At 59.0% G+C, this 57,671-nt stretch carries 48 protein-coding genes (1 of these 48 only partly in view); 13 read left to right on the top strand and 35 right to left on the bottom strand.

The window, feature by feature from the left end:
* Nucleotides 1-620 carry the 3' portion of a cation diffusion facilitator family transporter gene (locus tag LPW13_RS15870; RefSeq protein ID WP_230436908.1) on the top strand. Its footprint begins 274 nt before the window's first position, so the window shows 620 of its 894 coding nt (coding positions 275-894); the start codon falls outside the window, past its left edge; the stop codon is at nt 618-620.
* Nucleotides 621-647: 27 nt separating this feature from the next.
* On the opposite strand, the gene LPW13_RS15865 is transcribed toward LPW13_RS15870, so the two are convergent.
* Nucleotides 648-1,445, bottom strand: a complete 798-nt coding sequence (locus LPW13_RS15865; protein ID WP_230436906.1) for a formate/nitrite transporter family protein — start codon at nt 1,443-1,445, stop codon at nt 648-650.
* A gap of 282 nt (nt 1,446-1,727) precedes the next feature.
* Here LPW13_RS15865 and LPW13_RS15860 point away from each other — a divergent pair, with 282 nt between their 5' ends.
* The gene (locus LPW13_RS15860; RefSeq protein ID WP_230436904.1) at nt 1,728-5,057 is read left to right on the top strand and encodes an amidohydrolase family protein; all 3,330 of its coding nucleotides are present in this window, start codon (nt 1,728-1,730) and stop codon (nt 5,055-5,057) included.
* Nucleotides 5,058-5,236: 179 nt separating this feature from the next.
* On the opposite strand, the gene LPW13_RS15855 is transcribed toward LPW13_RS15860, so the two are convergent.
* The 11 genes from LPW13_RS15855 to LPW13_RS15805 form a co-directional block, all read right to left on the bottom strand.
* Entirely contained in the window at nt 5,237-6,718 is a 1,482-nt protein-coding gene (locus LPW13_RS15855) for a tetratricopeptide repeat protein (RefSeq protein WP_230436902.1), read from the bottom strand.
* A gap of 12 nt (nt 6,719-6,730) precedes the next feature.
* Nucleotides 6,731-7,729 carry a patatin-like phospholipase family protein gene (locus LPW13_RS15850; protein ID WP_230436900.1) on the bottom strand — a complete coding sequence of 333 codons (999 nt, stop codon included), beginning with the start codon at nt 7,727-7,729 and terminating at the stop codon, nt 6,731-6,733.
* A 109-nt stretch (nt 7,730-7,838) separates the two neighbouring features.
* Entirely contained in the window at nt 7,839-8,258 is a 420-nt protein-coding gene (locus LPW13_RS15845; protein ID WP_230436899.1) for a F0F1 ATP synthase subunit epsilon, read from the bottom strand.
* Between the two features lie 67 nt (nt 8,259-8,325).
* Nucleotides 8,326-9,735, bottom strand: coding sequence for a F0F1 ATP synthase subunit beta (atpD, locus tag LPW13_RS15840; protein WP_230436897.1), 1,410 nt, complete (start codon nt 9,733-9,735; stop codon nt 8,326-8,328).
* Nucleotides 9,736-9,785: 50 nt separating this feature from the next.
* Nucleotides 9,786-10,646, bottom strand: a complete 861-nt coding sequence (gene atpG / locus LPW13_RS15835) for a F0F1 ATP synthase subunit gamma (protein WP_230436895.1) — start codon at nt 10,644-10,646, stop codon at nt 9,786-9,788.
* A gap of 71 nt (nt 10,647-10,717) precedes the next feature.
* A complete protein-coding gene (atpA, locus tag LPW13_RS15830) occupies nt 10,718-12,262 on the bottom strand; it encodes a F0F1 ATP synthase subunit alpha (protein ID WP_230436893.1) in 1,545 nt (514 codons plus the stop codon).
* Between the two features lie 51 nt (nt 12,263-12,313).
* Nucleotides 12,314-12,850: a F0F1 ATP synthase subunit delta gene (locus tag LPW13_RS15825; RefSeq protein ID WP_230436891.1), complete on the bottom strand. Its 537-nt coding sequence runs from the start codon at nt 12,848-12,850 to the stop codon at nt 12,314-12,316.
* Nucleotides 12,851-12,861: 11 nt separating this feature from the next.
* A complete protein-coding gene (locus tag LPW13_RS15820; protein ID WP_230436889.1) occupies nt 12,862-13,332 on the bottom strand; it encodes a F0F1 ATP synthase subunit B in 471 nt (156 codons plus the stop codon).
* Between the two features lie 55 nt (nt 13,333-13,387).
* Complete coding sequence (gene atpE / locus LPW13_RS15815; RefSeq protein ID WP_230436888.1) at nt 13,388-13,633, bottom strand: F0F1 ATP synthase subunit C; 246 nt, start codon at nt 13,631-13,633, stop codon at nt 13,388-13,390.
* Between the two features lie 104 nt (nt 13,634-13,737).
* Nucleotides 13,738-14,679 carry a F0F1 ATP synthase subunit A gene (atpB, locus tag LPW13_RS15810; RefSeq protein WP_230436886.1) on the bottom strand — a complete coding sequence of 314 codons (942 nt, stop codon included), beginning with the start codon at nt 14,677-14,679 and terminating at the stop codon, nt 13,738-13,740.
* 109 nt (nt 14,680-14,788) lie between these two features.
* Nucleotides 14,789-15,181: an ATP synthase subunit I gene (locus LPW13_RS15805; protein WP_230436885.1), complete on the bottom strand. Its 393-nt coding sequence runs from the start codon at nt 15,179-15,181 to the stop codon at nt 14,789-14,791.
* Between the two features lie 70 nt (nt 15,182-15,251).
* On the opposite strand from LPW13_RS15805, the gene LPW13_RS15800 reads away from it, so the two are divergent.
* Nucleotides 15,252-15,422, top strand: a complete 171-nt coding sequence (locus LPW13_RS15800; protein WP_230436883.1) for a hypothetical protein — start codon at nt 15,252-15,254, stop codon at nt 15,420-15,422.
* A 12-nt stretch (nt 15,423-15,434) separates the two neighbouring features.
* On the opposite strand, the gene LPW13_RS15795 is transcribed toward LPW13_RS15800, so the two are convergent.
* From LPW13_RS15795 to mnmG, 4 genes are all read right to left on the bottom strand, one after another.
* Nucleotides 15,435-16,343, bottom strand: coding sequence for a ParB/RepB/Spo0J family partition protein (locus tag LPW13_RS15795; RefSeq protein WP_230436881.1), 909 nt, complete (start codon nt 16,341-16,343; stop codon nt 15,435-15,437).
* Nucleotides 16,344-16,360: 17 nt separating this feature from the next.
* On the bottom strand, nt 16,361-17,179 hold the full coding sequence (locus tag LPW13_RS15790) for a ParA family protein (protein ID WP_230436879.1): 819 nt from the start codon (nt 17,177-17,179) through the stop codon (nt 16,361-16,363).
* Between the two features lie 216 nt (nt 17,180-17,395).
* Nucleotides 17,396-18,037, bottom strand: a complete 642-nt coding sequence (rsmG, locus tag LPW13_RS15785; RefSeq protein ID WP_230439213.1) for a 16S rRNA (guanine(527)-N(7))-methyltransferase RsmG — start codon at nt 18,035-18,037, stop codon at nt 17,396-17,398.
* Between the two features lie 359 nt (nt 18,038-18,396).
* Complete coding sequence (mnmG, locus tag LPW13_RS15780; RefSeq protein WP_230436877.1) at nt 18,397-20,286, bottom strand: tRNA uridine-5-carboxymethylaminomethyl(34) synthesis enzyme MnmG; 1,890 nt, start codon at nt 20,284-20,286, stop codon at nt 18,397-18,399.
* A gap of 820 nt (nt 20,287-21,106) precedes the next feature.
* On the opposite strand from mnmG, the gene LPW13_RS15775 reads away from it, so the two are divergent.
* Entirely contained in the window at nt 21,107-22,291 is a 1,185-nt protein-coding gene (locus LPW13_RS15775) for an MFS transporter (protein ID WP_230436875.1), read from the top strand.
* Between the two features lie 239 nt (nt 22,292-22,530).
* On the opposite strand, the gene LPW13_RS15770 is transcribed toward LPW13_RS15775, so the two are convergent.
* Nucleotides 22,531-23,235 carry an SDR family oxidoreductase gene (locus LPW13_RS15770; protein WP_230436873.1) on the bottom strand — a complete coding sequence of 235 codons (705 nt, stop codon included), beginning with the start codon at nt 23,233-23,235 and terminating at the stop codon, nt 22,531-22,533.
* 106 nt (nt 23,236-23,341) lie between these two features.
* Here LPW13_RS15770 and LPW13_RS15765 point away from each other — a divergent pair, with 106 nt between their 5' ends.
* Nucleotides 23,342-24,223 carry a LysR substrate-binding domain-containing protein gene (locus LPW13_RS15765; protein ID WP_230436872.1) on the top strand — a complete coding sequence of 294 codons (882 nt, stop codon included), beginning with the start codon at nt 23,342-23,344 and terminating at the stop codon, nt 24,221-24,223.
* 16 nt (nt 24,224-24,239) lie between these two features.
* Here LPW13_RS15765 and mnmE read toward each other — a convergent pair whose 3' ends face one another.
* The 5 genes from mnmE to rpmH all read right to left on the bottom strand — a co-directional run bounded on the left by mnmE (nt 24,240) and on the right by rpmH (nt 28,437).
* A complete protein-coding gene (gene mnmE, locus LPW13_RS15760) occupies nt 24,240-25,613 on the bottom strand; it encodes a tRNA uridine-5-carboxymethylaminomethyl(34) synthesis GTPase MnmE (RefSeq protein ID WP_230436870.1) in 1,374 nt (457 codons plus the stop codon).
* 220 nt (nt 25,614-25,833) lie between these two features.
* The gene (gene yidC, locus LPW13_RS15755; RefSeq protein WP_230436868.1) at nt 25,834-27,516 is read right to left on the bottom strand and encodes a membrane protein insertase YidC; all 1,683 of its coding nucleotides are present in this window, start codon (nt 27,514-27,516) and stop codon (nt 25,834-25,836) included.
* A 31-nt stretch (nt 27,517-27,547) separates the two neighbouring features.
* On the bottom strand, nt 27,548-27,793 hold the full coding sequence (yidD, locus tag LPW13_RS15750) for a membrane protein insertion efficiency factor YidD (RefSeq protein ID WP_230436867.1): 246 nt from the start codon (nt 27,791-27,793) through the stop codon (nt 27,548-27,550).
* Nucleotides 27,790-28,272, bottom strand: a complete 483-nt coding sequence (gene rnpA, locus LPW13_RS15745) for a ribonuclease P protein component (RefSeq protein WP_268932657.1) — start codon at nt 28,270-28,272, stop codon at nt 27,790-27,792. Before rnpA ends, yidD begins: the two co-directional genes overlap by 4 nt.
* A 30-nt stretch (nt 28,273-28,302) precedes the next feature.
* Nucleotides 28,303-28,437 carry a 50S ribosomal protein L34 gene (rpmH, locus tag LPW13_RS15740; protein WP_066959759.1) on the bottom strand — a complete coding sequence of 45 codons (135 nt, stop codon included), beginning with the start codon at nt 28,435-28,437 and terminating at the stop codon, nt 28,303-28,305.
* 530 nt (nt 28,438-28,967) lie between these two features.
* Here rpmH and dnaA point away from each other — a divergent pair.
* From dnaA to gyrB, 4 genes are all read left to right on the top strand, one after another.
* Nucleotides 28,968-30,575 carry a chromosomal replication initiator protein DnaA gene (gene dnaA / locus LPW13_RS15735; protein ID WP_230436865.1) on the top strand — a complete coding sequence of 536 codons (1,608 nt, stop codon included), beginning with the start codon at nt 28,968-28,970 and terminating at the stop codon, nt 30,573-30,575.
* A gap of 145 nt (nt 30,576-30,720) precedes the next feature.
* On the top strand, nt 30,721-31,830 hold the full coding sequence (dnaN, locus tag LPW13_RS15730) for a DNA polymerase III subunit beta (RefSeq protein WP_230436863.1): 1,110 nt from the start codon (nt 30,721-30,723) through the stop codon (nt 31,828-31,830).
* Between the two features lie 152 nt (nt 31,831-31,982).
* A complete protein-coding gene (gene recF / locus LPW13_RS15725) occupies nt 31,983-33,071 on the top strand; it encodes a DNA replication/repair protein RecF (RefSeq protein ID WP_230436861.1) in 1,089 nt (362 codons plus the stop codon).
* Between the two features lie 175 nt (nt 33,072-33,246).
* Entirely contained in the window at nt 33,247-35,667 is a 2,421-nt protein-coding gene (gene gyrB, locus LPW13_RS15720; RefSeq protein WP_230436860.1) for a DNA topoisomerase (ATP-hydrolyzing) subunit B, read from the top strand.
* 118 nt (nt 35,668-35,785) lie between these two features.
* On the opposite strand, the gene LPW13_RS15715 is transcribed toward gyrB, so the two are convergent.
* Nucleotides 35,786-36,280: a GNAT family N-acetyltransferase gene (locus tag LPW13_RS15715; protein ID WP_230436858.1), complete on the bottom strand. Its 495-nt coding sequence runs from the start codon at nt 36,278-36,280 to the stop codon at nt 35,786-35,788.
* Between the two features lie 259 nt (nt 36,281-36,539).
* Here LPW13_RS15715 and LPW13_RS15710 point away from each other — a divergent pair, with 259 nt between their 5' ends.
* Entirely contained in the window at nt 36,540-38,711 is a 2,172-nt protein-coding gene (locus tag LPW13_RS15710; RefSeq protein WP_230436856.1) for a TonB-dependent receptor family protein, read from the top strand.
* 167 nt (nt 38,712-38,878) lie between these two features.
* Nucleotides 38,879-39,511 carry a DUF2239 family protein gene (locus LPW13_RS15705; RefSeq protein ID WP_230436855.1) on the top strand — a complete coding sequence of 211 codons (633 nt, stop codon included), beginning with the start codon at nt 38,879-38,881 and terminating at the stop codon, nt 39,509-39,511.
* Nucleotides 39,512-39,533: 22 nt separating this feature from the next.
* On the opposite strand, the gene LPW13_RS15700 is transcribed toward LPW13_RS15705, so the two are convergent.
* The 7 genes from LPW13_RS15700 to glyQ form a co-directional block, all read right to left on the bottom strand.
* Nucleotides 39,534-40,724: a class I SAM-dependent rRNA methyltransferase gene (locus tag LPW13_RS15700; RefSeq protein WP_230436853.1), complete on the bottom strand. Its 1,191-nt coding sequence runs from the start codon at nt 40,722-40,724 to the stop codon at nt 39,534-39,536.
* Nucleotides 40,725-40,903: 179 nt separating this feature from the next.
* Complete coding sequence (locus LPW13_RS15695) at nt 40,904-41,878, bottom strand: hypothetical protein (protein WP_230436851.1); 975 nt, start codon at nt 41,876-41,878, stop codon at nt 40,904-40,906.
* Nucleotides 41,878-42,216, bottom strand: a complete 339-nt coding sequence (locus tag LPW13_RS15690; protein WP_230436850.1) for a PadR family transcriptional regulator — start codon at nt 42,214-42,216, stop codon at nt 41,878-41,880. Before LPW13_RS15690 ends, LPW13_RS15695 begins: the two co-directional genes overlap by 1 nt.
* A 150-nt stretch (nt 42,217-42,366) precedes the next feature.
* The gene (locus tag LPW13_RS15685) at nt 42,367-45,378 is read right to left on the bottom strand and encodes a S8 family serine peptidase (protein WP_230436848.1); all 3,012 of its coding nucleotides are present in this window, start codon (nt 45,376-45,378) and stop codon (nt 42,367-42,369) included.
* Nucleotides 45,379-45,812: 434 nt separating this feature from the next.
* Nucleotides 45,813-46,367, bottom strand: coding sequence for a D-glycero-beta-D-manno-heptose 1,7-bisphosphate 7-phosphatase (gene gmhB / locus LPW13_RS15680; RefSeq protein WP_230436846.1), 555 nt, complete (start codon nt 46,365-46,367; stop codon nt 45,813-45,815).
* Nucleotides 46,368-46,386: 19 nt separating this feature from the next.
* A complete protein-coding gene (gene glyS / locus LPW13_RS15675; RefSeq protein WP_230436844.1) occupies nt 46,387-48,468 on the bottom strand; it encodes a glycine--tRNA ligase subunit beta in 2,082 nt (693 codons plus the stop codon).
* On the bottom strand, nt 48,468-49,472 hold the full coding sequence (gene glyQ / locus LPW13_RS15670; RefSeq protein WP_230436842.1) for a glycine--tRNA ligase subunit alpha: 1,005 nt from the start codon (nt 49,470-49,472) through the stop codon (nt 48,468-48,470). Before glyQ ends, glyS begins: the two co-directional genes overlap by 1 nt.
* A gap of 242 nt (nt 49,473-49,714) precedes the next feature.
* Here glyQ and LPW13_RS15665 point away from each other — a divergent pair, with 242 nt between their 5' ends.
* Together LPW13_RS15665 and LPW13_RS15660 are read left to right on the top strand one after the other, a co-directional pair.
* On the top strand, nt 49,715-50,602 hold the full coding sequence (locus LPW13_RS15665; protein ID WP_230436840.1) for a lysophospholipid acyltransferase family protein: 888 nt from the start codon (nt 49,715-49,717) through the stop codon (nt 50,600-50,602).
* 103 nt (nt 50,603-50,705) lie between these two features.
* A complete protein-coding gene (locus LPW13_RS15660) occupies nt 50,706-51,314 on the top strand; it encodes a CDP-alcohol phosphatidyltransferase family protein (RefSeq protein WP_230436839.1) in 609 nt (202 codons plus the stop codon).
* A 5-nt stretch (nt 51,315-51,319) separates the two neighbouring features.
* Here the strand turns inward: LPW13_RS15660 and LPW13_RS15655 are convergent, their stop codons facing one another.
* From LPW13_RS15655 to def, 5 genes are all read right to left on the bottom strand, one after another.
* Nucleotides 51,320-52,771: a TrkH family potassium uptake protein gene (locus tag LPW13_RS15655; RefSeq protein ID WP_230436837.1), complete on the bottom strand. Its 1,452-nt coding sequence runs from the start codon at nt 52,769-52,771 to the stop codon at nt 51,320-51,322.
* A gap of 15 nt (nt 52,772-52,786) precedes the next feature.
* The gene (gene trkA / locus LPW13_RS15650) at nt 52,787-54,172 is read right to left on the bottom strand and encodes a Trk system potassium transporter TrkA (protein WP_230436835.1); all 1,386 of its coding nucleotides are present in this window, start codon (nt 54,170-54,172) and stop codon (nt 52,787-52,789) included.
* Nucleotides 54,173-54,442: 270 nt separating this feature from the next.
* Nucleotides 54,443-55,780, bottom strand: coding sequence for a 16S rRNA (cytosine(967)-C(5))-methyltransferase RsmB (gene rsmB / locus LPW13_RS15645; protein ID WP_230436833.1), 1,338 nt, complete (start codon nt 55,778-55,780; stop codon nt 54,443-54,445).
* On the bottom strand, nt 55,773-56,741 hold the full coding sequence (gene fmt / locus LPW13_RS15640) for a methionyl-tRNA formyltransferase (protein WP_230436831.1): 969 nt from the start codon (nt 56,739-56,741) through the stop codon (nt 55,773-55,775). Before fmt ends, rsmB begins: the two co-directional genes overlap by 8 nt.
* A gap of 210 nt (nt 56,742-56,951) precedes the next feature.
* Complete coding sequence (gene def / locus LPW13_RS15635; protein WP_230436830.1) at nt 56,952-57,458, bottom strand: peptide deformylase; 507 nt, start codon at nt 57,456-57,458, stop codon at nt 56,952-56,954.
* Nucleotides 57,459-57,671: the final 213 nt, after the last annotated feature.

Here is a 57,671-nt window from a genome sequence, read left to right as displayed (position 1 = left end):
CATCGGCAATTGCCGCGCTATATCAGGGCGGGCGCACCCTGGACGCGGGGAAGGCGACGATTTACGCCACCATCGCCAGCAGTGGCTGCCTGGCCGTGTTTCTGGTACTGCGCCGCATTGCCAGGCGTACCGGTTCGACACTGATCGAGGTGGACTCGTTTGCGTGGATGATGGACGGCGTACTTAGTGGCGTGGTGCTGGTTGCTTTTGCGCTGGTGTGGCAGTTTGGTGAGGCACTCGGAGATCAGTTGCCGTACGTGGATTCCTGGATGGTCATCATCATGGTGCTGGTGATGTTGCCGGTTCCGGTGCGCATCCTGATTCGCAACCTGATGGAAGTGCTGCTGGCGGCGCCGCCGATTGACGTGCAGCGAAAGATCCGACGCGCATTTCGCGATGCCATGCACGATATTCCGGGGCAGGACTGGTCCCTTAGCATTACCAAAACCGGTCGCTCGGTCTACCTCCATGCGCGTATCTTATTGGGGGAAGCGCACCGCACCGCGGGTATCGAGCAGGCAGACATTTGGCGCGAACAACTCACCGAGCGTATGGCGGCATTCGTTGCCGAACAGGAGTTCGACGTGGTGTTTACCACCGACGCCTCGTACATTGGTTGAAACCGTCGCTGCCGACGGGAACGGCCTTCAACTCTCGTCGTTGACCACATAACTGTACTTGAGCAGCCCGACAAAGATGGAACCACCGATGGTATTACCGAGGGTGGCGATGGCGAGGAATTTCAGTGCGTCGGCGAAGGTCACTGCCGCGTCTGGACTGAACAGCGCGCAAAAAATGCCCACCGCACCGGCGACACAGTGCGCGAGCCCCCCGAGACCGATAACGAAGGTAATCAGGGCCACCACCGCCATACGACTGATGGTTTCCGCGGAAGAGGCCACCATCCACCCCAGCAGCCCCATCAGCCACCCGGCAAAGATGGCCCCCACAAACTGGCCGGCGCCGTTGTCTCCCAGCAACTTCTCCCCGTAGTAGGTAAAAATCCCACCATCGAGTCTTTCGGTCATACCGACGAATTGCACAAACAGGAAACTGAACAGAATCGCGCCGAGGATATTGCCAGCGTAAATCACCCCCCACACCCGCATCAATCCCAGCACATTCTGGCGCCCGCTGAGCACCGGCAGGATGGCGAGGGTGGTGTGCTCGGTAAACAGGTCGGTGCGGCCGATGATTACCAGAATAAAACCGATGGGATAACTGAGGGCGATCATCAGCGCCACCAGCTCACTGTTGCCGTTATGGAAGTGGCTGTAAAACGCCGCCATCAGGAACAGGCTGAAGCCGATCTCCAATCCCGCGGCGAGAGAAGATAGAAACAGCGAGCGGTTGTTGCGACGGTACTCGTGCAGGCTGTCCTGCATCTGCTCCTGCAGGATCTCACTGTCGCTCTTGGGGCGATCGTTTTCGTCTGACTGGCTCATGTAATAACCGGCTCCACCTGTGGCACCGGAACGGCGCCCCTGCAATCAGTCTAGTCAGATGATCAGTAGGGGAATTCCATGGTTGGATGTATCGATACAGTGAGATATCCCGCCGTCTGCCTTTACCCCGGAGTTTTCGCCATTCGGCGCAGATCCATTGTGTTTTGCCTGGTTTCGGTTAATTTGGTCGGGATCCGGGCATTTTTATGCCACCCAAAAAGTCGGCCGCGCCACAAGCGTCGCCGATAAAATAACGATAACCCTCACACCCGGGAGCCATTCATGATCGACAAGACCCAGGTCAGCAAACTGGCGCGCCTGATCGGTAGCGCCGGCTTTGCGCTGACCCTGCCGTTTGCCGCACAGGCGGAAGAGACCAACAAAGACGCCGAACAATGGGACGTCAACAAACCGCCCTACGAATTCAAATCCATTCCGCTGGATACCCGCGAAACCACCTGGAGTAACCTGGATATCAGCCCCGATGGTGAGACCATCGTTTTCGACATGCTGGGGGATATCTACGCGGTTTCCATCAACGGCGGCGAAGCGCGCGCGATCACCGGTGAAATCGCCTGGAACACCCAGCCCCGCTTCAGCCCCGATGGCCAATCCATCGTTTTCGTGAGCGACCGCGACGGTGCCGACAATATCTGGGTGATGGATCGCGATGGCAGCAATCTGCGCCAGCTGACCACAGAGAAGGAAAACCTGGTACACGCGCCCAGTTGGAGCCCCGACGGTCAGTACCTGGTGGCGCGCAAGGGTTTCATGTCCGGCCGCAGTATCCCCGCCGGTGAAATCTGGATGTACCACCACGGCGGAGGCGAAGGGCGTCAGATCAAGGCGCGGATTGGCGGCGAGATCGCACAGAAGAACATCTCCGACGCGGTGTTCTCCCCGGATGGCCGCTACATCTATTACGCCATCGACACCACTGCCGGCACCGTTTGGGAGTACAACAAGAACTCCACCCAGCAGATCTTCGCCATCAACCGCTACGACCTGCAAGACGGTAAGGAAGAAACCTTTGTATCCGGCCCCGGCGGCGCCATTGCGCCAATGCCGTCACCGGATGGCAAGCAACTGGCGTTTATCCGCCGTCAGGACTTCACCACATCACTGTTCGTGAAGGACCTGGAAACCGGCCTGGAGAAACCGATCTACGCCGGACTCGAACGCGACCTGCAGGAAACCTTCGGCTCCCATGGCAACTATGTGCAGTACGACTGGATGCCGGACGGCGAATCCCTGGTGGTGTGGAGCAAGGGCAAGTTCCTGCGCATTGCCGCCGACGGCAGCAGCCTGGATAGTGGTGCCGGTGAAATCGTCGCCCATATCAAAACCGAGAAGCAGGTGGCCGACGCGGTGCGTTTCCCGGTGGATGTGGCGCCGGAAGAGTTCGACGTGAAGATGATCCGCTGGGCGCAGAAATCTCCGGACGGGGATCAGATCGCGTTCCAGGCACTGGGTAAAATCTATGTACAGGACGTGGACAGCGGCGAACGTCGCCGTCTGACCCGCCAGAACGATCACTTCGAGTTCTACCCCAGCTGGTCCCGGGACGGTCGCCAGATCACCTATGTGACCTGGGACGATGAGGAACTGGGCCATGTGCGCGTGGTTTCCGCCCGCAACGGCCGCGGTGACAACATCACTAGTGAACCGGGCCTGTACGTGGAGCCGAGCTTCTCCCCGGATGGGGAGACTGTGGCCTATCGTCGCTTTACCGGCGGCTATCTGTTAAGCCCGGAATATTCCCTCGAGCCCGGCATCTATCTCGCGGACGCCGATGGCGACTGGCAGCGCCGTATCGCCAAAACTGGCTATGAGCCACACTTTGGCGTCGACAACGATCGCATCTACTTCTCCGAATACGTACACGCTGACGGCGGCAAGCGTGTATTCAAAAGTGTGGACCGCAACGGCAAGGACGAGCGCGAGCATTTACACGGTGCCGAGATCACCTCGTTCCGCCTGTCGCCGGACAGCCGCTGGATAGCCTTCACCCAGGACTTCAAGGCCTATGCGGCGCCGTTTATGCCCACCGGCAAGTCCGAGTCCATCGGCCCCGATGCCAGCGCGGTCAAAGTGACCCAGGTCTCCAAGCGCGCCGGCGAGAACCTGCACTGGTCCGCGGACAGCCAGACCCTGGGCTGGGCCCACGGTCCCAAACTGTACCAGCGCGCATTAAATGAAGCCTTCTCGTTTGTGGACGGCGCACCAGAGGAGCTGCCGGAGCCGGTGAGCGAGGGTATCGACCTCAGCTTCCCGCAAGCCTTTGCCAGCAGCGACAAGTTGGTGGCGCTGACCGGCGGCACCGTGGTGACCATGCGCGATGCGGAAGAGCAGCAGGAAATCATCGAAAACGGCGTGGTGCTGTTCCGTGGCAACCGTATTGTGGCGGTCGGCGCCAGTGACAGTGTGGAAATCCCCACCGGTACCCAGCGTATCGACGTTACCGGCAAGACGGTGCTGCCGGGCCTGATCGATGCCCACGCCCATGGCGCCCAGGGTCGCGAGGAAATCATTCCGCAGCAGAACTGGAACCTGTTCTCCAGCCTGGCGTTCGGTGTGACCACCATTCACGATCCGTCCAATGACAGCAGCGAGATCTTCTCCGCCGCGGAGATGCAGAAAGCGGGCATCATCGACGGGCCGCGCATCTTCTCCACCGGCACCATCCTCTACGGCGCCAAGGGCCCCGGCTACAAGGCCAAGATCAACAGCCTCGAAGACGCCGAGTTCCACGTCAGCCGCCTGAAGGAAATGGGGGCGATTTCCGTGAAGAGCTACAACCAGCCCAGGCGCGAACAACGCCAACAGGTACTGGAGGCCGGTCGCAAACACGGGATCATGGTGGTGCCGGAAGGTGGCGGTAAGTTCCAGCACAATATGAACATGATTGTGGACGGGCATACCGGTGTCGAGCACTCACTGCCTATCGCCAACATCTATTCCGATGTACAGCAAATGTGGGGACAGACCAGTGTCGGTTATACGCCGACTTTCGTGGTGGCCTACGGCGGTCTCTCCGGCGAATATTACTGGTACGACCGCACCGAGGTGTGGAAGAACGAGCGCCTGACCCGTTTCACCCCGGACTTTATCGTCAACCCGCGCTCCATCCGTCGCCCCACGGCGCCGGACCATCACTACAACCATGTGGATATTTCGGCCCACGCCAAGCAGTTGCGCGACAGGGGTGTCACCGTGCATATCGGCGCCCACGGCCAGCGTGAGGGCCTGGGTGCGCACTGGGAACTGTGGATGATGGAGCAGGGCGGTTTTACCCCGTGGGAAACCTTCCGCGCGGGTACCATCGACGGTGCACGCTATCTAGGATTGGACAAGGATCTGGGTAGCCTGGAACCCGGTAAGCTGGCGGATATCATCGTAGTGGATGGCAATCCGCTGGAAGATCTACGCCAATCGGAAAACGTGAAATACACCGTGATCAACGGCAAGGTATTCGACGCGGCCACCATGAACGAAGTGGATGGCGAGGAGCGCCTGGCGTTTTTCCACGAGCGCCTGCCGGTAAGTGCCATGCCAACACCGACTGCGGAAGCGATTCAGGAGAAGCAGCAGCGGCACCACTGGGTGCACTGATCTCCGGTTTTCTTTCGATCACCCGGTGGCGGTGTCGCTACCGGGTGTGGTCTTGCGAGACACGAGCTAGGCGCCCCCCCGTTAACCCATCTCTGGGGGCTCGGCTGCGGCCGTCCTGGCCGCAGACGGTCTCGCAAGACCACACCCAGCATCGCCACCTTCGCCCATCACCTAGCCCCCTAATTAGTTCGGCGCAGAATATCTTCGGCTTTGCTGCGCAAATCCTGTGAATGCGACCAGGCCACCACACGCTCCAGGTATTCCCGGGCCAGGGCATTTTTCCCCAGGTGTGCCAGATAGAAACCGATCGACGCATTCAAGTTCAGGTGATTGGGTTCCTGCTGATAGGCGCTCAGCATAATCTGTAGCGCGGCTTCGCTTTTGCCTTTCAGTTGATAGGCGGTCCACAGGGTGCGATATCCCGGCAGGTAATGCGGGCCCGTCTGCACTGCAATTTTTGCGTATCTGACCGCCGCCTGATAATCGTCGTCGTTCCACTTGCGCGTCGCAGAAAGTGACTGCAGTTTCAGCAGATGAAACTGCGCGGTATTGGCGGCGGTGAGATGGCTGATCTGACCGTATTCACCGATCTCCTCCATCACTTTTTCGCCCACGGTAAAATTTTTTTCTCGCGCTTTGACCACGGCCATCGCGCTCAGGTTTTCCTGCCAGCCGAGTCCGTGCTTTTCACTCTGCTGCAGATATTCCATGGCCAGATTCAGGTTGCCCGCATCCACCGCTTCATCCGCGAGCAAAAAAAGGCGCTCGTTTTTGGTGAGGCCGCGACGGGGAATGGAGTAGTCGTAGCGGGGCACCGTCAAGCGATGGCGGGCGATGTCGTCCTGCATATACCGCTGGATTTCCCGCTGGATTTCGCCAATCGGTTTGCCGAAATGCTCGGGAAAAATTTTCAGCGGGTTTTCTCCCGCAGCCACCGCCTGTAAATAATTATTCGTGGCTCCGCGGTAATCTTCGTGACCAGCGTTATGTCCCAGCTGCAGGTAGTGAGTCATCAGCCAGGCGCTGGCATAGTAGTTGTTCCAGTAGCGGCCGCTGTCGCCGCTGGCGTGGTTCGCAGGATCGGGAACCAGTAACTGTTCAATGGTAAGCGGGTCTTCTGTGGCCCAGGCACTCAGTCGCCACTGGGGAACCCCGCCAATCAATACACTCTTTTCCTGCAGTTCCGCGCTGGCCAGTAGCTCGGCAAACCCTTCCGCATACCAGCGGGGGTAGGTCATGCCACTGCGCTCGCGCATCAGGTGATGGACATATTCGTGGAAGATCAACCCGGACCCGGAAATGCCGTGATCGCCATCGCGGGAGAATATGATCGGCCCCTGCCAGGTTTCGCGGTAGAATCCGGCGATCTTGCGATCTCCAGAGAAGCGCGCGAACTCCGCTGTATCCCGAAAATGGAATACCCGCAGGTTACGGTTTTCCGGTAGTTCTTCCTGCCCGGTAAAGGCCAGCGCCGCGCGCCGGAAGCGCTCCAGATCGCGCATCAGTTGATGCACTTTGTGCTCGGAGACATCGGAGTAAACCGTAAAGTGCTCCGAGTTGTATTCGTGCCAGCCGGTGGCGGCCGAAGCCGAACCACCAGACAGGGATAGCAGTATCGGTATCACGCTGGCGGCAAGAGCTTTACGGATAGCGCTTTTCACAATATTACCCACTCAGCCCGTCACCATATCTTCAATCCAGGTCCGCACACGCCACGCCTCGCGCTCGCCAAGCTCGACCGCCTCTGTGGCACGGGCGTATTCCATTCCGCTGATCTCTCCCACTTTGGGCATGATCAGCACATCCGGAGGCGATCCGGCCATTTTGGTACGCTTGTGGCGGCGCTCGAGAATATCCATCGCCTGGTGCATGGTGTCGAACATCCCCGGCGGCGAGACGCGCGGACGGTTGCGCAGTTCGCGGAACTGGGTGAGCTGTTCTTTTCCCTGCTCCAGCAAGCGGGTCAGGCCATTGCCGCTGATTCCTTTTTCCTCCCGTGTGACCCGAGCCATTTCCGAGCTTTCACTTTCCAGCTCGCTCAGCTCATCCGGCCCGGTTTTCTCGCTGACCACACTTTTCACTTCCCCCTGCTCGCGCTGTAACAGGGGAGCCCCGTCTTCCGTAACATCTACCGCAATCACCCGCGTCGCTCCCATGGCCCGGCAGACATCGACAGGCACCGGATTGACCACCGCACCATCCACCAGCCAGCGTCCGGAAAGCGCCTTCGGCGACAGCAGTCCGGGAATGGAACAGGAGGCGCTCACCGCGTCTTGCAGACTGCCCTGCTGCAACCAGATTTCCTGGCCACTGTGCAGGTCCGTGGCCACGGCGGTGAAGGGGATGGGGAGGTCTTCGATATTCTCAAACTCGAATCCCTCAAAAAAAGCGCGGAATGGTTTGATGCCACCGATAACGCCGCCACTCAGGGACCAGTTGATATCGAGCAATGAAAAAACCCGCCAGTTATCCAGCAACCCCACCCATTCTTCCAGTTTGTCGAGACAACCGGCGGAGTAGGCCGCGCCGACGAAAGCGCCCATGGAGGTGCCGGCGATCACCTGGGGGCGGATACCCATTTCATCCAGCACTTTCAGGACACCGATATGTGCGAACCCCTTGGCAGCACCGCTGCCCAGGGCGAGACCGATCACCGGTTCGGGTGCGTTCACTGAGTATTACTCCATCAGGTTTTACGGGTAAGCACCCGCTAAGGAAAACACACAGACACAAAAAAAGCAGCCGAAGCTGCTTTTTTCGTCGTCTGCTGGCGCGGCAGAATTACTTGCCGGCAGCTCTGCGGATTGCCTGCATGGTGCGCAGGCGCGCTTCGGCTTCGGCCAGCTGTGCGGAGATGCGGGCGTAGTCGATATCCGCCGGAGCACTGCGCAGGGCGTGTTCCGCCTCTTCGCGGGCCTTTTTGGCGGCATCTTCGTCGATTTCGCGCTCGGCGAGATCGGCGAGGATGGTAACCATGTTCGGCTGGATTTCGGCGTAGCCACCACTCAGGAACAGCACCTCTTCATCACCATTGTCTTTGATGATGCGAACCGGGCCGGGCTTGAGGTGGGTGAGCAACTGTGCGTGACCGTAGGAAATACCGATTTCCCCTTCCACGCCGCTGACAATCACCATCTTCACCAGACCCGAGAAGAGGGATTCCTCTGCGCTAACAATGTCGCAATGTACTGTCATAGCCATAAGGCTACCTCATTCTCTGGAGTTTGCCTTGTGGCACCCGATGACTCAGGCGCCACACACACACGCCTTACTTCTTGTTGGCTTTCTCGACGGCTTCGTCGATGGTGCCGACCATGTAGAAGGCCTGCTCTGGCAGGTGGTCGTAGTCACCGTTCAGGATGCCCTGGAAACCACGGATGGTTTCTTTCAGGGAAACGTATTTGCCCGGTGCACCGGTAAATACTTCGGCTACGTGGAACGGCTGAGACAGGAAGCGCTCGATCTTACGCGCGCGGGCTACGGTCTGCTTGTCTTCTTCAGACAGCTCGTCCATACCCAGGATGGCGATGATGTCCTTCAGCTCTTTATAACGCTGCAGAACAGTCTGTACGCCACGCGCGGTGTCGTAGTGCTCCTGACCGATGACCAGCGGATCCAGCTGGCGGGAGGTGGAGTCCAGCGGGTCGACCGCAGGGTAAATACCTTTGGACGCGATATCGCGGCTCAGGGTTACCGTGGAGTCCAAGTGCGCGAAGGTAGTAGCGGGGGACGGGTCAGTAAGGTCGTCCGCCGGTACGTATACCGCCTGGATGGAGGTGATGGAGCCGGTCTTGGTGGAGGTAATCCGCTCCTGCAGCACGCCCATCTCTTCCGCCAGGGTCGGCTGGTAACCTACCGCAGACGGCATACGGCCGAGCAGTGCGGATACTTCGGTACCGGCCAGGGTGTAACGGTAGATGTTATCGACGAACAGCAGTACGTCACGGCCCTCATCACGGAATTTCTCCGCCATGGTCAGACCGGTCAGGGCAACACGCAGACGGTTACCGGGCGGCTCATTCATCTGGCCGTAAACCATCGCTACCTTGGATTTGCCGAAGTCTTCAACGTTTACAACGTTGGCTTCCTGCATCTCGTGGTAGAAGTCATTACCTTCACGAGTACGCTCACCCACACCCGCGAACACGGACAGACCGCTGTGCTCGGTGGCGATGTTGTTGATGAGCTCCATCATGTTTACGGTTTTACCAACACCGGCACCACCGAACAGACCAACCTTACCACCCTTGGCGAACGGACATACCAGGTCGATTACCTTGATGCCGGTCTCCAGCAGCTCGGTGGAGCTGGACTGCTCTTCGTAGCTGGGGGGCTCGCGGTGAATGGAGGCGCGCTCAACCTGAGCGCCCTCACCACCGATGGGGCCACATTCGTCGATGGGGTTACCCAGTACGTCCATGATGCGGCCGAGGGTTTCGGTACCGACCGGTACGGAAACCGGCGCGCCGGTGTTTTTCACCGCGAGACCGCGGCTCACACCTTCGGAAGAACCCATGGCGATGGCACGTACGATACCGTCGCCCAGCTGCTGCTGCACTTCCAGGGTGAGGTTCTTTTCCTCAACCTGCAGTGCGTCGTATACATTCGGTACGGCGTCGCGCGGGAATTCCACGTCGATGACCGCGCCGATAACTTGCACAATTTGCCCGTTACTCATTTCCCGATCCTCAAAGTTCAAATCTTTCTGCGGATTTCTGACTATCGAAGTCAGACCGCCGCGGCGCCGCCAACAATCTCAGACAGCTCTTGCGTAATGGCTGCCTGGCGCGCCTTGTTGTAAACCAGCTGCAGTGCGTCGATCAGCTCACCGGCGTTGTCGGTGGCACTCTTCATCGCAATCATACGTGCAGCCTGTTCACAGGCCTTGTTTTCAACTACCGCCTGATACACCTGGGATTCGATGTAGCGAGACAGCAGGCCGTCGAGAAGCTCGACCGGCTCGGGCTCGTACAGGTAGTCCCACTCGTGTTGCAGTTGCTCGTCTTCATCTCTTTTCAACGGAAGCAACTGCTGAACCTGCGGCTTCTGCGTCATGGTGTTCACGAACTCATTGGACACCAGATACAGACGGTCGATTTCGCCGTCGGCGAAACGATCGAGCATTACCTTGACGGAGCCGATTAGCTGCTTGGCCTGGGGTTTGTCACCCAGGTCGCGTACTGCTGCCACGACATTACCGCCGAAATTGTTGAAAAAGCTGGCCGCCTTGTTGCCGATCGCGCAGATATCCACGCCAACGCCCTGTTCATCCCAGGACTGCATGTCGCGAATGGCCGCCTTGAACACGTTGATGTTCAGACCACCGCAAAGACCGCGGTCGGTGGATACCAGGATGTAACCCACGCGCTTGACTTCGCGCTCCTGCAGGTAAATATGCTGGTATTCCGCGTTCGCATTGGCGACATGGCCGATCACGGCGCGGATGCGGCTTGCGTAAGGGCGCCCCAGTGCCATGCGATCTTGAGCTTTGCGCATTTTACTCGCCGCAACCATTTCCATGGCCGAGGTGATTTTCTGCGTGCTCTTGATGCTGGCAATTTTTGTGCGTACTTCTTTTCCGCCTGCCATAGTCAGTTACCTTTTTGCCGGAAGTTAACCTGTAGGAGCTTGCCCGCTGGCCCGCTCCTACACATGGGTACTTACCAGCTACCGGTAGCGACGAATTTCTCGATCGCGGCCTTGAAGGCGCTGTCGATTTCGTCGTTGTAGTTACCGGTGCTGTTTACCTGCTCCATCAGCTCTGCATGTTCGCTGTTCATGTAAGCGAGCAGGGCGGATTCGAAGTCCAGCACTTTATTGACTTCAACGTCGTTCAGGTAACCCTTGTCAGCGGCGTAAACGGAAACAGCCATCTCGGCGATAGACAGCGGAGAGTACTGCTTCTGCTTCATCAGCTCGGTTACGCGCTCACCGTGGTCCAGCTGGGCCTTGGTGGCTTCGTCCAGGTCGGAGGCAAACTGGGAGAAAGCCGCCAGTTCGCGGTACTGTGCCAGCGCGGTACGGATACCACCGGACAGTTTCTTGATGACCTTGGTCTGTGCGGAACCACCAACACGGGATACGGAAATACCGGGGTTGATCGCCGGACGCACACCGGAGTTGAACAGGTCGGTTTCCAGGAAGATCTGACCATCGGTAATGGAAATTACGTTGGTCGGTACGAATGCGGAAACGTCACCCGCCTGGGTTTCAATGATCGGCAGCGCGGTCAGGGAACCGGTTTTGCCTTTCACTTCACCGTTGGTGAACTGTTCTACGTATTCGGCGTTTACACGCGCGGCGCGCTCAAGCAGGCGGGAGTGCAAGTAGAAAACGTCACCGGGGTAGGCTTCACGGCCCGGAGGACGCTTCAGCAGCAGGGAGATCTGACGGTAGGCCCAGGCCTGCTTGGTCAGGTCATCGTAAATGATCAGGGCGTCTTCGCCGCGATCACGGAAGTATTCGCCCATGGTGCAGCCGACGTACGGCGCCAGGTACTGCATCGCGGCCGGGTCGGCGGCGCCGGCGTTAACCACGATGGTGTGATCCATAGCACCGTGCTCTTCCAACTTGCGCACAACGTTGGCGATGGAAGACTGCTTCTGGCCGATGGCAACGTAGATACATTTAATACCAGAATTTTTCTGGTTGATGATCGCGTCGATTGCCACCGCCGTTTTACCGATCTGACGGTCGCCAATGATCAGCTCACGCTGGCCACGACCGATCGGGATCATGGTATCGACCGCTTTCAGACCGGTCTGTACCGGCTGATCAACGGACTGACGGGCGATTACGCCGGGAGCAACCTTTTCTACGGCGTCGGTCAGCTTGGCATTCAGCGGACCTTTACCGTCGATGGGGTTACCCAGGGCGTCTACTACACGGCCCAGCAGTTCCGGGCCCACCGGGGTTTCCAGAATGCGGCCGGTGCAACGACACTTCTGGCCTTCCGCCAGCGTCTTGTAGTCACCCAGTACGATCGCACCAACAGAATCGCGCTCCAGGTTCAGCGCCATACCGTAGACGCTACCTTCAAACTCGATCATTTCACCGTACATCACGTCGGCCAGGCCGTGGATGCGGATGATACCGTCGGATACGGAAACAATGGTGCCCTCGTTCTGGGCCTCGGTGCTCACATCGAGATTGTCGATGCGGCTCTTGATAATTTCACTGATCTCAGAGGGATTCAGTTGCTGCATGCTCTGTTCCTCGATTTCCCGGCGCGCTCTGTGGCGGGCCGGGAAGATTATTTAGGAGTTCATCGCCTCGGCGAGTTTGGCCAGTCGACCGCGCACGGTACCGTCGATTACCGTGTCGCCGGCGCGAATGATCGCGCCGCCCAGCAGACTTTCATCCACCGCGCTGTGCAGGTGCACTTCGCGGGAAAACTTCTTGCTGAGAGTCAGGGTGAGGCGCTGGGACTGTTCGTCGCTGAGAGGGCGGGCAGAGGTAACTTCCACTTCCAGAGTGGCTTCCGCCTGGGCCTTAAGGTCTTCAAACAGTTCGGAAATTTCCGGCAGCAGCGACAGGCGGTGATTTTCCGCCAGCAGCTTGATGAAGTTCTGTTTGGACAAATCAAAACCTTCACCACAAACAGACAGGAATTTTTCCGCGCGCGCTTCACTGGTCAACTGCGGGTTATCCAACAGTTCGCCGACTTTTTCGTTCTGGCTGACGGCCGCTGCGGTTGCCAAAGCAGTACTCCAACCGGAAAGGTCGGAGGATTGCTGTGCGTAGGCAAAGGCCGCTTTTGCGTAGGGCCGGGCCAGGGTGCTGAGTTCCGCCATGGGTTCCTCGCTTACAGCTCGGCTGCCAGTTTCTCGATCAGGTCATCGTGCGCCTTGGCATCGATATTGACCGAGAGGATTTTCTCGGCGCCGGCAACAGACAGGGTGGCAACACGCGCGCGAAGCTGTTCTTTCGCACGGTTTACTTCCTGTTCGATTTCCGCCTGGGCGGCAGCTTTCAGGCGATCGCCTTCGCTGCGCGCGGCCTCTTTGGCTTCTTCAACGATCTGATTGGCGCGTTTGTTGGCACCATCGATGATTTCAGCAGCCTGGGCTTTGGCTTCTTTCAGTTGCTCGGCAGCTTTGCGCTGAGCCAGTTCCAGATCTTTCCCCGCGCGCTCGGCTTCTTGCAGACCGGTGGCAATTTTCTGCTCACGTTCCTGCATAACACCCAGCAAGGCCGGCCAGACAAATTTCCAGCAGAACCAAACAAAGGCGAGAAAGGTGATCGACTGGCCGATCAGAGTCAGGTTGATATTCACACCGACACCTCTTGCTCTTTCAAAAATGGGTTAAAGGGCAATTGGAACGATGTAATCAAACCAAACCAGGTGCGACAGCGAAAATCAGGTACATAGCGATACCAACACCGATCATCGGTACGGCGTCGAGCAGACCTGCCATCAGGAACATTTTGCCCTGCAGAGCGGGAGCCTGTTCCGGCTGACGCGCGGAACCTTCCAGCAGCTTGCCACCCAGGGTGCCGAAACCGATAGCAGTACCCAGTGCGCCCAGACCGATCAGCAGTGCAGCAGCTACGTATACCAGACCTAATGCTTCCATTGTTTTCTCCAAAGTAAAGTTAAGAGTTGTTGAAGTTAAAAGTGAGTGAAAAAAGTCAGTAAACCGACAAAACCTTGCTTTCCCCAGCAGGGGAGGGCACGACCTTACTGGTCGTGCGCGTGTTCATCTTCCCGGTCGTGTGCCATGGCCATGTACACGGTGGTCAACACCATGAATACAAAGGCCTGTAGGGTAATAACCAGGATATGGAAAATGGCCCAGCCCATCTGCAGGAACGCGGCGCCGATAAACCCGAGAGCGCCGACACCGAATACGATGGCGATCAGGATGAAAATCATCTCGCCAGCGTAGAGGTTGCCGAACAGACGCAGTCCGAGAGAGACCGGCTTGGCAATCAGGGAAACCGCCTCCAGCAGGAAGTTGAACGGAATAAGAAAGATATCGATGTACCACTTGCCGGAATGGAACGGGTGCAGGGTCAGCTCTTTGATAAAGCCGAGCACGCCTTTTTCCTTGATGCTGAAGAAGATCATCAGCGCGAATACCGCAAGCGCCATACCGAGAGTGGCATTCAGGTCGGTGGTGGGAACCACTTTAAAGAACACGTTATGCGGATCGGCTCCGGTGATCGCCGAGGCGCCCTGGGCGAAAGCCATTGGCAGCCAGTCCACCGGGATCAAGTCCATCAGGTTCATCAGGAACACCCACACAAAGATGGTAAGCGCCATCGGGGCGACCATGGTGTTGCGGTGGGGGAAAGTATCCTTAACTACCTTGTCGATAAAGTCGACAACCAGCTCCACAAAACTCTGAAAGCCGGTGGGCACGCCAGTGGTCGCCTTTTTCGCGCCACGGGCGAACAGGAAACAGAACAGCAGGCCCAGACCGATGGACCAGCCAAGGGTATCCAGGTGCAACGCCCAGAAGCCCATATCTGCGGCTTCCTGAGAGCTGCTTGCTACAGTCCAGGTAGGTTCAGAGAGCACGGTGCCATCCGCGCGGGTGTATCCCGCCGGGAGCTTACCGTATGCCAGATTTTGCAGGTGGTGTTGTATGTAACCCGTTGCGGTTTGTTCGGCAGCCATAGTTCCTCAACACGTTCTAAGATAAAAAACTTTTTCGGGAACCCCATCCCTGCGCATTCTGTCTATGTTTCGCGCAGTCACTCTTCAGGGGTTCTTACAACGGTCGCCGCTACTTCTTTGCAGTCAGGCGCACCACTAGAATCCATTGCAAAATCACGCACAGCCCGTAACTGACAAACAATACCGCCCCATTGAGCGGCCTGATGGTGGCAAAAATGGCCGCAAATCCCATCAGCGTCAGAACGAACTTGCCGGTTTCGGCACGGTAAAAACTGGCTACCGTGCGCTGGCTTGCGTGCGCACCGCGCACGTCGCGGCGTCCGGGCCCCAGGAGCTCGAAGGCACGCAGGCCGAAATATAAATTGGGCAGCACACACAACAGGCCGCCACTGAGGGCCGAGACTGCAATTTCTCGACCCTGCGTCAGTTCGAGCGCCGCCGCAGCCAACAAAACAACTGTCAGCTGAATCAACGAAATCTTTACTACCGGGGGGTTGCGCATAGGCGGGCTAAACCGGCCAGATTTTAATCTCCGCCCAATTTTTGGGCGTGCGAATTATGTCGGAACCAGCTTGTCGATTCAACCTGAAAATCCCGTCAGTTCACCTGATTTTCGCGCTTTTTTTATACCAGTAACAGGCATTGTGAGCACTCACATACAGGTAGAGCAGGCGCCGTTCTGGTGCGTTATTTTGGTGCAATATGACGAAACCGTTGCAGCAGTAACGATTGCGGGCGGTTGACCTGCGCTCGCCTCAGTCCTCGCTATAGCCGAGGTGGGCAAGAATGCCATCCAGCTCATCCAGGCTGGTGTATTTGAGTACCAGCTTGCCGGCACCTTTTTCTCCGTGATCGATGGTCACCGGCACACCCACTTTTTCCGCCAGCCGCTCGCTGAGGCGACGGATGTTGGGGTCAACGGGGGCTTTTTTCGGTGCGGGTTTACCCGCCTGATCGTGCAGGCGACGCACCAGTGCTTCGGTCTGGCGGACGGTGAGACCGCGCTCGACCACCTGCCTGGCCGCATTGCGTTGCGTCTCGCCGGTTAGCCCGAGCAGCGCCTTGGCGTGCCCGGTTTCGATATCGCCACGCTCCAGGAAGGTCCGAACCTCGTCGGTCAAACTGAGGAGGCGCAGAAGATTGGTCACCGCGGTGCGGGACTTGCCCACCGCCTCTGCCACCTGCTGCTGGGTGAGTTCGAACTCATCCTGCAGGCGCTTGAGGGCAATGGCTTCTTCCACCGGGTTCAGATCTTCACGCTGGATGTTCTCGATCAGCGCCATGGCGATGGCGGCCTCGTCGGTCACCTCGCGCACCAGCGCCGGCACTTTGTCCAGTTCCGCCAGCTGCGCCGCGCGCCAGCGGCGCTCGCCGGCGATGATCTCGAACTTGTGCTCACCAATCGGGCGCACAACGATGGGTTGCATGATGCCCTGGGCGCGAATGGAGTCCGCCAGCTCTTGCAGGGACTCCTGCGGAAAATCGCGGCGCGGCTGATAGCGGCCGCGCTGCAGGAATTCAATCGGCAGATCGCGCAGCTCGCCGTCAACGCGCTCGGTGACATCACCGTTGCGCTCACCGGCGGCAACCGCCATGGCTTCATTGGCGTGATTGCTGATCAGGTGGGAGAGTCCTTTGCCCAGGCCTTTGCGTTTGGCGGCCATAACTTGTTACCTCTGTGTTAAACCGCTTCCGCTACCGGCCGTTGGCCGCTGTTCTGATTGGCTTCGTTCGGCTTCGCCGCATGGCGGCGGGTGATCTCGCCGGCGAGGGCGAGATAGGCGATGGCACCTTTGGAGTTGCGATCGTATTCCAGCGCCGGCTGCCCAAAACTGGGGGCCTCCGCCAGGCGCACGTTGCGCGGGATACAGGTGCGATAGAGACGATCACCGAAATACTCGGAAAGCTGATCGGAGACATCGCTGGTCAGACTGTTGCGTGGATCGTACATGGTGCGCAGCACGCCTTCGATCTGCAACGCCGGATTGGCCGCCTGCTGGATCTGACCAATGGTTTCGAGCAGCGCGGAAATGCCCTCCAGCGCATAGTATTCGCATTGCATCGGCACCAGCACGCCGCCGGCGGCACACAAGGCGTTCACGGTAAGCATATTCAGGGACGGTGGACAGTCGATAAGGATGTAGTCGTATTCGTCGTTCACATCCACCAGCGCCTGGCGCAGTCGGGATTCGCGGCCGTCCATCTCCAGCAGTTCCACCTCGGCGGCGGACAGGTCGCCATTGGCAGGCAGCAGGTCGAAACCACTGTTGGTGGGCACGATGGCTTTCTTGATCGGCAGCAGGCTGGCGAGCACGTCGTAGCTGGACAGTTGCAACTCACTTTTGTCGACGCCGCTACCCATGGTGGCATTGCCCTGGGGGTCCAGGTCGACCATCAGCACCCGGCGCTTGTTGGCGACGAGAGATGCCGAGAGGTTTACACAGGTGGTGGTTTTGCCCACGCCACCTTTCTGGTTGGCTACCGCGAAAATCTTGCTCAAGGTTCTGGTCCTGTTGTTCCCGACGGGCGCTGTCCGTGGGCCCGTCGGGCTTGCCGCTAGGCCGGATGCACCGGAAGACGCGGCTGCTTATGCGCTGCCGCGTACTTCGGCCCGGCGCGCAGGTGTCAAATTCGAATCTGTCTATTTTGCCAGTCTTTGCCGTTCGGGTCCGAGCACCGCTCGACTCGATGGAGCACTTCTGGCGGTCGCTGGTCGCTATTCGCGACAGAGAACGATCAGGTGGCGTTCCGCCTCACAGCCCGGTACGGAGAGGGGCTGCAGCTGATCGACCTTAAAGCCTTTTGGCAATGCACTCAACTCATCTTCCGGAAGCTTGCCTTTCATCGCGTAAAAGCGCCCCCCGGGGGCCAGCAGATGGTCGCTGCCGTTGACCATATCCGACAGGGAGGCGAAGGCCCGCGAGACCACGCCGGCGTACAGCTCCTCGGGCTGGTAGGCCTCGACCCGCTGGTTGACGACGTTGATATTGGCCAGTTTCAGCTGACTGGCGACCTGGAATTGGAAGCGGGATTTTTTGCCATTGCTGTCGAGCAGGCTGATGGGGCGCTCGGGGTGGATGATGGCGAGCGGAATCCCGGGCACACCGCCGCCGGAGCCGACATCGATCAGGGGAGACTGGTCGTCGGGGCTCTGCCCACACAGGTTGACCACGCTCAGGCTGTCGATGATGTGGCGCTCGAGCATCTCTGCCGGTTCGCGTACGGCGGAGAGGTTGTAGGCCGCGTTCCAGCGGGCAAACAGGTCGAGATAGGCCAGCAGCTTGTCCTGCTGCTCTTCGCTCAGGTTCAGTTCGAGTTGTTCGGCAGCCTGTAGCAGGCGGGGGCGGAATTGTTCCATCGGGTTCTGTGGTTCCGGGCCCTTGATCATGGGCTTCGTTTTTCGTTTCGTGGCGGCCCAGCTGCCGATATCCGCTTGCTAGACCTTCTGCGAGGTCCCTCTCGCAGAAGGTCTAGCAAGCGGATATCGGCAGCTGCGCCTGCGCATTAACTTTCTGTAGTAGTCCATCGGGCGGTACAAAATTTCGATGCGAAGGTTCTGATACCGGGTACTCCCTTCCGAGACCTTCTAAAACAGGGATGTTTTAGAAGAGCCCCCAGGGATGGGTTCACGGGGGGGCGCCTAGCTCGTATCTCGGAAGGGAGTACCCGGTAGCAGAACCGCCACCAGACTTTCCGACCGGAACCCCGGAACCAGAATCAGACCGCTTTTTTACGCCCCAACAACCCACGCTTCTTCAGCTGAATCAGCAACAGCGATACCGCCGCCGGAGTAACCCCGGGCACACGGCCGGCACGCGCCAGCGTATCCGGCCGCGCATCAGTCAATTTCTGGATCACCTCGTTAGACAGCCCCGATACCGCGGAGTAGTCGAAATCCACCGGCAGCGGGGTGTCTTCGTAGGCCTGCAGACGCTCGATATCGTCGCGCTGGCGATCGATGTAACCGGCATATTTGGCCGAGATCTCCACCTGCTCGGCGACTTTTTCATCCGTCACCGCCTCTCCCTTGAGACCGGCGACATCGCTGTAAGTCAGCTCCGGGCGCTTCAGCAGATCCTGCAGGCTGTACTCGCGCGCCAGCGGTTGCGGGAGTTTCTGCTCCACGGATTTCGCCGCATCGGTACCCGGCTGAACCCAGGTGTCTTTGAGACGTTGCTGCTCCAGGGCGATGGCCTCGCGCTTGTCGCAGAACGCCTGCCAGCGGCGATCGTCCACCAGGCCCAGCTCGCGGCCTTTCTCGGTCAGGCGCAAGTCGGCATTGTCTTCCCGCAGCAGCAGGCGGTATTCCGCGCGGCTGGTAAACATGCGGTAGGGCTCTTTGGTGCCGCTGGTGATCAGGTCGTCCACCAGCACGCCCAGATAAGCCTCATCGCGGCGCGGGGCCCAGGCCTCTCTGTCCTGCGCCTGCAGCGCGGCATTGGCGCCCGCCAGCAGGCCCTGGGCGGCGGCTTCTTCGTAACCGGTGGTGCCATTGATCTGGCCGGCGAAGAACAGACCACCGATAAATTTGGTTTCCAGTGATGGCAGCAGATCCCGCGGGTCAAAGAAATCGTATTCGATGGCGTAGCCGGGACGGGTGATATGCGCGTTTTCGAACCCCTTGATCGAGCGCACCAGGTCCATCTGCACGTCGAACGGCAGGCTGGTGGAAATCCCGTTGGGGTAGAGCTCGTTGGTGGTCAGGCCTTCCGGTTCAATGAAGATCTGATGGCTGTTCTTGTCCGCAAAGCGGTGCACCTTGTCTTCGATGGACGGGCAGTAGCGTGGGCCGATGCCCTCGATCACGCCGGAATACATGGGCGAGCGGTCCAGGCCGCCGCGGATGATGTCGTGAGTCTGCTCGTTGGTGTGGGTGATCCAGCAGCACACCTGGCGCGGATGCTGTTCCCGGGATCCGAGATAGGACATCACCGGCAGCGGCTCGTCACCCCATTGCTCTTCCAGCCCGGAGAAATCCACCGAGCGCGCATCGATGCGCGGCGGGGTGCCGGTTTTGAGTCGCTCCACACGGAACGGCAGCGCGCGCAGGCGCTCGGCGAGGGCGATGGATGGCGGATCGCCGGCGCGACCACCGGAGTGGCTGTCGAGGCCGATATGGATACGGCCGCCGAGGAAGGTACCGGCGGTAATCACCACCGCCTTGCCACGGAAGCGCAGGCCGGCGTTGGTCACGACGCCGGTTACGCGGTCGTTTTCCACCAACAGGTCGTCGGCGGCCTGCTGGAAAATGTCCAGATTGGGCTGGTTTTCCAGAATGTGGCGGATCGCCGCCTTGTACAGCGCGCGATCCGCCTGGGCGCGAGTGGCGCGCACGGCAGGGCCTTTGCGGGCGTTCAATACCCGGAACTGGATACCGCCGAGATCCGTCGCTTCCGCCATGGCACCGCCGAGCGCATCGACTTCCTTCACCAGATGACTTTTGCCGATACCGCCAATCGCCGGGTTGCAGGACATCTGGCCCAGGGTCTCGATGTTGTGGGTCAGCAGCAGGGTACGGGATCCCATGCGTGCGGCAGCGAGGCTGGCCTCGGTGCCGGCATGTCCGCCGCCGATGACGATCACATCATACTGAGTGGGGTATTCCATAGTTTGGGCTCGGATGCCATCTGACGGAACAGACGGTCAAATTGGTGACTGATGGATAACTCTGCACGGGGTATCCAGGCAAAGGGTTCCTGGAAAGCGTTTCCTGGGTACCTCCCGAAATTCAGCCGCACATTATAGGCATCTTATGCTGTGCAAAAAAGCGGCACAGTGAAATTTCCTTTTTCTGTTCTCAAACACCTAATTAATTAACTTATACATATCTATGTATATGGTTAGTTTGTATTTGTTGTAATTATAAGAGGGCGAATTTTTCGGTATAACTGAAAAAAATTCAATAAATTCAAAGCCTTATGTTGATGATAACCACACCCTGAACCCCTGTGTGGAAGCAGGGGTAACCACGGTACGCTGCTGTGGACGGATGGGATAACTTTTGCGGTTCTGGCTTGTCGCTGTGTTTATCCCCATTTCACCCCGCTGCTATCCGCCCCTTTTTCCCGTGTTTCACCCACAGGGGCAAATTTCTTCCCTCCCCCTGTTGTCGCTTGTGCATGGATCTGTGAATTACCGGGGTAACTATCTGTGTTTGACCTGTGGTTGGCTTATCGTTGTGGATAATCCTGTGGGCTTGTGTGGGCAACTCCTGTGGCTTGAATGCGTAAAGCCTGTGTCTGATTCTCTGGCGTTGTACGGCGCACTGACCTTGGCACCGCACTTTTCTTTTGTGGGCGGGGTTCGATCTCCTCGCTGACAGGCTCTACAATGCGGCTCTTTTCCTGTCAGTCCTCTCTTTTCTGTCAATTGCCGGCACAGCAGAGGGGTTTCCAGAGAAGTGCCCCCACGGATTACCGAGAGTTGAATGATGTCCGAGCACAACCGTCAGTCGCCACACTTCCAGGGCTGGGTGCTGTTGGCCGGTCTGATCCTGATGGCGGCCTGTCTGCGCGCGCCGGTGACCGGGGTGGGGCCTTTGATTGGTATGCTGCAGCAAGAGCTGCGGATGGATGCGGCGACGGCTGGCTTGCTGACAACACTGCCACTACTGATGTTCAGCCTCGGGTCACTGTTTGCCGCGACGCTTGCGCGCAGGTGGGGGTTGGGCGTAACCATTTTTGGGGCGCTACTGGCCGTTGTCGCTGGCGTTATGTTGCGCTCTGCGGGCTCGGTAATGGCGCTGTTTGCGGGCACAGCGGTGATCGGTGCCGGTATCGCGCTGGGGAATGTGTTGTTGCCCAGTGTGGTGAAGACTGACTTTCCCGACCGGGTGCCCATGGCCACCAGTCTCAGCGGTATCGCCATGGGGGTAGCCGGTGCTATTGCCTCGGTCTGTGTGGTACCGCTGGCGCTGTGGTTTGGATGGCAGGTGGGGTTGGCGGCGATTGCGCTGGTGCCCCTCGCAGCGCTGGCGGTGTGGGCGCTGCGGGCACCTCCCGAAGTGAGCCCATCCTCGGTAGAGCACACCTCCGGGGCCGCCCTGTGGCGCTCTCCGCTCGCCTGGCAGATCACCTTCTTTATGGGCTTCAACTCTCTGATGTTTTACTCCATGGCCAGTTGGCTGCCAGAGATCCTGGCGGAGAATGGGTTTTCCGCGGTGATGGCGGGGACATTACACGGTGAGATGCAGCTGGCATCGGCGCTGCCGGGCTTGTTTCTGGCGCCGGTGATTGCCCGCTTCAGCGATCAGAAACTGATGGCGGTAGCCATGGCGCTGTTGATGAGTGCCGCATTATTAGGGCTGTTGTCTTATCCCGGCTGGGCGGCACTGTGGGTGGCGGCGTTTGGTTTTGGGTCCAGCGGCTGCTTCCTGCTGGCGATGATGTTTATGGCGTTTCGTACCCATAGCCCGATACAGGCCGCGAGCCTGTCTGGGATGGCACAGTTTCTCGGCTACCTGCTCGCGGCCACCGGCCCCACCCTGGCCGGGGGGCTGCACGAGCAGTGGAGCAGTTGGCAGGCGCCGTTGTTGGCGGGGGTGGGGATAACCCTGTTGATGGCACTGTGTGGTGCCATGGCCGGACGCGACCGCAAGATCGCGGTCTCGTAAATACTGGCTGGCGGTTAACTGACCAGCTCACTCTCTACGCCGCCTTCCCCACAGGCCGCAGGAATCGGCGCATCAACCTGAAAGTGGAGATGCGGCGTAAGATCCACCGCTTCGCGCTTGGTGTGCAGTTTTGTTGAGCCGTATGCCTGTGTTGAACCAGTTTTTTTGGATGGTGAAGTCGTAGCTGAAGAAGGCCCCGTCGGTGCCTTCCCTGGCGAGGGTGCTCAGTGCGATACCATTCAGATGGAGCGGGTCACACCGCCATCGACGCGGATATTCTGGCCGGTGATGTAGCCCGCACCTTCCGACAGTAAAAAGGCCACGGTGTCTGCGATTTCCTCGACAGTTCCATAGCGACCCATCGGCACGCTGTCGCGGCGCTCGTGGACCTCGGGAAGACTGTCGATCCAGCCGGGCAGCACATTGTTCATACGGACATTTTTCGCCGCATAGGCACCTGCAAAGAGTTTGGTGAAGCTGGCAAGGCCCGCCCGGAATACCACCGAGGTCGGGAATACGCTGGACGGCTCGAAAGCCCAGGTAGTCGAAATGTTGACAATGGCACCTCCACCCTGCGCTTCCATGATCGGCGCCACCAGACGGATCGGGCGCACGGCGCTCAGGAAGTAGACCTCCATGCCTTGGTGCCAGTCCTCGTCAGTGAGGTCGAGAATCGGTGCGCGCGGGCCATGACCAGCGGAATTGACCAGTGCGTCGATCCGCCCCCATGTCGCCATCGTCAAATCCACGACCTGCTTCACGTCATCGAGTGACTGGTTCGAGCCGGTGACACCGACACCGCCCAATTCCTTGGCCAGCGCCTCGCCCTTGCCCGACGACGAGAGAATGGCGATACGGTAGCCACCTTGAGCCAGCCTGCGCGCGGCAGCGGCTCCCATACCAGATCCACCGCCCATGATGAGTGCAACTTTTTCTTCAGCCATGTCAGCCTCCTTTGGTTGGGTTCTGGAGGCATTATTTCAATTGACAGTCGAAGTTTCGCGTGATTAATAAACCTGTAAGACTGTAGAAAAACTATAGGCTGTTCCCATGGTGCCATCCCGCCGCAAGCTCCCCCCTCTCAATGCCCTGCGTGCCTTCGAGGTCTCGGGCCGCCGACTGAGTTTCCGGGCCGCTGCCGAAGAGTTGGGCGTCACCCAAGGCGCCGTCGCGCAGCAGGTGCGCGCGTTGGAAGAGCACCTGGGCCTGGCCCTGTTCCAGCGCTTGCCGCGCGGCCTCGCCCTGACGCCATCGGGTGCGGCTTACCTGATGGACGTGACCCGCGCCTTCGATACGCTCGGGGACGCCACCGGACGACTCCTGGAGCAACCGGACACTGTCACGATCAGTGTTACGCCGACCTTCGCCGCGAAACTGTTGATCCCTCGTCTAGCCGAGCTGAACGCCGCGCTACCCGGCGTGGAGTTGCGCACGGTCGCCACCGAGGCTATCTCCGATTTTGAGCGCGACCAGGTGGACATCGCGGTGCGGCTAACCCGCCCCCCGTTCCCATCCGGGCTGGAGGCCAAGCTGCTGTTCCACCAGGAGCTGGTCGCGGTCGCGAGCCCCCATCTGGTTAAAGATTTACCGCTCCCTCTCTCAGCCGCACAGCTTAAGGCGCGTCCGCTCTTGCATGACGCGCTCGATCATTGGCCGATGTTTCTGCGTGCCGACGGCAAGCTGCCCGGTGCGGTATTCAACCAGACGACACTGGCGCTGGATGCAGCTCTGGCTGGCCAGGGCATCGCCTTGGCATGTCGAGCGTTTGTGGCGGCGGATCTTGAGGCGGGGCGTCTAGTGCAGGTCACGGATGAAACTATGATCAAAGAGCCCAGCTTTTTCCTCGTCCGCAAGCGGTCATCTTTACCTCTTGCCCCGCGGGATGCGGTATGGGACTGGTGCGTGGCCTGGCTCTCGCTCCGTGTCGATTAGCACTTCGAATAGAGGTTTACTTCCCGATACAGAAACTGCCGAAAATCTTGCCCAGTAATTCATCCGCGGTCATGGCGCCGGTGATCTCTCCCAGCGCCAGCTGCGCCTGACGCAGATCTTCCGCCAGCAATTCGCCGGCGCCACTGCTGGTGAGTTGTGCCTGACCGTTGACGATCAGCGCGCGAGCACGGGTCAGGGCGTCCAGGTGGCGGCGGCGGGCACTGAAGTTGCCCTCGTTGCCGGCGCTGTAGCCCATGCACTGTTTCAGGTGATCCCGCAGGGCGTCGATACCGGCGCCGGTTTTGGCGCTGATGGCCACAATCGGTATCCCGTCGCTGTGGGCCAGCAGCCCGGCGCTGTATTCGCTAAGGTCAATCTTGTTCACTACCAGGGTGAGTTTTTCCGGATCCGGTAGCTGGCGGGTGAATTCCGGCCAGGCCCGATCCGGGTCCAGGGTATCCAGCTCACGCGCATCCGCCACCAGCAGTATGCGGTCGGCCGCACGGATCTCTTCCCAGGCGCGCTGAATTCCGATCTGCTCTACCCGATCCGGAGAGTCCCGCAGACCCGCGGTGTCGGCAATGTGCAGCGGCATGCCATCGATATGAATATGTTCCCGCAACACATCGCGAGTAGTGCCGGCGATGTCGGTCACAATCGCGGTGTCTTTCCCCGCCAGCGCATTCAGCAGACTCGACTTGCCCGCATTGGGTCGGCCGGCAATGGCGACCTGCATCCCCTCACGCATGATCGCTCCCTGGCGTGCCTGGGCCTCTACCCCGTCCAGTTGTGCCAGCAGCGCTTCGATATCTGCCGCCACCTTGCCGTCGGCGAGAAAATCGATTTCTTCTTCTGGAAAATCGATCGACGCTTCGACATAGATGCGTAGATGGGTTAGTTTTTCCGCTAAGTCTTCGATTTTTTCGGAAAAAGCACCCTGCAGTGAACGCAGTGCGTTCTGCGCCGCCTGCGCGCTGCCGGCGTCAATCAGGTCCGCAATGGCCTCCGCCTGGGCCAGATCCAGCTTGTCGTTGAGAAACGCGCGCTCGGAAAACTCCCCCGGACGGGCCTGGCGGGCGCCTAGTTGGAGGAGGGCGTCGAGCAGGATATCCAGAATCACCGGCCCGCCGTGGCCCTGAAGTTCCACCACGTCCTCACCGGTAAAGGAGTTCGGTCCCGGGAAGAACAGCGCCAGCCCCTGATCGAGCAGGCGGTCGTCGTGGGTAAAGTCGCAGTAGTGGGCAAAGCGCGGTTTGAAGGTTCTGCCGCACAGTTGCTCGCCAATCGCCCGGGCGTTCGGGCCGGACAGGCGAATCACACCGATACCGCCACGGCCCGGCGGGGTGGCGACGGCGGCAATGGTGTCTTTGCTGAGGCTTTGCTGGGACATGGTATGAGTTTATCCAAAAGTCAGATAAAGGAAGGGCCGCGTAGTGCGGCCCTTTCAGTGTCGGAGTTATACAGTAAATGCTAAGGCGGAGCGGCGGGTGGAAGGTTTTGAAAGCGTCAGCGACAGGGACGTCGCTGACGCAGCGTACAGAGATGTATTCACAGCGGTTTCAAAACCTTCCACCCGGTGCTCCGCCGCCACCGGGCGGGTCTATTACCTGCTACTTGGTCGCCGCTTCCACCTGCTTGTTGATAAACCAGGTCTGTGCAATCGAGATCAGGTTGTTCGCAATCCAGTACAGTACCAGGCCGGCCGGGAACCACAGGAAGAAGAAGGTCATCATCACCGGCATCAGCTGCATGATCTTCGCCTGGGTCGGATCCGTGGGCTGCGGCTGCAGCTTCTGCATCAACCACATGGACAGACCCATGAACACCGGCAGGATGAAGTAGGGGTCCTTCACCGACAGATCGTGGATCCACAGAATCCACGGCGCGTGACGCAGCTCTACGGTTTCCATCAGCATCCAGTACAGACCGATAAACACCGGCATCTGTAACAGCAGCGGCAGGCAGCCACCCACAGGATTGATTTTCTCCTTGCGGTACAGCTTCATGGTTTCTTCCGCCAGCTTCTGGCGGTTGTCCTTGTACTGCTCCTGCAGCTTCTTCATCTGCGGGGCAAACTTGCGCATGCGCGCCATGGACTTCAGGCCCGCCGCGGACAGCGGGAACAGCAGCGCCTTGATGAACACCGTCAGCAGGATGATCGACCAGCCCCAGTTGCTCACAATATTTTCATGGATCCAGTTCAGTACCCGGAACATCGGCTTCGCCAGCCACCACAGCCAGCCGTAGTCCACGGTCAGGTCCAGATAGGGGGATATCTCTTCCAGGCGGAACACATCTTTGGGGCCGGCATAGAAGGAAGCTTCCACCACACCCTGCTGCCCGGGTTCAACCCGTAGCTGCGGGCTGCTGAAGCCCATGCTGAACAGGCCGTTGCCTACCGGTTTCAGGTGGAAGTCATTGCGCTCGGTCTGGTTGGGTACCCAGGCACTCAGGAAGTAGTGCTGTACCATCGCCATCCAGCCGCCCTCAATAGAGATATTGGTGGGGCTTTCGGCGATATCTTCAAAGTCCTGTTTGAAGTAGTTTTCTTCGCTGGTGTGCAGTGCGGCACCGAGGAAAGGCGAAACACCGATCCCCACATCCACCGGTGGTTCGCGATCGTCGCGCAGGATATCCCCGCAGATACCGGCCAGCAGGGGCTTGCTGCGTTCGTTGTCGATCAGGTAGGAAACCTTGACCAGGTAATCACTGCGATTGAAGGTGAAGCGTTTGGTGAAGCCGATACCGTTCTGCTGTTGCTTCAGGTCGACGGTCAGGGTGTCCTGGCCTTCCTTCAATGCGTATTCAGTGGCATCGCTGGAAAACTGCGGGCGCCCGGCCGTACACGCACCCTTGCCGCCCATCAGGCCGCTGCGGGCAATGTAGGTGTGGCTGCGGGTCTGGTTGAGCAGGATCAGCGGGCGATCCGGGGTATTCAGCTCTTCGTAGTACTTGCGCAGCGCCACCTTGACGATGTCGCCCCCTTTGGGATCGATCAGCAGGGTCAGTACATCGGTATTGACGGTGATCAGCTGGGTCTGAGGGGCTGCGCCCACTTCCGGCAGGCCGCTTTCGGATTGGCCGCTGGCTGCGTCGGGCACGCCATCAGCGTTGTTGCCTGCCTGGCCGGAGGGCAGGGTTTCCGCCTCGACACCCTTGCCACCTTCGTGGTGAACCACGGTGGTCTGATCGATTTCCGGGGCGTGACGCTCCTGGAATTCATTCCACTGGAAAATCAGGGCCAGAAGCACGGCGGCGATTCCGCCGACCAGTGTGTAGCGTTGCCAATCCATTATGTTGAAAGCCTTGTCGCAGGGGCGAGCATTATTGAGTCGCCCGGGTGTCAGATTTTTCGGGGGCAGGAGGAACCGGGTCCGGACCGCCTGGATGCCAAGGGTGGCATTTTATAAGGCGCAGCGCGCTTAAATAACCCCCTTTGCAGAATCCGTGTGTTTTTAATGCTTCTTCCGCATAACGGGAACAGGTGGGGTGAAAGCGACACTGGTTGCCGATCCAGGGGCTGAGTAACAGGCGGTAAACATGGATCAGTTTGATCGCCAGCCAGGTCATTGCGGGCTCCGCTTCTGTTGCGGTTCCGTTTGTGCCGTGGGTTTACCTCGTCCCTTCCTGTTTTGCTGCCGGCCCCGGCTTTTGCCCTTGGGCGGCGGTTGTGACTCCGGATTGCGGGCCCGCTGGTCCAGCTTGCGCCACAGCTTGTTGAAGATCTTCGTCAGGGTGGCCTTGTCCAGCTCTCCTGCGCCGCCGCGGGCCAGAACTACCGCGTCGAGCGGGAATAGCTGGTGTTGCTGCAGGCGAAAAGTCTCACGGGCAATGCGCTTGATGCGGTTGCGATCGCTGGCGTTACGGACGTGTTTTTTGGCAATGACGAGGCCGAGCCGAGGGTGCTCGAGATCGTTGGGGCGGGCGAGGATCAGGAATTGAGGCTGAGCCGCACGGACGGGAGCGGACTCAAAAACGGCGCGATATTGCGCCGCATTGAGCAGCCGCAGCGGCTTGGCGAAACCGAAGTCGCTGCGCGGGGACTGCATAGTGTTAAGACTGCGCGCTAAGCGGCAGAATTAAGCACACAGAACCTTGCGGCCTTTGGCGCGACGGCGGGCAAGAATCTTGCGGCCGTTTTTGGTGGCCATACGGGCACGGAAACCGTGGTTGCGCTTACGCTTCAAGTTACTGGGCTGAAATGTACGTTTCATGTTGTTACTACCTGGAGTTGAGTCCTGGGATTTTGTGAATCTGGACCGCTTGCGCCATGGACTATGCGCTGCGAAGGCGGCGGATTGTATAGAAAGCCAACAGCCAAATCAATTGACCTGCAGTGTTTTATGCAAGTTTCCTGCATTTATTTTTCGCGGGTGCGTCCCGCTATCCACAATCCACTCGGGCGCTGTGCAATGGCATCCGGGGTTGCTCTGGCGGGGTGGCTTTTGCTGTCAATTTTGCAAGATGTTGTTGTGGCGTCGGTTTTTCATCCCATGCACCGGTTGATCCCAAGATATGCACAGGGGGTTGTGGATAACTATTGGTGGCCAGCTTGCCCCTGCTGACTACTTAGTGTGCAAGCTCTTGAAACTACACGGTTTTTCTGTGCTCTGCTTTTCATAAAAAATACATTATTTGTGGATAACCCGACTGCCCGGGAGTATACTGTGCCGCTCTTTGTGAGGCCGCGCCGGTGGATAACAGTTCGGTTGCGTTCTGCCTCGGTCCAATTTTGGGGGGTTCCTTGTCTGATTCCGTTTGGAAGCAGTGCGCTGCCTGTTTGCAGGATGAGCTGTCACCGCAGCAGTTCAACACCTGGATTCGGCCGCTACGGGTCAGTGATGACTGTGGTGCAGTTGAGTTGCGTCTGGTGGCGCCGAACCGTTTCATCCAGAACTGGGTGGGCGATAAGTTTCTCGATAGAATTCGCGACCTGGTACAGCATTTCAACGGCGGGCAATCGCTTGCGGTCGAGGTGGTGTCCATAGATCGTCGTGCCACCCGTTTTCGCCGCAATCTCGGTGGTACCGCGCAGTCCTCTGCGTCCGGTGCGGCACACGCGCCCGCGCCACCTTCGCTGTCCTCTTCTCGTGCGCCTGCTCAGGCTTCTTCTCCTGTGCCTTCCCGGGCGTCTTCTCAGCCTGGCGCTCAGGTTGCCGCGCGCCCGAGCGTGGATCCGCAGCTCAACAATGTGGTGGCAGAGGAGTCCGGGGTCGACAACCTGACCGCTGCGGAGCGCCTGCCGGCGGATCTACACAGTGGCGGGGAGCCTGCTGTCGCAGCGCCGGTGCCGCCGCCGCGCAAGGTGGAGGTGGAAGGTGCGATCAAGCATGGCAGTGCACTCAACCGCGGTTTTACCTTTGCTTCCTTTGTTGAAGGTAAATCCAACCAGCTCGGCCTGGCTGCGGCGCAACAGATCGCGGATAACCCGGGTGGCGCCTACAACCCACTGTTTATCTATGGCGGTGTCGGTCTGGGGAAAACCCACTTGATGCATGCGGTGGGCAATGCGCTGGTGGAGCGCAACCCCAATGCCAAAGTGGTTTACCTGCATTCAGAGCGCTTTGTGGCCGATATGGTGAAGGCGCTGCAGTTGAACGCCATCAGTGACTTCAAGCGCTATTATCGTTCCGTCGACGCGCTGCTGATTGATGATATCCAGTTCTTTGCCGGCAAGGAGCGCTCCCAGGAGGAGTTCTTCCACACCTTCAATTCACTGCTGGAAGGTGGCCAGCAGATTATCCTGACCTGCGACCGCTATCCGAAAGAGATCGACGGTCTCGAAGAGCGCCTGAAGAGCCGCTTCGGCTGGGGCCTCACGGTGGCTGTAGAGCCCCCCGAGCTTGAGACGCGGGTCGCGATCCTGATGAAGAAGGCCGAGCAGGTGGGGGTAGACCTTCCGCACGATACGGCATTCTTTATTGCCCAGCGTATCCGTTCCAATGTGCGTGAGCTCGAAGGCGCCCTGCGCCGGGTGATCGCGAATGCCCAGTTCACCGGCCGCCCTATTGACGATATTCTGGTGCGTGAAGCGTTGAAAGACCTGCTTGCGCTGCAGGATCGACTGGTGAGTGTGGACAATATCCAGCGCGTGGTGGCGGAGTACTACAAGATAAAGGTCGCAGATCTGCTGTCCAAGCGGCGCAGTCGTTCGGTGGCCCGCCCTCGGCAGGTAGCGATGTCACTGGCGAAGGAATTGACCAACCACAGTCTGCCGGAGATCGGCGATGCGTTTGGTGGCCGCGACCACACTACGGTGCTGCATGCCTGTCGCAAGATCCGACAGCTGCAGGAAAGCGACGGCGATATCCGCGAGGATGTACGTCTGCTGACCCGAACATTGACCACCTGATACATGACAAGAGTCCGCAGGTGTACTGATCGCAACAGTGTCAGTTGCGCCGCGGCGAGAACCTTTGAACTGAGATTTTCCGGTAGTGCGAGTTGCCCACGTCCACCGGCAAAGAGAATAAACAGACTGGAGCAAGGCAAAACTTATGAAATTTAGCGTGAGTCGGGATGCCCTGTTGAAGCCGCTGCAGCTGGTGGCTGGTGTGGTAGAGAAACGTCAGACGCTGCCGGTACTGGCGAACGTGTTGATGCAGTTGCAGGGGCAGGAGTTGTCACTGACCGGCACTGATCTCGAAGTGGAGATCGTCGCTCGCCTGTCCCTGGAAGATCCGGCGGAGATGGAAGGTGAGGTGACGGTACCGGCGCGTAAGTTACTGGATATCTGTCGCTCGTTGCCTGACGGCGCCGAGCTCAAGTTTGAACGCGATGCGGAGCGCCTGATTCTGCGTAGTGGCCGCAGTCGTTTTCAGCTGTCTACGCTGCCCGCGAGCGATTTTCCGAACCAGGAAGAGACCTCCGCCCAGAGCCGATTCTCCATTTCCCAGCGCGAGATCCGTCGCCTGATCGAAGCTACCAGTTTTGCCATGGCCCAGCAGGACGTGCGCTATTACCTGAATGGCCTGCTGCTGGAGTGTCGCCCGCAACAGTTGCGGGCTGTGGCCACCGACGGCCACCGTCTGGCGCTGTGTGACCGCGATGCGCCGGGTCTGAATGTCGAAGCACCGGTACAGGCGATCGTGCCTCGTAAGGGCGTTCTGGAGCTGGCGCGACTGTTGGAAGATACCGATGTACCTGCAGAAGTGGTGTTGGGCAATAACCATATTCGTGTGAACAGCGGTCCGTTCACATTCACCTCCAAGTTGGTGGATGGCAAGTTCCCGGATTACGAGCGGGTGCTGCCGCGCTCTACTGGGAATGAGATCTTTGCCGATCGCCTGGCCCTGCGTCAGGCATTCCAGCGCGCAGCCATTCTTTCCAATGAGAAATACCGCGGCGTGCGGTTGCAGGTTTCCGAGGGGCTGCTGCAGATCGTGGCCAACAACCCGGAGCAGGAAGAGGCGGAAGAGCAGGTGATGGTGGACTATCATGGTGACGCTCTGGAAATCGGCTTTAACGTCGGTTACCTGCTGGATGTGACCGGCGCGATTCAGAGCGAGCAGATCCGTATCGGTCTGGCAGATGCAAACAGCAGCGCGCTGCTACATCAGCCAGAGGAAGGGGATTCCCTGTACGTGATCATGCCAATGCGCCTGTAAGGCAACATTTGTCGCAGGGAGCGCCTCACTTACGTGCATAGCAACCATATCTCTGTTCGACCACTGAAAGCCGCTGATTTACCCGAATCGGCGGCTTTTTCATATTTTCTTTTTGTCCCCTCTGTGTTCTCTGGTCCGGTCTGGCGTAGTTCATGTCGCTGAGTCGCCTCTACCTTTCATCCTTCCGCAACGTCTCCACCGCTGACCTGGAGCTGGTACCCGGTGTTAATCTTTTTTGTGGCGCCAACGGTAGTGGTAAGACCTCGTTGCTGGAGGCGGTACATATGCTGGCCTCGGGGCGCTCTTTCCGCTCGCGGGAGAGTCGCTCTGTGATCCAGTATGGGTGCGATCGGCTGACGGTGTTTGGTCGTCTGGCGGACGGGGTAACGCTCGGCGTGGAGCGGGGGAGGGATGGCAAGGGGCGTATTCGTATCAATCAATCTCCCGCAGCGTCCAGTTCCCAGCTGGCCGCCAGCCTGCCTCTGCAGGTGATCAACAGTGAAAGTTTTGCTGCGTTGGATGGTGGCCCCGGGGTTCGCAGGCAGTTGCTGGATTGGACGGTGTTCCACGTGGAACATCGTTTCGCGCAGCACTGGAAAAGCTTTCAAGGTGCGTTGAGTCAGCGCAATGCGCTGCTTCGCCGTGGTAAAATCGAACCAGAAATGCTGCGTCCTTGGGAGCAGCAGATCATCCAGAGCGGTGAATTGGTCGATGAGCTTCGTCGATCGGTGTTCGAGAGGCTGCGTGTCCTTTTCCTGGATAGAGTCGGAGATCTACCGGAGGAACACTTCGGAGGACTGGATGTACGGCTCAGGTCCGGTTGGAAAAAAGGGTTGTCATTGGCGCAGGCACTGGAAGCCGGCCGGGAAGGGGATATCGCTCAGGGTTTTACCCGTGTTGGCCCCCATCGCGCTGATTTGCGTTTTGGTGTGCAGGGGCAGCCGGCACATCTTGTGCTTTCTCGCGGTCAGCAGAAGATGCTGGTGTGTGCATTACGTACCGCGATGGCGCATTGTCTGGGGGAGGGGCACAAACCGGTGTTTCTGATTGACGATTTGCCTTCTGAGCTGGATACAGATAATCAGAAGCTGTTCGCTCGTTGGATCAGTCAGTGCGCAGACCAGGTGCTTGTCAGCGGGATTGAGCAAGAAATGACAGCGCAAGCCTGGCGAGCGCTCCCATCCCCTTGGAGCGACCCCAAAGTGTTCCACGTGGAACATGGAACCGTGTCCGCGCTATAGCGTGCGACCCGATAAGAATTTTACCGAGGAGACAATCGTGAAAACGGTCTCTTCGCCGCCCTGGTGGGTTGTGCGCGTTGCGCAGCGAACTGATACAAACTATGCGTGCGGCCCCACCAAGTGACGCAAACCGACTATTGAATGCCGGCAAACACCGGAGTAATGGAGCAACAGCATGTCGCAAGAAAATAATTACGATTCCAGTAGCATCAAGGTTCTCAAGGGCCTGGATGCGGTGCGCAAGCGCCCGGGAATGTACATTGGTGACACGGACGATGGAACCGGCCTGCACCATATGGTGTTTGAAGTGGTGGACAACTCCATCGATGAGGCGCTGGCAGGACATTGCGACGAAATCAGAGTCATCATCCACCCTGACGAGTCCATCAGTGTCTCGGACAACGGCCGCGGCATTCCCACGGAGATTCACTCGGAGGAGGGCGTTTCCGCGGCGGAAGTTATTATGACGGTCCTCCACGCCGGTGGTAAGTTCGATGACAACACCTACAAGGTGTCCGGTGGCCTGCACGGGGTGGGGGTTTCCGTAGTAAACGCGTTGTCGGAAGAGCTGAAACTCACCATCCGCCGTGGGGGTAAGATCCATGAACAGGTCTATCGGCACGGCGTGCCCGAGGCCCCACTGGCTGTCGTCGGTGACAGTGAAACCTCCGGAACCACGGTACATTTCAAACCGTCCCCGGAGACTTTTACCAATATCCAGTTCCATTACGACCAACTGGCCAAGCGTCTGCGAGAGCTGTCGTTCCTGAACTCCGGTGTGCGCATCGTGCTGAAGGATGAGCGCTCGGGCAAAGAGGAAGTCTACGAATATGAGGGTGGCCTGCGTGCCTTCGTGGAGTTCCTGAACCAGAACAAGACACCGATCAACAAAGTGCTGCACTTCAAGAACCAGCGTGAAGATGGCATCGCGGTAGAGGTGGCACTGCAATGGAACGATTCCTTCCAGGAAAATATTTTCTGTTACACCAACAATATTCCCCAGCGTGACGGCGGTACCCACCTGGCGGGCTTCCGCGCAGCCCTGACCCGTGGTCTCAATAGCTATATCGAAAAAGAAGGGGTAGGGAAAAAGGATAAGGTCAGCACTACGGGCGATGACGCCCGCGAAGGCCTGACAGCGATCATTTCGGTCAAAGTACCGGACCCAAAGTTCTCCTCCCAGACCAAAGACAAGCTGGTCTCCTCCGAGGTAAAACCGGCGGTCGAGCAGGAGATGGGACACTCGTTCACCGACTACCTACTGGAAAACCCGCAGGAAGCCAAGGCGGTAGTGGGCAAGATGATTGATGCTGCCAGAGCTCGGGAGGCGGCTCGTAAGGCGCGGGAGATGACCCGCCGCAAGGGCGCACTGGATATCGCCGGGCTTCCCGGCAAGCTGGCAGACTGCCAACAGAAAGACCCGGCGCTGTCAGAAATCTACCTGGTGGAGGGCGATTCCGCTGGAGGCTCGGCAAAACAGGGGCGCGACCGCCGCACCCAGGCCATCCTGCCCCTCAAGGGGAAGATCCTGAATGTGGAAAAGGCCCGGTTCGACAAGATGCTGTCCAGCGCCGAAGTGGGCACCCTGATTACCGCTCTGGGTTGCGGTATCGGCAAGAGTGAGTTTGATCCCGACAAACTGCGCTACCACAGCATCATTATCATGACGGATGCCGACGTGGATGGCGCGCACATCCGTACCCTGTTGCTCACCTTCTTCTTCCGTCAGATGCCGGAACTGATTGAACGCGGTCATGTATTTATTGCGCAGCCACCGCTGTACAAGATATCCAAGGGCAAGCAGGAGCAGTACCTGAAAGATGAGGCGTCTCTGACCCAGTACCTCACCAACGCCGCCCTCGAGAGCGCGACCCTCTACGTCAATCCGGAAGCTCCGGGGCTGGCAGGCAATGCGTTGGAATCCCTGGTCAAGGAATACCGCGCCGTGATGGCGACCATCGATCGCCTCAATCGCCTTTACCCGGAGCAGGTCCTGCACTCCATGGTCTATTTGCCGAGCGTGAGCCCGGAAGACCTGCAGAGTGAGGAAAAAATGCAGACCTGGAGCGTTCGCCTGCAAGAGCTGCTGGAGCAGGAAGCCGACGGCGGCGGCCGCCGCCACCTGGTGAGCATTCGCAAAGATGAAGAACGGGATCTCTATCTGCCGGCGATCAATATCGTGGCCCACGGCGTGAGTAGTGACTATGTGATCAGTCACGAGTTCTTCGAGTCCGCAGAGTATCGCGCCATCTGCACCCTGGGTGAAAAGATGCTGGATCTGCTGGAAGAGGGCGCCTACATCCAGCGCGGTGAAAAGCGGCAGTCCGTCACCAGCTTCCCCGAAGCACTGACCTGGCTGATGAACGAGAGTCGCCGCGGCTACAACATCCAGCGCTATAAAGGTCTGGGAGAAATGAACCCGGAGCAGCTGTGGGAGACCACCATGAATCCTGAGACCCGTCGCATGCTGCAGGTAACGGTGGAAGACGCCATTGCCGCGGACCAGATCTTCACCACCCTGATGGGGGACAATGTGGAGCCCCGGCGTGAATTTATCGAAAGCAACGCGCTGGCGGTGGAAAACCTGGATGTGTGATTAACGCACCCAGAATTTGATCGTGAACGAACAAAGCAGCCTCCGGGCTGCTTTTGTTGTTTCAAGTGATGGAAAAGTTGAGGGTTGAGTGAGATTAAAGTCGGATCGCGCTCCGTGGTCAGGCCGCCCGGCACATCATCACCAACTCGTCCTGTCGGGCCTCCATGGAGTAGCTGCGGGCGGTCTCTTCGAAGCCGTGCTTCTGGAGAAAATACCTGCCGTGGAGGTTTTCTTCCAGCACCGTCACTTCCAGCTGGTTGCGGTCATACATCGCCTGCGCCATCAGCGTGCTGCCAATACCCTGCCGTTGCTGTGTCGGTGCAACAAATACGGTGTGCAGCTCGTTATCCGGGGTGATTGCCACCAACCCTTCGGCGATATCGTCGCGCGGGTTAGCGTAAACCCAGGCGGTAAGCCGAGGCTCATCATTAGCAGAAACGTGAGAAAAACCAGAGCTCTGCATCGCCGCATACAGCCGTTGCAACTGCTCTAGCGTGTCCTGCAGGCGCGCCTCCCAGTAAGACACTGGCAGGCTGGGATGATGGGTACAGGCCAGATGAAGCCAGAGTTGCCCCAATCGGTCTATATCAGTGGTTTCCAGTGGTCTAAGCATAAATAACCCGAGAGTAAGTGCTTACTATGCTGGTAATCCTAATCTCCCGTGAAATAAGTACCCAACTACTGGCAATAAAAGCGTCCCATCATATCGCGCGCTTAATGCGTTCCCATCATGCATGCCCTCTGTGAGAAACCCCTCGTCCAGGTGAGAAGGCGTCAATTACCACCGGCTAGCTATTGACACAACCAGTATTAAAAAATATAATCGTTCTCATTAATAAATCAGATAAAAACTGAGAGGACTACGGAGAGCCATGCGTCGATTCACCCTGAACCCCCTGTCACTGGCGTTGTTTACCACTTTGACGACCACCGCCGGGGGTGCCTTCGCCGAAGAGAAAACGGAGCTGCTGGAAACGGTTTCCGTACTCGGTAGCAGTGAACATACCGAAAAACTGCCTGGGTCCGCGCATCTGGTCAGCGCGGGAGAGCTGGAAAAATTCGAGTTTGTGGATATCAACCGCATGCTGCGTACGGTGCCCGGTGTCTACCTGCGAGAAGAGGATGGCTATGGCCTGCGCCCGAATATCGGTATTCGCGGTGCCGACGGCGGCCGCTCCGGCAAGATCTCGCTGATGGAAGATGGCGTGCTGATCGCGCCGGCGCCCTATGCGGCCCCTTCCGCGTATTACTTCCCAACCGCCGGTCGCCTGAACCAGATCGAGGTACTCAAAGGGCCAGCAACCCTGAAATACGGGCCATTTACCGTGGGCGGTGCGGTGAACATGCTGAGCACGCCGATTCCCGGCGTTTCCGAAGGTAGTGTGCAGTTGGAGACGGGCCAGTATGGGGAGAATCGCCTGCATGCCTATTACGGCGACAGCACCGAGACTACCGGCTGGCTGCTGGAAACCCACCAGCAGCAGGCGGACGGCTTCCGTGACATCGACCGCGGCGGCAGTGCCGATATCGCCAAGGAAGATTACCTGGTCAAGGGGCGTCTGAAGTCCGTCGCCGACGCCACTTATGCCCAGCAGCTGGATATCAAACTGCAGTACTCGGAAGAAGAGTCCGGCATGAGCTACCTAGGGCTGACCGATGCGGATTTCGCCTCAGACCCCAATCGTCGCTATGGCATCAGTGCCCTGGATGAGATGCAGAACCGCCACAGTGGACTGCAGTTGAACCACAGTATCGCGCTGAGCGACAGCTTCAGCCTCAACACACAGGCCTATTACAACAAGTTCAAGCGCGACTGGTTCAAGGTGGGCCTCGGGGATCTGATCGATGATGCCAACAGCGGCGATGCCACCGCGCAGGCGGTGCTGGACGGCGAAGCGGACTACGACTTCGGCATCAAACACAACAACCGCAAATACGAATCTCGCGGCGTACAGGTGAGTGCCGACTGGCAGCTGGCTACGGGCGATATCGAACACGATCTGGAAATCGGCCTGCGCCGTCACTGGGATGAAGTGGATCGCTTCCAGCCCACAGAAGAGTACAGCCAGATCGACGGCGCCTTGTTGTTCCAGGAAGTCCGTGATCCCAGCGCGAGTAACAACCGTGTGGAAGAGGCCGACGCCAACTCCTTCTTCGTCTACGACCAGATCCAGCTGGCGGAACAGCTCGCGCTGACCGCCACCCTGCGCTACGAAGATGTGGATACCACACAACAGCGCTACAACAGCATCGACCGCAGTGAGGAAGGCAGCAGCCGCTCCAACTCCCTCAGCGAGTGGCTGCCGGGGCTGGGTCTGGTATACGAGGTGAATAGCGAATGGGCGCTGCTCGCCGGTGTACATCGCGGTTTCGCGCCGCCTGGAGCCGGGTCCGACAGTGGAGTAGGCGCGGAGCTTTCCACCAACTACGAGTGGGGCGCGCGTTACAACCGCGGCGACCTGCGCGCGGAAGTGATTGCCTTCTACAGCGACTACGAAAATACCGTACAGAACTGCTCCATCGCCGTGCCCTGTCCGGATGAGGCGGAAAGTGGCAGCTATCAACTGGGCGAATCGGAAATCCGCGGCCTTGAAGCCTCCCTGGGCACTCAGTGGCAGCTGGCCGGCGGCTGGTTTGTACCGCTGGCGGCGAGCTATACCTGGACCGAGGCCGAGATCACCCGCGACAGTGATGGTGGTGACCTGCTGGCAGGGGACAACTTTGCTTACCTACCGGAAAATGTGTTCGCGTTGACCGCCGGCCTCGACAGCGGCGCCGCCTGGCGGGTAAATCTCACCGCGGCCTTCCAGGACGAGATGTGTGTGGATAACAGGTGTAATCGGGGTGCCGGCGACCGTTTCGATCACACCGAGTCTCTGTGGGTGGTGGATGCCGCCGCGCACTACGATTTCAGCGCGGATTTGACGGGTTACCTGAAGGTAGACAACCTGTTGGATGAGCAGGCGATCATCAACCGCGCACCGGATGGCGCCCGCGCCAACCGTCCGCGCACTGCATCGGTGGGTGTACGTTTTATCTTCTGATCGCGTATCCCACATCGTCCCGAGAAAGCCCGGCAATGCCGGGCTTTCTCGTTGTGGGAAAACAGCAGGGGAACAAAGAAGGGAATTAAATTGGCGTTAAACACGTCACGGAATTTCCCGCGAAGCGTGTGAACCCGATACAATACCTGACCAAAAGGTTGGGAAAAATGCAAAGAAAAGCGCGCTACAGCGGTCCCTACAGTGTCAGTGCCTACAATGGTCACCAGCGCCTGGCACAGGGCCATATCACTGAAGTTGCCCTGCAACTGAAACGGACCTTGTCGGAAGCCGATCTGGCAACCGTTCTCGTATTTGATGATGCCACCAGTGATCCGATCGAACTGGATATGAGTGGAACCGAAGCCGCAGTGCTTTCACGGCTACCCGCGCTGCCCGGGAGCACCGGCGATGGCGAAAGCCAGCAGGGGGGGAACACGCACGATAGCGAGGACAAAGTCTCCCAGTCGCTAATGGCACTTCTGAATCTGGAGCCCTCCCAAATTGCCTGGTTGCAGGGGCAGGGTCAGCCACCGGGGATTGTCATCAAAGCGCTTATTGCCAATGCGATGGAAGAGCGCCCCCCGCGGCAGCATCGCTCGCCGGGTGAAGCGGAAAACCAGGCCGCCAAAGCGGCGGCGCTGAGATCCATCAATGCCCTGGCGAAGGCGCTGCCGGGTTGTGATGAGGCTATTCAGGCCCTCCATCAAAACGACGCAGCACGCTTCCGGTTGATCATTTCAAGCTGGCCCAGAGGCCTCGCGCTACACTTAAAAAAACTCTCGGACGACGCGTTTGTGTAGCGCTCAAGCCGATCGATCCAGCCTACACGGATACGGATCCCGACATATGTACAAAGTGCGCTTTGAGATAGCGCGTTTCGGCAATGGCGGGATGTATCGGGTGATCTGCGCCCTGACCGCCGCTGCCGATTATGCTGATGGACTTTTCCAGGTGGCGGCCGGCGCCGCGCAGGATTTCGAGCAGGGTGTCGGATGCCAAGTGCATGGAGCAGGAAGCGCTCACCAGTAATCCGTTGCGGTTGAGCAGCCGCAGTGCCAGTTCATTGATATGCCGATAGGCCGCCTCGCCGGACTTCTGGTCCTTGCGGCGTTTGATAAACGCTGGCGGGTCCAGCACGATGGCATCGTAGCGCTCACCGGTATTGATCAGTTCCTTCATGGCATCGATAGCCTTGCCCTGCACGGTAATCAGGTCGTCCTGGCGATGATTCAGCGCTGCATTCTCTTCACACCAGTCGAGCGCCTGTGAGGAGGCATCCACGCAGGTTACTTGTGATGCGCCGTTAGCAAGTGCTTGCACACCCCAGCCGCCAGCGTAGGAGAACAGATCCAACACCCGCTGACCTTTCACCCACTGGTTCAGCCGTGCGCGGTTGTCGCGGTGATCGTAGAACCAACCGGTTTTCTGGCCCTCGTAGACCGGTGCCAACAGCGGCACCCCGTTTTCCTCAAACGGTGCCATTTTCGGCACCTCGCCGTATGCCACCTCACACACTTCCGGCAGTTCCTCTACCTTGCGCCCCTGATGATCGTTGCGCAGCAGAATACCTTTGGGCTGCACCAGCGCGACCAGCGTATCGACGATATCCTGCAGCAGATTCTCCATACCCCAGCTACTGATCTGGACTACCAGGTAATCGCCAAAGCGATCCACCACCAGCCCGGGCAGACCGTCGGAATCGCCATAGACCATCCGGTAGCTCGGGTGGGGAAAGTACCGCTCGCGCAGGGCGAGGGCATTTTCCAGTCGGCGTTTGAGAGACTTGGTATTGAAGGGGCCCTTGCGGGAAACCAGCCGCGCGCAGATCAGTTGGTTGGGGTTCACCAACCCGTAACCCAGGGATTTGCCCTTGCTGTCCAGGATTTCGCACTGACTGCCTGGCTCGAGTCCCTTCAGTGGACTGCGTTTGGTATCCACTTCGTTGCTATAGATCCACAGGTGGCCAAGTTTCAGGCGACGTTCGGCGCGGGGGTTGAGAATCAATTGTTGCACGAGGGGTACTCCGGCTGGGTGATAGAAGGGAGGGGAGCGCCATTGTTGTGATCCGCGGTGCAGATGGCAAGCGCCATCTGCACGAAATTTAACACGTGGACTGACCCCAACTATAGACAGCGGTAGAAGCGGGGTAACCGTGGATATGATCTGGCCCACGCTTCTCCTGGCGCTGTGGATCAGGCGTTAACCAGGCGTCGGGTGCGGCTTGTCCACAGCCGTTGCAGGTTGCGTATCAGGTCCCAGGCAGTGATCAGGAAAATGATTGCGATCACTCCGCGCCAGTGGCCTGTGGACATTTCCCAATAGACACCGGCATCACCCCAGTGGATACCCAGCGAGGCGGGCAGGGTAAATAGCCATGCGCACAGTAGCAGCCATATCGCGTTGATCAATCCGTCTACGATCAATTTGCTGCGGGTCCAGTAGGGGAAGAAGAGCTTGTCCAGCGCCATCAGTACGCTGGCGGCCAGCGCCAGATTCAACCACGGCAACATTGCCTGCAAGTATGTGCTCAGCACCAGAGAGAAGCCATTGCCCGCGTCCGACTGCGTTACAGCGGGAAATGCGTCGTTCAACCACGCCAGTGCCAGCAGTGTCACCACCAACTCCACCAGACTGTCGAAGGCACCGATTCGCTGCCCGGAGTCGGTAATTCCGGGCAGACGGCGGGGATCCCATTTACCGAATACATCCCCGAACGACATGCCCTCGCCGGCGAGATAAAACCCGAGGGTGACCCAGGCGAAACCGTGAATTCCGCCATTGAAGGTGCCGGTTAACCAACCGATGGCCGCAGCGATAAATTGCGGGTCCGGGTGATTCACCAGCCCCAATACCGCTACGGCGCCGTTGACCACCGCGATGACCAACAGAACCCACTTGAGCACCTGAACATAGAGTGGAAACAGTGCATCGCTCACCAGGGTGCGGCGGGGGTGATAGCCCGCTGCCACCTGCATCGGGTGTCCGCGCCGTTTCAACAGTGCGGCGACTTCGCTTTCATTCGGCGCATGGCCCAGGGTTTGTTCGAGTTCATCGCGGGCATCCTGGAGGTCTGCCAGCAATTCGTTTCCGATGTCTTCACGCTTTGCGGCGGGTAGAGAGTGGAGATAGTTTTTTACGTTGTCTACATACCGTTGTATCAATTCCATCACACGGTTTCTCCCAGTTGTTCGATTGCGCGATTGAGCTTGTGCCATTCACCACTCATGACCTCGAGCGCCGACTCGCCGTCACTGGCGATCTGATAAAAACGCCGTTTTCGTCCGTCGTGAACCTGCCAGTGGCTGTGCAACAGCCCCTGATCCTCCAGGCGTCGCAGGAGGGGATAGAGGGTGCCCTCATCCATATCGAGACCGATATCCGAAAGTTCGCGACGCAGGGAATAGCCGTAGTGCGGGGTGTTCAGCGCGCGCAGTACCGCCAGGATCAACACCCCGCGACGCATCTCCATGGTCAGCTTGTTCAATCTATCCGGTGTCAGGGTCACGCTCTGCTCCATACTGTGCAATACACAGTATATACTGTGTACTACATAGTAGAATTTGGCAAGCCCGGAACAGACCCGTACAAACAAACCGGCACAAAAAAAGCCCACCGGCATCGCCGGTGGGCTCATAAAGTGCGGCGTAGAGTGTGTCTACTGGGTGTTGATCATGACCTCAGTCGTGTCCAGCTGCTGCGCACTGTCGCTGTGGTGGACGATCCCCAGCGCGCGGGTGCCAGCGGGAAGCCCGCCCCATTCCAGGTGCAGGTCGCCCTCACTCCCAGAGGACACAGTGGAGGGACCATCGAGCAGCGCGTTGCCGCTATCCCCCTGAAGGTTGAAGTTGAACAGGGTATAGGGTGTGGCGCCCGGTGCGGAGGCATAGTCCACTACAAACACCGCGTAAACGCCCGGGACCGGGTTGAGCATATCGATCTGTTCATCGGAACCGGGGTTCCCACTGGTGTCCACCAGCGGGAACCCGGCACTTTCTGGCCCCAGTAGTTGCAGATCGAGATCGTCGCTACCGCTGCCGTCACCCACATCGGCATCGAACAGCGCGACGCGACTTATCTGGGTGCCCTCAGGAACCTCGAAGAACAGCAGACCGGCTTCACCATCGGCGAGTGTGCCGGGGAAAGTGACCGCCGGCGCAAGACCGCTGATGGTTGCTGCATAGCTGCCGCTATAACCAAACGCCAGCGGAATCTGCACACTGCCCGAGGTACCAGTTGCGGTGACTTCGGCGGGCGCAGCGATCGGTACCGGTCGCACGGCAATGGGGCTGCGCACCTTGCGGAAACCCTGCGACCAGCTGATCGCGCCGAAGACCCACTGGTTCAGTACGGCATCCTCCGTCGCGGTGAATGTGACCTCGTAGGTTGCCGTCTCACCCTGTTTCAGCCGCAGGATGCGGGGGGAAACTTCGACCCGAATACCCGGCGGTGCCTCCACTTCCGCCCAGTACCAGCGGGTGCCTTTTTCCACACTGGTCACCCGCCGGGTAACGGTTTGCGTGCTGAGCAGTTCGGCCACGCCGATGGATGGCAGGTTGAGGTCGGAAGAGTCGAGGGAGTATCCCGCCTCTTCCAGAGCCGCGCATTGCGCAGCGGGAACCAGTTGAGGCTGCTTCTCTGCACCACACAGGAACGCGTAGTAATCCAGCGCCCCAGCGTCGTACACCAGTCCGGGGAAGAAGGCGTTTGCCGGCTGCACCATGCCGGCACCGATATCGAATGGATCCGCTGGCGTTTCACCGAAGGATTTTTTAAGGTTCTGGCGTGCGGTGGTCATCATTGCCGAGCGCGCCATAGCCGGGCTCCATTCGGGGTAAACCTGTTTCAGCAGTGCCATGATGCCGGCGATATGCGGGCTCGACATGGAGGTGCCGCTGAGGGCCCCGTAAATTTCCCCGTTGCCCACCGGCGAAATACCGGCGACGATGCCCGCGCCGGGGCCGACAATATCCGGCTTGATGATATCCGGTGCGCCGGCATTGGCACCGCGGGAGGAAAACCCGGCGATACGATTGTCGCGGGAGACCTGAATTTCCGGGCTCAGGGTGCCGGAAACATCAGAAGCCGCCAACAGTGCGGCGCCATCCGGATGGCGGATCATAATCCCCGGAATCGTGGTGTCATCCGCGGCCATGGTAATGGGATCAATGCGGTCCGCTGCGGTGCCGTCGTTAAACACCACAATGGCGCGGGCACCTGCAGCGGCGGCCTGATTGTATTTGTCGGTAAACGCACAGGCGCCGCGAATCACCAGCGCAATCTTGCCGTCCATTGCCGCCGCATTTGTCAGCGGGGCGCAGGCGTCCAGCGGTTCAGCGGCCACCACAGCTGTTGCAATGGTGCCGGTGTCTGCCAGTTGCACCGGGCCGGATCCCTGCAACCCCTCAACAATACCGGCCAGCTCGGAAGGTGAGCCTACTTCCAGGCCGGTTCCGAAGCTCTGATTGTCTTCGGTGGCGCCGACTGAGGTGACCCAGGGCACACCGGAAGGGGTGCCGATGGTTTCATTGGCCGGACCGGAGTTGCCGGCGGAAACGGCAACCATCACCCCGGCATCCGCTGCATTGAGAAATGCGATGTCATCGGGACCATCAAAACTGGTGCTCGAGCCACCGACAGAAAAGTTGATCACATCGACACCATCGGCCACTGCCTGATCGATCGCTGCCATGGAGTCCGACGAGTAACAGCCACTGTTGTCGGCGATGGCGGCATCCCAACAGACTTTGTATACCGCAACCCGTGCCCGTGGGGCCACACCACTCAGGGTACCGGTGGCTTCGCCATTGCGTGTGCCTTCAACCCCGTAATTACCCGCGGCAGTGGTCGCGGTATGGGTACCGTGGCCATCGGCATCCCGTGCGGAAAGAAATTCGTAATCGGCGAGTTCGTTGTAGGACAGGAAACTGCTGCCGAACGCCTCGGCTTTGATCAGCTTGTTGTTGCAGTCAAACGGGAGATCATTCGGATTGACAGCAGTGTTACCAAATTCGCAGCCAGTACCGGTGAAGGATGCTGGCGGTGCGTCGTAAAGAATTGGTCGGCCGCGATTGCCGCGTTTGGGGGTTCGGGTATCTTCGAGGCTCGGGTGCTCGGGATGAATACCGGAATCAATGATACCGATGACCACATCTTCACCGGTTGCGCCTAATAGCCAAGGGCCGGGAATATTATCCAGCCCGAGATAGTGGTAGGTGGAATCTGTGTGTGGCTGCAACAGTTCATCTTCCCAGACCGCGACAACGTCTTGTTGGCCGCGAAGAAGCTCCGCCTGCTTCGCGGACATCTTCGCGGCAAAACCGTTAAACGCTACTTCATAGTCATGTACTTTATTTGCGCCGGGAATACGCTGCAGGGTGTCCTCCCTGCGCTGCTTCAGGAAAGCCGCGTATTTTTTAGCGGAGTTACTGGTGCGATCCAGCTTGCCACTTTTTTTAGGTTTGGTCGCAGAGAGTCCCTGAATAGAACCATCGTAAGAAGCGAGCGGCTGGCCCGCCAGCTGCACAATATAAGTTTTACGTTTGTCGATGTTCGGCGCAATGGGCACATCAGCTGTATCCGCCAACACCGGTGTGAAAAATAAAAACCCGGAAAGAACACCGCCGAGAAAACCGGCAAGGCTCCCCGGCAGAAAACGTAGATTCTTCATGAATGCTTTTGCCCCGTTACTGATTATCCGTAACTAAAAAAATACCTGTACCGGGAATGCTTTTGGCAAGGGGTAGCAGGTGGTTCCGTTCGGTGTGCGGAAGAGATCCATGACGGAACGAGCAGGGCTGGCAGGCGGTTTTGTGCTCTGAGGGTATTACAGCCAAATCGCCGAAAATCCATTTACCGGGTCGTTCCATCAACCTCTGATCCGAGTCGTCCAACAGGTTTTTCTTATCCGTGAAAAAGTGGCGACTTCTGATCCTTCAGCTTTGTTTCTACGGAAAGCAAAACGTTGAGGCAACGGGGTGGCGGAAAAATGTTTTTAGAAAGAGATTATTTCACAACAGCTTCACAAAACTGTCGCAAAAAACCGCGTGGAATTCTCGATATAAGTGGTTCTATCGTACCAGTTTGGGGTGGGCAGTGATTTGATCAGGCTTTGTGGATTGCGAAGTCGGCAAACTGGGCCAGGTCATCGAATACGGCGGTATCAATCAAACTCGGGTCTGGATCCTGCATCAGGGATAACAGGGTTTCTTCACCCCGCCCGGACTTGACCAAAACCGGCTTACAACCTTTGGCCACCGCACACTGCAAATCCCTGCGTTGGTCACCGACGAAATAACAGTCGTGCAGGCTGGTATCGAATTCCGCTTCGATCACATCCAGCAGGCCGGTACCGGGCTTGCGACAGCGGCAGTTGTCCGCCTCACTGTGGGGGCAGTAGAAAATGCCCGCGACTTCACCGCCGGCATCTTCCACCAGTGCGCGCAGTTTTGCGTGCATGGCTTCGAGATCGTCGAGATCGAACAGCCCCAGGGAAAGGCCGTTCTGGTTGGTGGCGATGGCCAGTTGAAAACCGGCCTGGCCGAGCCGCGCCATGGCTTCAATACTGCCCGGAATGGGCGTCCATTCATCAACACTGGTAACGTGATCGCCGGGTTGTTCGTTGATCACACCGTCGCGGTCGAGAATGATGATGGCCATGGCGCTCTATGCTCAATTATTACTTGGCGGGCGCCAGCAGGGAAATATCTGCCGCTTCCAGGAACAGGCCGCGCAACTGCGCCAGCAATGCCAGGCGATTGTTGCGCAACTGCTCATCGTCCGCCATCACCATCACGCCGTCGAAGAAGTTGTCTACGGTTTCCCGCAGGCCGGAGAGTCCGGCAAGGCCTTCTTCAAAGCGCGCTTCGCGATACAGCGGCGCCACTGCTTCTGCGGCGTCTTTGACCGCGGCATACAGTGCTTTTTCTGCATCTTCCTGCAACAGCGCCTCGTCCACTTCATTGGGCACCGGCCCGTCGAGCTTGGCGAGAATGTTGGACACGCGCTTGTTGGCAGCCGCCAGCGCTTCCGCCTCCGGCAGCTGACTGAACGAGTGCACCGCCTGAACCCGGTTGTCGATATCCAGTGGGCGGGACAGCTTGCGCGCGGAAACCGCGAGGAAGACTTCCGCCTTGATGCCGGCATCTTCGTAACGGGCGCGGAAGCGCTCGATCATATACGCCAGGGTCTGGTCCACTACATTGTCGTACTCCGCCAGCGCGGTGCGCGGGTAGCCATCGCGGGCCTGGGTGAGAAGTTCGCGCAGGTCCAGGTCGATATTTTTTTCCACCAGGAGTCGCAGTACCCCCAGGCTGGCACGGCGCAGTGCAAAGGGGTCGCGGGAACCACTGGGTGGCTGGCCGATACCGAAAATACCGACCAGCGTATCGATACGGTCGGCGAGGGCGATGATGGTCCCGGTTTCGCTCGCGGGTAATTCATCACCGGCAAACTTGGGCATGTACTGCTCGTACATGGACTTGGCCACGTCTAGCGGCTCGCCGTCGTTTTCTGCGTAGTAGTAGCCGGCGATACCCTGCAGATCGGCAAATTCGAACACCATCTCGGTGACAAGATCGGATTTACACAGTTGCGCGGCGCGCTGCGCCAGTGCGGAGTCGCCCGCGGTTTTTTCAGCGATGGCGGCGGCGAGTTTTGCCAGGCGTTCGGTTTTGTCGTAGACGGTGCCGAGTTTCCGCTGAAAGACCACCGACTTGAGTTTTTCCCGACGGGCCTCCAGCGAGGTTTTCTTGTCGGTTTCGAAAAAGAACGCCGCGTCCGACAGGCGCGGGCGGATGACCCGCTCGTTGCCTTCAATCACCTGCTTGGCGTCGGTGCTTTCAATGTTGGATACGGTAATGAAAAACGGCATCAGGTTGCCGTCTTCGTCCACCACGTGGAAATATTTCTGATGCTCCTTCATCGACGAGATCAACGCTTCCGCGGGCACGTCCAGGAAGCGTTTTTCAAAACGGCCGGTGAGGGCGGCCGGCCACTCTACCAGGGCGGTGACTTCGTCCAGCAGGTCGTCGTCGATGACGGCTTCACCGTTGACGTTATTGGCTTCCGCGGCGACCTGTTCGCGGATCATTTCGCGGCGCTCGGCAAAATCTGCCACCACGTAACCGGGGTCGCGCAGTTGCTGCACATAGTCATTGGCAGAGGAGACGGTCAGTTCGCGGTTGCAGTGGAAACGATGGCCGCGGGTGCTGTTGCCGGCGGTCAGGCCCAGTACTTCCGCTTCCACAGTGTCATTGCCGAACAGCATCAGCAGCCAGTGCACCGGACGCACAAATTCTTCGCGCTTGGCGCCCCAGCGCATGCGTTTGGGAATCGGCAATCTGGCCAGGGACTGACTGACAATATCGCCGAGTAGATTTTTTGTGGCCTCCCCTTTCTGCTCGCTGATAAAGGCCAGGCGTTCGCCCTTGGGGGTATCCACCCGCGCCAGCTCGTCGACGCTGACACCGGCACCGCGGGCAAAACCTTCCGCGGCTTTGGTGGGCTTTCCGTCTTTATCGAAAGCGGCGGCCACGGCCGGGCCGTGTTTCTCGATCTGTTTGTCCTGCTGCTGCTCTGCCAGCTCGCTGACTGCAACCGCCAGGCGGCGGGGACTGGCATAGGCTTTGATTTCACCGTAAGCCAGTTCGGCATCTTTCAGACCCTGTTCGATGCCGTCGGCGAAGGCCTGCATCAGTGTCTGCAGGGCTTTGGGGGGCAGCTCTTCGGTGCCCAGCTCAACCAGAAAATCCTGAGCCATTACTTCTTCTCCTTCTTCGCTGGTTTTGCCTTGGCCGCGGACTGTTCCAGTTGCACGAGCACGGCATTGCGGGCCTCTTCTGTCGCCATCGGGAAGCCGAGAGCGTGACGCGCGTCAAAATAGGCCTGGGCGACGGCGCGGGCGAGGGTGCGTACCCGCAGGATGTAGCGCTGGCGCTCGGTGACGGAAATCGCGTGGCGCGCGTCCAGCAGGTTGAAAGCGTGAGAGGCTTTCATCACCTGTTCGTAGGCCGGCAGCGGCAAACCCAGTTCGATCAGGCGCTGACTGTCGCGCTCGCAGTGATCGAAGGTCGCGAACAGGAATTCCACGTCCGCGTGTTCAAAGTTGTAGTGGGACATCTCCACTTCGTTCTGGTGGAACACGTCGCCGTAGGTCACCGGGGTGCCGTCCGGGTTGCGGGTCCACACCAGGTCGTAGATGGATTCAACGCCCTGCAGGTACATGGCAATGCGCTCGATGCCGTAGGTGATTTCTCCGGTCACCGGGTAGCATTCGAGGCCGCCCACCTGCTGGAAGTAGGTGAACTGGGTCACCTCCATGCCGTTCAGCCATACTTCCCAGCCGAGACCCCAGGCGCCCAGGGTGGGGGATTCCCAGTTGTCTTCCACGAAGCGGATATCGTGCACGCCGGGATCGATCCCTAGGGCGCGCAGGCTGTCCAGGTAGAGGTCCTGAATGTTGCTCGGGGACGGCTTCATCACCACCTGGTACTGATAGTAGTGCTGCAGGCGGTTGGGGTTTTCACCATAGCGGCCGTCGGTGGGGCGGCGGCAGGGCTGCACATAGGCGGCGTTCCAGGTTTCCGGGCCGATGGCGCGCAGGAAGGTGGCCGGGTGAAAGGTGCCGGCGCCCACTTCCATATCCAGAGGCTGTAGAATGACGCACCCCTGGCGCGCCCAGTATTCCTGCAGGGTGAAAATCAATCCCTGAAAGGTGCTCAGGTCCTGCGCCGGGGCAGAACGGCTGGTTTGTTGCTCGGACACCACAATCTCCGGTTTCAGCTGGGTGAAAATACAAGGGGCGCAATTATAGCCGCCCGCGGTGGTGCACTAAACAGCGTGGGGAGAAATGATGGCCTCAAAACGGCCATACTTTGAGAATTTACCCGCATCGAAGACATTGGCGGGGGCTCCGGCGTCCCTGTAAGCCCAATGAATGCAAGAGATTGTGCAAGAGATTGAAAGAAGCGGGGCGAATCTAGTCCCGAGAATAAGGATGTAACAGGTTGGATATCAAAGGGTACTTATCTGCAGGTGCGCTGAGGCTGATCGGCCGTCTGCCGCTGCGCTGGTCGCGCCGCCTGGGTGGTCTGGTGGGTTACAGCGCTGTATGTCTGCGTGGCGAGAGCCTGCGGGTCAGCCGTATCAATCTGGCGCACTGCTTCCCCGCAATGGATCCAAAAGAGCGGGAGAAGCTCGCCCGCGAGAGCGTGGTGAATACCGCCATGACCGGATTCGAGGTGGCCAGTCTGTGGCGCCAGCCCTGGAGCCACGCGGAAGACAGCATCGTGCGGGTACGCAACCAGCAGCTGCTCACCGAGGGGGTTAAAGAAGGCCACGGCGTGCTGGTACTGGCGCCACATATCGGCAACTGGGAGATTTTCGGCCAGTACCTGGCCACGGTCGGCCCCACCACCAGCCTGTACGCACCACCCAAAATTGCCGCGTTGGACCCGGTGATCCGCGCCGGTCGCGAATCCACCGGTGCCCAGCTGGTGCCTACCAATGTGCGCGGTGTGCGCGCGCTGCTTAAAGCCCTGAAGGGCGGTGGAATTGTCGGTGTGCTGCCGGACCAGGAACCGGAGGCCTCCGGCGGTGAGTTCGCGCCGTTTTTTGGTCATCCGACCCTGACCATGACCCTGGGATTCAATCTGATTCAGCGCACCGGCTGCAAGGTGGTATTCGGCTTCGGCAAACGGGTACCCGATGGGTATGAGTTGGTATTGTTGCCGGCGGAACAGGCGATCTACAGCGATGAGGCAAAGGTATCGCTGGCGGCCCTCAATCGCGGTGTGGAGGCCTGCATTGCCGAAGCGCCGGAACAGTATCAGTGGGAGTACAAGCGATTTCGCCGCGCGCCGGAGGGCAAGACCGGGATTTACCGCAGGAACTGACCGCTACCGCCGTTGTTCCCGGCGCCAATGCCATCCGGGTTTTGCCGAATGACTTTCCATTGCCGATACTTGGTACTTCAGTGGAAGATCCCCGGGAGTATTCATGAGCCAGGCTTCGGCCAGCCGTTGGCGCCAGATTCCTAACGCGCTGTCGTTTCTGCGCCTCCTTTTGATTCCGCCTATCGTCTATCTTTCCCTGCACCAGTACGACGGGTTGGCGCTGAGCCTGTATATCGTGGTGGCACTGAGTGATTATGCGGACGGATGGCTGGCGCGACGTTATCACTGGCAAAGCCGCTTTGGCATGATTCTCGATCCACTGGCGGATCGGATCTTCGTACTCAGCATGATCCCGCTGCTGTGGTATCTGGATACCCTGGGACTGTTGTATGGAATTGTTCTCGGCGTGCGCTGCCTGCTGCAGGCGAGTGTGGTTCCGGTCGTGCTACTGTGGCTGAAACGCCCATTCGGTATCCGGGCAATGTGGCTGCAGCTGTTTGCATCAGTGACTGCATATATCGTGTTGGGGCTGGGGTTTGCCGATGAGGCGAGATATCTCTGGCTGCCATCCACATCCGGCGCGCGATTTATATTCGAGCGTACCGTGGGGGCGATGACATTTATCGGGCTGCTATTGGAGGTGGCGGTGTTGATTCGTTTTGCTCCGCGTTACCTTCATGTTCTGCAAAAAAGAAAAAACACATTTGAGTAGCCGTTTCAATGTCGCCAGAACGCGGGCGTCAGCAGCACCAGTAGTGTGAAAATTTCCAGGCGCCCCATCAGCATCGCAAGAATCAGAAAACACTTGGCGAACTCATTGACGCTGGCATAGTGGGATGCCGCGTCCCCCAGCGCCGGACCGATATTACTCAGGCAGGACGCCACGGTGGAGAAGGAGGTAACAAAATTTTCGCCAGTGGCCATTACCGCGATGGTGAGCACGAAAAACGACAGGATATAAACCGCAAAAAAGCCCCACACCGCATCGGTCACCCGGTCGGGGACGATCTTGCGGTTCACCTTGATCGGCACCACCGCATTGGGGTGCACCAATCGGTTCAGTTCCCGCAAGCCGGATTTCATGATCAGCATCACCCGCACCGCCTTGATCCCACCAGACGTAGAGCCGGCACAGGCGCCCATGATGCCCACCAGTAACAGGACGTAAGGCAGGAAAGCCGGCCAGACGGCGAAGCTTTCGGAGCCAAAGCCAGCGGTAGTACCGATGGATACGACCTGGAAGATGCCGTGCAGCAGACTGTCCTGCATGTTGTAGGTCCCGGTCGCCCACAGATAGCCGACGATAATAAAACAGGCGACTACCGTCACCCATATATAGAAACGGAACTCGGAATCCTTCCAGTAGTGCTTCAGGGTTCTGTTACTGAAAGCGAAAAAGTGCAGGCCGAAGTTGATGCCTGCAGTGAGCATGAAAATAATCGCGATCGCCATGATCGCATGATTGTGGGCATAGAACCCCATGCTGGCATCGTGGGTGGAAAAGCCGCCGTTGGCGACGGTGGAAAATGCGTGACCGACCGCATCAAATACCGTCATTCCGGCCCACCAGTAACCGATACCGCACAACACGGTAAGAATGATGTAAATCACGAACAGCGCACGCGCGGTTTCCGCAATCCGTGGTGTCAGCTTGGTGTCTTTCACTGGTCCCGGAATTTCTGCCTTGTACAGCTGCATGCCCCCGATCCCCAGCATGGGCAGGATCGCCAGTGCGATGACAATCACACCGATGCCCCCGAACCATTGCAGTTGCTGACGGTAATAAAGAATGGCGGGCGGCAGGGTGTCTAGGCCGGTGATGGTGGTAGCGCCGGTGGTGGTGAGTCCGGAGATGGATTCGAAAATCGCGTCCACCACGCTCAGGTTGGGCTGGGTGGAGATAATCAGCGGCAGGGCACCGAAACTGCCCAGAATCAGCCAGAAAAGGGAGGTCACCACAAAGCCGTCGCGGGTGCGCAGGTCTTGTTTCAGGTCATGCACCGGCAGCCACATAAACAGCCCGGTGAGAATGGTGATGCCGAACGCCACGCTGAATGCGATATGGGTGCCGTCGTCATACCACAGGGAAACCCCGATGGGAGGTAACAGGGTAAGGCTGAACACTGTCAGTAAAATACCGAAAACACGCGCTATGACTGCCGGTCGCATCTGTAATTACCGCCCTCAGAAGAAACTGAAGCCGACCTGGAACAGCTGTTCCACGTGGCGGGTGTGGCGGCGGTCGACGAGAAATACGATGACGTGGTCATCGGTTTCCACCACGATGTCGTCATGGGCGATCAGTACCTGGCTGGTGCCGTCGCTTTCGCGAACAATGGCACCGATCGATGCGCCTTCTGGCAGGTCGATATCTTCGATTTTTTTACCCACCACTTTGGAAGTGCGGTTATCGCCGTGCGCGATGACCTCGATGGCCTCGGCAGCACCGCGGCGCAGGGAGTGTACATTGACCATGTCTCCGCGGCGCACATGGGTGAGTAGGCTGCCAATGGTGTTCTGCTGGGGGGAAATGGCAATGTCGATTTCACCCCCCTGCACCAGGTCGACGTAGGCGGGGTTGTTGATCAGGGTCATGACCTTGCGGGTGCCGAGGCGTTTGGCCAGGAGCGAGGCCATGATGTTGGCTTCGTCGTCGTTGGTCAGCGCGAGGAATACATCGGTGTCTTCGATGTTTTCCTCCAGCAGCAGGTCCTGATCCGAGGCGCTGCCGTGCAGCACGATGCTGTTGCTCAGTTCTTCCGAGAGGAAGATGCAGCGGTCGTGGTTCTGTTCGATCACTTTGACGGTGTAGCGGTTTTCCAGCCGGCTGGCGAGGCGCAGGCCGATGTTGCCGCCGCCGGCGATGGTGATGCGTTTGTAGCCCTGTTCCAGCCGGCGCAGTTCGCTCATGACGGCGCGGATGTCCTGCCGGGCGGCAATAAAGAAGACTTCGTCGCCGGCTTCGATCACGGTGGAGCCCTGGGGAATAATGGGGCTGTTGCGGCGATAAATGGCGGCGACGCGAGTGTCGACTTTGGGCATGTGTTCGCGCAGGTAGCGCAGTTGGTGGCCGACCAGAGGGCCGCCCTGTACGGCGCGCACGGCGACCAGCTGGACGCGGCCATCGGCGAAGTCGAGTACCTGCAGGGCGCCGGGGTGTTCAATCAGGCGGGCGATGTATTCGGAGACGATCTGTTCGGGGCTGATGAGGACGTCGATGGGGATCGATTCGGTGGAGAACAGTTCGGGGTATTGCAGGTAGGCGGCGGCGCGGACGCGGGCGATTTTGGTGGTGACGCGAAACAGCGAGTGGGCGATCTGGCACGCGGCCATGTTGGTTTCGTCGTTGTTGGTGACGGCGACGACGATGTCGGCGTCTTCGATGCCGGCTTCCTGGAGTACGTCGGGGTGGGAGGCGTGACCGTGGACGACGCCGATGTCGATCCGGTCGCCCAGTTCGCGCAGGGTTTTCTCGTCGTTGTCGATCAGAATGATGTCGTTGCGTTCCGAGGCCAGGCTTTCCGCCAGAGAACCGCCGACCTGGCCGGCGCCGAGAATAATGATTTTCATAGTTGGCTTAATGGGCCTTGGTTATCTGGCCTTATTACTTCGTCACCACCACAGATTTTTAATCTACAGCGGTGGCGGCCGGGCACCGGGTAAAGGTTTTCGAAACCGCTGTTAATACTTCCCTGTACGCTGCGTCGGCAACGTCCCTGTTGCCGACGCTTTCGAAAACCTTTACCCGGCACCCGCCCTTCGATTTTTGCTGGTGTGGCTGGAACATGCTGAAAGCACCCCTAGGGGGATCAGCGTTAGCGCATCCACCACCCCATCGATTCATGCCTCTCGGGTTTTTTCCAGCTTCGCGTAATAAAACCCGTCACCGGTATGAATCCCGGGAAGCAGCTGTATGCCCGCTTCCTGTGGTAACCCCCAAGGCAGGTCGTTGAACAATTCCGGCGTATTGTCGCGCGCATCCCCGGTCTCCGCAACGAAGCGCGCCACCTGCGCGCTGTTTTCTTCCGGCAGTATGGAGCAGGTTGCGTAAAGCAGGGTGCCGCCGGGTTTCAACAGGCGCCACATGGCGCGCAATATGCGGCCCTGCAATTCGGCCAGTTCGGGGATGTCTTCGGGACGGCGCAGCAGCTTGATGTCCGGGTGGCGGCGGATGACGCCGGTGGCGGAGCAGGGGGCGTCCAGCAGGATGCGGTCATACTGTTCGCCGTCCCACCAGTGTTCGGGTTCTGCGGCATCGGCGCAGATGAGTTCGGCGCCGGCACCGATGCGCTCGAGGTTTTCGATCACGCGGTCGAGGCGCTCTTCTTCGATGTCGAGGGCGGTGAGATTGAGGTCCGGTTGCAGTTCCAGCAGGTGACAGGTCTTGCCACCGGGGGCGGCGCAGGCGTCGAGGATTTTGTCGCCCGGTTGTGGATCCAGCAGTGGCGCGGCGAGTTGCGCGGACTGGTCCTGGACGCTGACGTGGCCGTCTTCAAACCCGGGCAGGCGGGCGACGGCGACGGCGTTTTGGAGCACGATGCCGGCGGCTGAGAGTTCGCAGGCCTCACCCGGGATACCGGCGTCTTGCAGCTGTTCGAGATAGTCGTCGCGGCTGATTTTGCCGGTGTTGACCCGCAGGGTCATGGGCGGGTTTTCGTTGTTGGCGGTGAAGATGGTACGCGCTTCGCTGCCCCAGGCGTCCTTGATCGCCTGTTGCAGCCACGCCGGGTGGGCGGAGCTGAACTGGGGATTGCCGGAGAGCTTGCGAGTGAGTGCTTCCTTATTGCGTAGGGCGTTGCGCAGCACACCATTGACCACCCCGGTGGCGTGGCCGAGTTTCAACGCGCGTGCGGCCTCTACGGTGGCGGCGATGGCGGCGTGATCGGGGATGCGGGTGTATTCCAGCTGGTATAGCCCCACCAGCATCAGTGCCGCCAGTTCGTCGTCCTTGACCGGCTTGCGCGACAGCTTGGCCAGGATCAGTTCCAGCCGCGGCGCGAAGCGCGCGGTGCCGTAACACAGCTCGCGCAGCAGGGCGCGATTCTTTCCACCTGTAGCGCTACTGGTCTCATCGTCCCCCAGCTGCTTTTCTGCCCATGGCAACAGCCGCTGCAGGGAGCCGCGATCATCCTGGAGGCGCGCAATCACGCGTGCGGCCAGCGCTCTTGGATCATTCATCGATTTGCCCCAGCTGAATACCGGCACGGAACAGGTCGCGGTAGCCCTTGAGGATTTCCGCCACCGGCAGGGATTTCTTACCCGGCAATTGTAGTTGTGTCAGGCGCAGCGCCTCGCGGCCACAGGTCACCAGGATGCCCTCATCGTCGGTGGACAGAATGGTGCCGGGTTGGTCATTGTGACAGCCCTGTTCCAGCCTCGCGCCATAGACCCGCAGACGCTGGGGCTTGCCTTTGCCGTCCCGGTACTCCGTCCAGCACACCGGAAATGGATTGAACGCCCGCACCTGGCGCTCGAGCTCTGCCGCCGGCTGCGTCCAGTCAATACGCGCCTCTTCCTTGCTGATCTTGCCGGCGTAGTTCGCCAGCATATCGTCCTGTACCTGTGGATTAGCGGTGCCGCCTTCCAGTTGCGCGAGTGCCTCCAGCAATGCCGGACCGCCCAGTTGCGCCAGCTTGTCGTGCAGACTGCCGCCGGTCTCATTGCCGGCGATCGGCGTGCGCGCCTCCACCAGCACAGGGCCAGTATCCAGCCCCGCCTCCATCTGCATGATCGCCACGCCACTCTCCGCATCGCCGGCCTCCACCGCCCGCTGAATCGGCGCCGCCCCGCGCCAGCGCGGCAATAAAGAGGCATGCACATTCACACAACCGAGCCGCGGCGTATCCAGTACCACCTGCGGCAGAATCAGGCCGTAGGCCACCACCACCATCAGGTCTGCGTTCAGCGCCGCCAGGTCCTGCTGCGCGGCTTCGTCGCGCAGGGAAAGTGGCTGATATACCGGGATATCGTGTTCCAGTGCCAGCTGTTTCACGGGACTCGCCAGCAGTTTCTTGCCGCGCCCGGCGGGGCGGTCGGGCTGGCTGTAGACCGCGATCACGTTGTGTTCACTGTCGAGCAGGGTTTGCAGGTGGACGGCGGCAAAGTCGGGCGTGCCGGCGAAGATGATGTTCAGACTCATGAAAATACTTTCAGAAAAGAAGGAGCGGGCTCGATAACGAAGCCCAAAACTAGGATGCGAAGGCAGGGTGCCGGGGCGTTGCTTTCAGAAGCGTCGGCGACAGGGACGTCGCCGCCGCAGCGTACAGGGATGTATACACAGCGGTTCTGAAAGCAACGCCCCGGTGCCCTGCCGCCAAAGGACCGGCTTCAAGGCGCCGACCTTGAGGGGTCAAGCTTTCTGGCGGTGAGCCTTCTCAAGCTTCGAGCGAATGCGGTTGCGCTTGAGCGGCGAGATATAATCCACAAACAGCTTGCCATCGAGATGGTCGATCTCGTGCTGGATACACACCGCCAGCAGACCCTCGGCCTCCAGCGCATAGGCTTCGCCCTCGCGATCCAGCGCCTTCAGGCGGATCTTGCGCGGACGCTGTACCGTCTCGTAAAAGCCCGGCACCGACAGACAGCCCTCATCGTACTTGTGGATCTCAGGATCCAGCACCTCAACTTCCGGATTGACCATCACCAGCGGCTCGCTCTGATCTTCCGACACATCGATTACCACAATGCGCTCGTGAAAATTGACCTGCGTCGCCGCCAGGCCCACGCCCGGCGCCTCATACATCGTCTCGAACATATCGTCGATCAGTGCACGGTGCGTATCCGTCACTTCAGAGACTGGCTCCGCCACCTTGCGCAGACGGGGATCGGGGAATTCTAGGATTTCCAGTTTGGCCATAACACCTGTGACAAACTTCTAGTCTTAGTGGAACTTGCGCTGATAACATAATGATCGCGCTTGAAATTTGCTGCTCGGGAAGCGATTTTCGCACAGTGGCCATCGTGCCAGTTGGCGTAAAATTCGTTCCCTCCACCGGCGGCATCTGCCGACTCCGGTGCAGCGCTGTGTGATTATAGCGATATAAAGGTTCAGCGATAGCGCTGGCGACAT

The organism is Microbulbifer celer, assembly GCF_020991125.1.
GTDB classification, from domain to species: Bacteria; Pseudomonadota; Gammaproteobacteria; order Pseudomonadales; family Cellvibrionaceae; genus Microbulbifer; species Microbulbifer celer.
Note: the sequence above shows the minus strand (reverse complement) of the source record. Positions and strands in the feature narration are given on the sequence as shown.

Coding starts and splice junctions, on each gene's coding strand:
- LPW13_RS15865 (WP_230436906.1), bottom strand. CDS start 1,445: ATGAGCCAGTCAGACGAAAACGATCGCCCCAAGAGCGACAGTGAGATC.
- LPW13_RS15860 (WP_230436904.1), top strand. CDS start 1,728: ATGATCGACAAGACCCAGGTCAGCAAACTGGCGCGCCTGATCGGTAGC.
- LPW13_RS15845 (WP_230436899.1), bottom strand. CDS start 8,258: ATGGCTATGACAGTACATTGCGACATTGTTAGCGCAGAGGAATCCCTC.
- atpD (WP_230436897.1), bottom strand. CDS start 9,735: ATGAGTAACGGGCAAATTGTGCAAGTTATCGGCGCGGTCATCGACGTG.
- atpG (WP_230436895.1), bottom strand. CDS start 10,646: ATGGCAGGCGGAAAAGAAGTACGCACAAAAATTGCCAGCATCAAGAGC.
- atpA (WP_230436893.1), bottom strand. CDS start 12,262: ATGCAGCAACTGAATCCCTCTGAGATCAGTGAAATTATCAAGAGCCGC.
- LPW13_RS15825 (WP_230436891.1), bottom strand. CDS start 12,850: ATGGCGGAACTCAGCACCCTGGCCCGGCCCTACGCAAAAGCGGCCTTT.
- atpE (WP_230436888.1), bottom strand. CDS start 13,633: ATGGAAGCATTAGGTCTGGTATACGTAGCTGCTGCACTGCTGATCGGT.
- atpB (WP_230436886.1), bottom strand. CDS start 14,679: ATGGCTGCCGAACAAACCGCAACGGGTTACATACAACACCACCTGCAA.
- LPW13_RS15805 (WP_230436885.1), bottom strand. CDS start 15,181: ATGCGCAACCCCCCGGTAGTAAAGATTTCGTTGATTCAGCTGACAGTT.
- LPW13_RS15795 (WP_230436881.1), bottom strand. CDS start 16,343: ATGGCCGCCAAACGCAAAGGCCTGGGCAAAGGACTCTCCCACCTGATC.
- rsmG (WP_230439213.1), bottom strand. CDS start 18,037: ATGGAACAATTCCGCCCCCGCCTGCTACAGGCTGCCGAACAACTCGAA.
- mnmG (WP_230436877.1), bottom strand. CDS start 20,286: ATGGAATACCCCACTCAGTATGATGTGATCGTCATCGGCGGCGGACAT.
- LPW13_RS15775 (WP_230436875.1), top strand. CDS start 21,107: ATGATGTCCGAGCACAACCGTCAGTCGCCACACTTCCAGGGCTGGGTG.
- LPW13_RS15770 (WP_230436873.1), bottom strand. CDS start 23,235: ATGGCTGAAGAAAAAGTTGCACTCATCATGGGCGGTGGATCTGGTATG.
- LPW13_RS15765 (WP_230436872.1), top strand. CDS start 23,342: ATGGTGCCATCCCGCCGCAAGCTCCCCCCTCTCAATGCCCTGCGTGCC.
- mnmE (WP_230436870.1), bottom strand. CDS start 25,613: ATGTCCCAGCAAAGCCTCAGCAAAGACACCATTGCCGCCGTCGCCACC.
- yidC (WP_230436868.1), bottom strand. CDS start 27,516: ATGGATTGGCAACGCTACACACTGGTCGGCGGAATCGCCGCCGTGCTT.
- yidD (WP_230436867.1), bottom strand. CDS start 27,793: ATGACCTGGCTGGCGATCAAACTGATCCATGTTTACCGCCTGTTACTC.
- rnpA (WP_268932657.1), bottom strand. CDS start 28,272: ATGCAGTCCCCGCGCAGCGACTTCGGTTTCGCCAAGCCGCTGCGGCTG.
- rpmH (WP_066959759.1), bottom strand. CDS start 28,437: ATGAAACGTACATTTCAGCCCAGTAACTTGAAGCGTAAGCGCAACCAC.
- dnaN (WP_230436863.1), top strand. CDS start 30,721: ATGAAATTTAGCGTGAGTCGGGATGCCCTGTTGAAGCCGCTGCAGCTG.
- recF (WP_230436861.1), top strand. CDS start 31,983: ATGTCGCTGAGTCGCCTCTACCTTTCATCCTTCCGCAACGTCTCCACC.
- gyrB (WP_230436860.1), top strand. CDS start 33,247: ATGTCGCAAGAAAATAATTACGATTCCAGTAGCATCAAGGTTCTCAAG.
- LPW13_RS15715 (WP_230436858.1), bottom strand. CDS start 36,280: ATGCTTAGACCACTGGAAACCACTGATATAGACCGATTGGGGCAACTC.
- LPW13_RS15710 (WP_230436856.1), top strand. CDS start 36,540: ATGCGTCGATTCACCCTGAACCCCCTGTCACTGGCGTTGTTTACCACT.
- LPW13_RS15705 (WP_230436855.1), top strand. CDS start 38,879: ATGCAAAGAAAAGCGCGCTACAGCGGTCCCTACAGTGTCAGTGCCTAC.
- LPW13_RS15695 (WP_230436851.1), bottom strand. CDS start 41,878: ATGGAATTGATACAACGGTATGTAGACAACGTAAAAAACTATCTCCAC.
- LPW13_RS15685 (WP_230436848.1), bottom strand. CDS start 45,378: ATGAAGAATCTACGTTTTCTGCCGGGGAGCCTTGCCGGTTTTCTCGGC.
- gmhB (WP_230436846.1), bottom strand. CDS start 46,367: ATGGCCATCATCATTCTCGACCGCGACGGTGTGATCAACGAACAACCC.
- glyS (WP_230436844.1), bottom strand. CDS start 48,468: ATGGCTCAGGATTTTCTGGTTGAGCTGGGCACCGAAGAGCTGCCCCCC.
- LPW13_RS15660 (WP_230436839.1), top strand. CDS start 50,706: ATGAGCCAGGCTTCGGCCAGCCGTTGGCGCCAGATTCCTAACGCGCTG.
- LPW13_RS15655 (WP_230436837.1), bottom strand. CDS start 52,771: ATGCGACCGGCAGTCATAGCGCGTGTTTTCGGTATTTTACTGACAGTG.
- trkA (WP_230436835.1), bottom strand. CDS start 54,172: ATGAAAATCATTATTCTCGGCGCCGGCCAGGTCGGCGGTTCTCTGGCG.
- rsmB (WP_230436833.1), bottom strand. CDS start 55,780: ATGAATGATCCAAGAGCGCTGGCCGCACGCGTGATTGCGCGCCTCCAG.
- fmt (WP_230436831.1), bottom strand. CDS start 56,741: ATGAGTCTGAACATCATCTTCGCCGGCACGCCCGACTTTGCCGCCGTC.
- def (WP_230436830.1), bottom strand. CDS start 57,458: ATGGCCAAACTGGAAATCCTAGAATTCCCCGATCCCCGTCTGCGCAAG.